Annotated in this window: 44 protein-coding genes (1 of these 44 cut by a window edge); 28 read left to right on the forward strand and 16 right to left on the reverse strand. The window is 61.0% G+C overall.

Features of this window, described 5'->3' with window-relative positions; genetic code table 11:
* The 11 genes from JBE38_RS24715 to JBE38_RS24765 all read right to left on the reverse strand — a co-directional run.
* Positions 1–387 carry the beginning of a PAS domain-containing protein gene (locus tag JBE38_RS24715; RefSeq protein WP_205345356.1) on the reverse strand. 2,151 nt of this gene lie to the left of the window's left edge, so 387 of the gene's 2,538 nt are visible here — the first part of the coding sequence; the start codon lies at positions 385–387; its stop codon lies beyond the left edge, outside the window.
* A gap of 143 nt (positions 388–530) precedes the next feature.
* On the reverse strand, positions 531–2,486 hold the full coding sequence (locus JBE38_RS24720; RefSeq protein ID WP_205345357.1) for an acetoacetate--CoA ligase: 1,956 nt from the start codon (positions 2,484–2,486) through the stop codon (positions 531–533).
* Between the two features lie 81 nt (positions 2,487–2,567).
* Complete coding sequence (locus JBE38_RS24725) at positions 2,568–3,341, reverse strand: 3-hydroxybutyrate dehydrogenase (protein ID WP_205345358.1); 774 nt, start codon at positions 3,339–3,341, stop codon at positions 2,568–2,570.
* A 7-nt stretch (positions 3,342–3,348) separates the two neighbouring features.
* Positions 3,349–4,740 (reverse strand): GntP family permease, encoded by a 1,392-nt coding sequence (locus JBE38_RS24730; protein WP_060752571.1) that lies wholly within the window; start codon positions 4,738–4,740, stop codon positions 3,349–3,351.
* A gap of 284 nt (positions 4,741–5,024) precedes the next feature.
* Positions 5,025–6,425 carry a sigma-54 interaction domain-containing protein gene (locus JBE38_RS24735; RefSeq protein ID WP_090370572.1) on the reverse strand — a complete coding sequence of 467 codons (1,401 nt, stop codon included), beginning with the start codon at positions 6,423–6,425 and terminating at the stop codon, positions 5,025–5,027.
* A 109-nt stretch (positions 6,426–6,534) separates the two neighbouring features.
* Positions 6,535–8,106: an ABC transporter ATP-binding protein gene (locus JBE38_RS24740; RefSeq protein WP_090370575.1), complete on the reverse strand. Its 1,572-nt coding sequence runs from the start codon at positions 8,104–8,106 to the stop codon at positions 6,535–6,537.
* A 10-nt stretch (positions 8,107–8,116) separates the two neighbouring features.
* Complete coding sequence (locus tag JBE38_RS24745) at positions 8,117–9,139, reverse strand: ABC transporter permease (RefSeq protein WP_060752574.1); 1,023 nt, start codon at positions 9,137–9,139, stop codon at positions 8,117–8,119.
* On the reverse strand, positions 9,139–10,200 hold the full coding sequence (locus JBE38_RS24750; RefSeq protein WP_060752575.1) for a microcin C ABC transporter permease YejB: 1,062 nt from the start codon (positions 10,198–10,200) through the stop codon (positions 9,139–9,141). Before JBE38_RS24750 ends, JBE38_RS24745 begins: the two co-directional genes overlap by 1 nt.
* The gene (locus tag JBE38_RS24755; RefSeq protein ID WP_205345359.1) at positions 10,200–12,059 is read right to left on the reverse strand and encodes an extracellular solute-binding protein; all 1,860 of its coding nucleotides are present in this window, start codon (positions 12,057–12,059) and stop codon (positions 10,200–10,202) included. Before JBE38_RS24755 ends, JBE38_RS24750 begins: the two co-directional genes overlap by 1 nt.
* Before the next feature lie 130 nt (positions 12,060–12,189).
* On the reverse strand, positions 12,190–12,471 hold the full coding sequence (locus tag JBE38_RS24760; protein ID WP_090370581.1) for a peptidylprolyl isomerase: 282 nt from the start codon (positions 12,469–12,471) through the stop codon (positions 12,190–12,192).
* A gap of 117 nt (positions 12,472–12,588) precedes the next feature.
* Positions 12,589–13,083, reverse strand: a complete 495-nt coding sequence (locus JBE38_RS24765) for a DUF1543 domain-containing protein (RefSeq protein ID WP_126870572.1) — start codon at positions 13,081–13,083, stop codon at positions 12,589–12,591.
* Positions 13,084–13,188: 105 nt separating this feature from the next.
* Here JBE38_RS24765 and JBE38_RS24770 point away from each other — a divergent pair, with 105 nt between their 5' ends.
* A complete protein-coding gene (locus tag JBE38_RS24770; protein WP_090370586.1) occupies positions 13,189–14,010 on the forward strand; it encodes an aldo/keto reductase in 822 nt (273 codons plus the stop codon).
* A 501-nt stretch (positions 14,011–14,511) separates the two neighbouring features.
* Here JBE38_RS24770 and JBE38_RS24775 read toward each other — a convergent pair.
* Positions 14,512–15,027, reverse strand: a complete 516-nt coding sequence (locus JBE38_RS24775; protein ID WP_205345360.1) for an Hcp family type VI secretion system effector — start codon at positions 15,025–15,027, stop codon at positions 14,512–14,514.
* 483 nt (positions 15,028–15,510) lie between these two features.
* Between JBE38_RS24775 and tssA the strand changes: the two genes are divergently transcribed.
* The 16 genes from tssA to JBE38_RS24855 all read left to right on the forward strand — a co-directional run bounded on the left by tssA (position 15,511) and on the right by JBE38_RS24855 (position 35,275).
* Complete coding sequence (gene tssA, locus JBE38_RS24780) at positions 15,511–17,064, forward strand: type VI secretion system protein TssA (RefSeq protein ID WP_205345361.1); 1,554 nt, start codon at positions 15,511–15,513, stop codon at positions 17,062–17,064.
* A gap of 25 nt (positions 17,065–17,089) precedes the next feature.
* Complete coding sequence (tssB, locus tag JBE38_RS24785) at positions 17,090–17,587, forward strand: type VI secretion system contractile sheath small subunit (RefSeq protein WP_090370594.1); 498 nt, start codon at positions 17,090–17,092, stop codon at positions 17,585–17,587.
* A 27-nt stretch (positions 17,588–17,614) separates the two neighbouring features.
* Positions 17,615–19,093 (forward strand): type VI secretion system contractile sheath large subunit, encoded by a 1,479-nt coding sequence (gene tssC / locus JBE38_RS24790; RefSeq protein ID WP_205345362.1) that lies wholly within the window; start codon positions 17,615–17,617, stop codon positions 19,091–19,093.
* Between the two features lie 14 nt (positions 19,094–19,107).
* On the forward strand, positions 19,108–19,509 hold the full coding sequence (tssE, locus tag JBE38_RS24795) for a type VI secretion system baseplate subunit TssE (protein ID WP_205345363.1): 402 nt from the start codon (positions 19,108–19,110) through the stop codon (positions 19,507–19,509).
* Positions 19,499–21,286 (forward strand): type VI secretion system baseplate subunit TssF, encoded by a 1,788-nt coding sequence (tssF, locus tag JBE38_RS24800; RefSeq protein ID WP_090370599.1) that lies wholly within the window; start codon positions 19,499–19,501, stop codon positions 21,284–21,286. The genes tssE and tssF overlap by 11 nt, the downstream gene beginning before the upstream one ends.
* Positions 21,250–22,257: a type VI secretion system baseplate subunit TssG gene (gene tssG / locus JBE38_RS24805; RefSeq protein ID WP_205345364.1), complete on the forward strand. Its 1,008-nt coding sequence runs from the start codon at positions 21,250–21,252 to the stop codon at positions 22,255–22,257. Before tssF ends, tssG begins: the two co-directional genes overlap by 37 nt.
* Before the next feature lie 12 nt (positions 22,258–22,269).
* A complete protein-coding gene (locus JBE38_RS24810; RefSeq protein WP_205345365.1) occupies positions 22,270–24,696 on the forward strand; it encodes an AAA family ATPase in 2,427 nt (808 codons plus the stop codon).
* Positions 24,693–26,225, forward strand: coding sequence for a sigma-54 interaction domain-containing protein (locus JBE38_RS24815; protein ID WP_205345366.1), 1,533 nt, complete (start codon positions 24,693–24,695; stop codon positions 26,223–26,225). Before JBE38_RS24810 ends, JBE38_RS24815 begins: the two co-directional genes overlap by 4 nt.
* A gap of 81 nt (positions 26,226–26,306) precedes the next feature.
* On the forward strand, positions 26,307–26,438 hold the full coding sequence (locus JBE38_RS24820) for a hypothetical protein (RefSeq protein WP_048729418.1): 132 nt from the start codon (positions 26,307–26,309) through the stop codon (positions 26,436–26,438).
* 16 nt (positions 26,439–26,454) lie between these two features.
* Complete coding sequence (gene tagH, locus JBE38_RS24825) at positions 26,455–27,645, forward strand: type VI secretion system-associated FHA domain protein TagH (protein ID WP_205345367.1); 1,191 nt, start codon at positions 26,455–26,457, stop codon at positions 27,643–27,645.
* 5 nt (positions 27,646–27,650) lie between these two features.
* Positions 27,651–28,136, forward strand: coding sequence for a type VI secretion system lipoprotein TssJ (gene tssJ, locus JBE38_RS24830; protein WP_104994002.1), 486 nt, complete (start codon positions 27,651–27,653; stop codon positions 28,134–28,136).
* A 1-nt stretch (position 28,137) separates the two neighbouring features.
* A complete protein-coding gene (gene tssK, locus JBE38_RS24835) occupies positions 28,138–29,466 on the forward strand; it encodes a type VI secretion system baseplate subunit TssK (protein WP_205345368.1) in 1,329 nt (442 codons plus the stop codon).
* A 5-nt stretch (positions 29,467–29,471) separates the two neighbouring features.
* Positions 29,472–30,332: a type IVB secretion system protein IcmH/DotU gene (gene icmH, locus JBE38_RS24840; protein ID WP_090370611.1), complete on the forward strand. Its 861-nt coding sequence runs from the start codon at positions 29,472–29,474 to the stop codon at positions 30,330–30,332.
* A gap of 16 nt (positions 30,333–30,348) precedes the next feature.
* Positions 30,349–33,708 (forward strand): type VI secretion system membrane subunit TssM, encoded by a 3,360-nt coding sequence (tssM, locus tag JBE38_RS24845; protein ID WP_205345369.1) that lies wholly within the window; start codon positions 30,349–30,351, stop codon positions 33,706–33,708.
* Positions 33,705–34,436 carry a PP2C family protein-serine/threonine phosphatase gene (locus tag JBE38_RS24850; RefSeq protein ID WP_090370615.1) on the forward strand — a complete coding sequence of 244 codons (732 nt, stop codon included), beginning with the start codon at positions 33,705–33,707 and terminating at the stop codon, positions 34,434–34,436. Before tssM ends, JBE38_RS24850 begins: the two co-directional genes overlap by 4 nt.
* The gene (locus JBE38_RS24855) at positions 34,433–35,275 is read left to right on the forward strand and encodes a serine/threonine-protein kinase (protein WP_205345370.1); all 843 of its coding nucleotides are present in this window, start codon (positions 34,433–34,435) and stop codon (positions 35,273–35,275) included. The genes JBE38_RS24850 and JBE38_RS24855 overlap by 4 nt, the downstream gene beginning before the upstream one ends.
* Positions 35,276–35,327: 52 nt before the next feature.
* Here the strand turns inward: JBE38_RS24855 and JBE38_RS24860 are convergent, their stop codons facing one another.
* Entirely contained in the window at positions 35,328–35,606 is a 279-nt protein-coding gene (locus tag JBE38_RS24860; protein ID WP_060752596.1) for a hypothetical protein, read from the reverse strand.
* 291 nt (positions 35,607–35,897) lie between these two features.
* Here JBE38_RS24860 and JBE38_RS24865 point away from each other — a divergent pair, with 291 nt between their 5' ends.
* Entirely contained in the window at positions 35,898–37,973 is a 2,076-nt protein-coding gene (locus tag JBE38_RS24865) for a PTS sugar transporter subunit IIC/EAL domain-containing protein (protein ID WP_104993995.1), read from the forward strand.
* Here JBE38_RS24865 and JBE38_RS24870 read toward each other — a convergent pair.
* From JBE38_RS24870 to JBE38_RS24880, 3 genes are read right to left on the reverse strand one after another with little or no spacing between them, the layout of a single operon-like run.
* Positions 37,970–38,812 (reverse strand): metal-dependent hydrolase, encoded by an 843-nt coding sequence (locus JBE38_RS24870; RefSeq protein ID WP_205345371.1) that lies wholly within the window; start codon positions 38,810–38,812, stop codon positions 37,970–37,972. The two genes, JBE38_RS24865 and JBE38_RS24870, sit on opposite strands and share 4 nt — an antisense overlap.
* A 15-nt stretch (positions 38,813–38,827) precedes the next feature.
* Positions 38,828–39,718 carry an SDR family NAD(P)-dependent oxidoreductase gene (locus tag JBE38_RS24875; protein WP_205345372.1) on the reverse strand — a complete coding sequence of 297 codons (891 nt, stop codon included), beginning with the start codon at positions 39,716–39,718 and terminating at the stop codon, positions 38,828–38,830.
* Positions 39,715–41,253, reverse strand: a complete 1,539-nt coding sequence (locus tag JBE38_RS24880; RefSeq protein ID WP_205345373.1) for a flavin-containing monooxygenase — start codon at positions 41,251–41,253, stop codon at positions 39,715–39,717. The genes JBE38_RS24875 and JBE38_RS24880 overlap by 4 nt, the downstream gene beginning before the upstream one ends.
* Before the next feature lie 277 nt (positions 41,254–41,530).
* On the opposite strand from JBE38_RS24880, the gene JBE38_RS24885 reads away from it, so the two are divergent.
* The 10 genes from JBE38_RS24885 to JBE38_RS24930 all read left to right on the forward strand — a co-directional run bounded on the left by JBE38_RS24885 (position 41,531) and on the right by JBE38_RS24930 (position 55,085).
* On the forward strand, positions 41,531–42,529 hold the full coding sequence (locus JBE38_RS24885; protein ID WP_240202601.1) for an alpha/beta fold hydrolase: 999 nt from the start codon (positions 41,531–41,533) through the stop codon (positions 42,527–42,529).
* A gap of 318 nt (positions 42,530–42,847) precedes the next feature.
* Positions 42,848–44,128 (forward strand): alkane 1-monooxygenase, encoded by a 1,281-nt coding sequence (locus tag JBE38_RS24890; protein ID WP_090370628.1) that lies wholly within the window; start codon positions 42,848–42,850, stop codon positions 44,126–44,128.
* 131 nt (positions 44,129–44,259) lie between these two features.
* Positions 44,260–44,754, forward strand: a complete 495-nt coding sequence (gene praA / locus JBE38_RS24895; RefSeq protein WP_090370630.1) for an alkane oxidation protein activator PraA — start codon at positions 44,260–44,262, stop codon at positions 44,752–44,754.
* A gap of 135 nt (positions 44,755–44,889) precedes the next feature.
* Positions 44,890–45,375: an alkane oxidation protein activator PraB gene (gene praB / locus JBE38_RS24900; RefSeq protein ID WP_090370631.1), complete on the forward strand. Its 486-nt coding sequence runs from the start codon at positions 44,890–44,892 to the stop codon at positions 45,373–45,375.
* 116 nt (positions 45,376–45,491) lie between these two features.
* A complete protein-coding gene (locus tag JBE38_RS24905; RefSeq protein ID WP_205345375.1) occupies positions 45,492–46,937 on the forward strand; it encodes an outer membrane protein transport protein in 1,446 nt (481 codons plus the stop codon).
* 300 nt (positions 46,938–47,237) lie between these two features.
* Entirely contained in the window at positions 47,238–49,763 is a 2,526-nt protein-coding gene (locus tag JBE38_RS24910; RefSeq protein WP_205345376.1) for an acyl-CoA dehydrogenase, read from the forward strand.
* 54 nt (positions 49,764–49,817) lie between these two features.
* A complete protein-coding gene (locus tag JBE38_RS24915; protein ID WP_205345377.1) occupies positions 49,818–51,161 on the forward strand; it encodes a 3-oxoacyl-ACP reductase in 1,344 nt (447 codons plus the stop codon).
* 3 nt (positions 51,162–51,164) lie between these two features.
* The gene (locus tag JBE38_RS24920; protein ID WP_205345378.1) at positions 51,165–52,055 is read left to right on the forward strand and encodes a MaoC/PaaZ C-terminal domain-containing protein; all 891 of its coding nucleotides are present in this window, start codon (positions 51,165–51,167) and stop codon (positions 52,053–52,055) included.
* Positions 52,052–53,350, forward strand: coding sequence for an acetyl-CoA C-acetyltransferase (locus JBE38_RS24925; protein WP_205345379.1), 1,299 nt, complete (start codon positions 52,052–52,054; stop codon positions 53,348–53,350). Before JBE38_RS24920 ends, JBE38_RS24925 begins: the two co-directional genes overlap by 4 nt.
* Positions 53,351–53,381: 31 nt before the next feature.
* A complete protein-coding gene (locus JBE38_RS24930) occupies positions 53,382–55,085 on the forward strand; it encodes an AMP-binding protein (RefSeq protein WP_205345380.1) in 1,704 nt (567 codons plus the stop codon).
* Positions 55,086–56,053: the final 968 nt, after the last annotated feature.

The raw sequence follows: 56,053 nt of genomic DNA on the forward strand, positions 1-56,053 counted from the left end.
GCTGTAGGTCAGGTCGAGCCAGATCTCGGTGTCGCGGTGGTTACGCTGCAAGACGAAGCGCTGTTCGTTGAAGGTGCGTACCTGCCCGCCGAGGACCGCGTCATAGATCGGTGCAGCGAAACTCTCAAGCTCCGGCCAGGTTTCATGTGCCGGTCGGCCCAGGGCCTCGGGGTGCTTGTTGCCGGCGAGTCGGGCGAACCCATCATTGTAGAGCTGGGTCAGTTGGCTGCCCCACAACAGCAGCATCGGCATCGGTGAGTGGACGACGATATCGACGGCGGTGCGCAGGCTTTGCGGCCAGTTAGCCGCATCACCGAGAGGGCTTTGCGCCCAGTCCAGCCGCGCGATCAAGACTGCTGCTTCGCTGTCGGTGGATGTTCCATTCATGAAAAAAACCCTACGCTTGACGCTTTGAAATACGACAAAAGCCGATTATCCCGTGATAGGGGAACGGCTGACTACCCCACGAAAAATAGCATGCATTGGGCGTTTGTCTTCAAATCAGTGCGTCAGGCTGAAACCTTTCCGCTTCATGTCGCCAGTTCAGGGCGGTCGCGAAACTGCGCCAGGGCCTGCGGGTTGGCCAGGGCGTCGGTGTTTTTCACCGGCTCGCCGTGAACCACATTGCGCACCGCCAATTCGACGATCTTGCCGCTGATGGTGCGCGGGATATCGGAGACGGCGAGAATCCTCGCCGGCACGTGGCGCGGTGTGGTGTTGGCGCGGATTACCTGGCGGATCTGCTGTTGCAGGGCGTCGTCCAGCTCGATACCGTCATTGAGGCGTACGAACAGCACTACACGCACATCGTCTTGCCAGCGTTGGCCGATGGCCAGGCTTTCCAGCACTTGCGGGATTTTTTCCACCTGGCGATAGATCTCTGCGGTGCCGATCCGTACGCCGCCGGGGTTGAGCACGGCGTCCGAGCGCCCGTGGATCAGCAGGCCGCCATGGGGGCGCTGCTCGGCGTAGTCGCCCTGAGCCCACACCCCGGGAAATTGACTGAAATACGAGGCGCGCAGTTTCTGCTGGTCCGGATCGTTCCATAAGCCGATCGGCATCGCCGGAAAATGCCGAGTGCACACCAGCTCGCCTTTTTCGCCGATCAACGGCCGGCCGTGTTCATCCCACACTTCGATGGCCATCGCCAGGCTCTTGCACTGCATTTCGCCGCGCCGCACCGGCAGCACCGGGTTGCCGATCACAAAACAGGAGACGATGTCGGTACCGCCCGACATCGACGCCAGGCACAGCTCGGGTTTGATCTCGCGGTACACATAGTCGTAGCTGTGGGGCGACAGCGGCGAACCGGTTGAAATCAGGCCCTTGAGGCTGTGCAGATCATGGCTCAGGCGCGGTTGCAGCCCGGCTTTTTCCAGGGTGGCGAGGAATTTCGGGCTGGTGCCGAACACGCTGATGTGTTCCGCATCGATCAGGTCGATCAACCGCTCGGGCCCAGGGTGGAATGGCGAGCCGTCATATAGCACTGCGGTTGCGCCAAGGGCCAGCACCGACACCAGCCAGTTCCACATCATCCAGCCACAGGTGGTGTAGTAGAACAGGCAATCATCCCTGGACAGGTCGGCATGCAGGCCGTGCTCCTTGAGATGGGTGAGCAGCACGCCGCCGGTGCCGTGGATGATGCATTTGGGCACGCCGGTGGTGCCGCTGGAATAGAGGATGTACAGCGGGTGATCGAACGGCACGGCCACAAACTCGGGCTCGCCGCCAGGTTGATAGAAGTCGTTCCACAGCGTGACCCTGGCTCGGCTGCGGTAGTCGTCGACCCGCGCCTGAGGTCGTGCGTACGGCACGATGATCAGCTGTTCGAGGGACGGCAGGCGTTCGAGGATTTCATTGAGCTTGGCGCTCTGGTCGATGTCTTTGCCGGCATAGCGGTAACCGGCGCAGGTGATCAACACTTTGGGCTCGATCTGGCCGAAGCGATCGATCACGCCCTGGGTGCCGAAGTCCGGCGACGAACACGACCAGATCGCGCCGAGGCTGCTGGTGGCCAGCATGCCCACCAGGGTTTGCCAGGTGTTGGGCATGCACGCGGCGACGCGGTCGCCCTGGGTCACGCCGGCGTCGCGCAGGCTGCGCTGCAAGCCGGCGACATGCTGGGCGAGTTCGGCGTAGGTCAAGGCTTCGCGATGGCCATCCTCACTGATGGCGACCACGGCCGGGTGCTCATCGCGGCGGCGCAGCAGGTGCTCGGCGAAGTTCAGCGTGGCGCCGGGAAACCATTGGGCGCTGGGCATCTCGGCCTCTTCGATCAGCGTCGCAATGGGCGGGCTGCGAAACGCTACGTCGAAATAGCTGACGATGGCTTGCCAGAAATCCGGGCGCTGGTCGATGCTCCACTGGTGCAGGGCGGGGTAGTCGTCGAGCTGCACGCTGTAGCGTTGGTTGATGTAGCGGCGGAACTGGTCCATGCGCGTGTTGGCGATGCGTTCCGGGGAGGGTTGCCAGAGGATGTCGGACATAGGCGAATCTCTTGTTCGTCAATGACGATCAAATAGGGGCGGCGGGCTTGCTCGCCCCTATTGGAATCTTCAGTACCTGGTTTACTGCGCCAGCCAGCCGCCGTCGATATTCCAGGCGGCGCCGCGTACCTGGGCACCGGCTTCGCTGCACAGGAACAGCACCAGCTCGCCCAACTGCGGTGGGGTGACAAATTCCAGCGACGGTTGTTTCTCGGCCAGCAGGTCGTGCTGCGCCTGCTGGGGATCGACACCCGCGGCGGCACGATCGTCAATCTGCTTCTGCACCAGCGGTGTCAGCACCCAGCCTGGGCAGATAGCGTTGCAGGTGACGTTGCTGGTGGCCGTCTCCAGGCCCACGACTTTGGTCAGGCCGATGACGCCGTGCTTGGCCGCCACATAGGCCGCCTTGCCCACCGAGCCGACCTGGCCGTGCACCGACGCGATGTTGACGATGCGCCCCCAGCCCTTGGCCTTCATCCCCGGCAAGCTCAGACGTGTGCTGTGGAACACCGAGGACAGGTTGATCGCGATGATCGAGTCCCAGCGCTCCACCGGGAAATCTTCTACCGCCGCCACATGCTGGATACCGGCGTTATTGACCAGGATATCGACGCCGCCGAACTCACGCTCGGCATAGGCGATCATGTCGGCGATCTGCGCCGGGTCGCTGACGTCGGCCGGGTGGTGGCCGACCTTGCCGCCGAACGCCTGTACCTGGGCGATCACCGCGCTGGCATCGCCGAAGCCGTTGAGGATCAGGTCGGCGCCGGCCTTGGCCAGGCTCAGTGCGATGCCCAGGCCGATGCCGCTGGTGGAGCCGGTAACCAGGGCGGTCTTGCCATTCAAAGTCGTCATGAAAACCTCACACAATGCCGGTGGCGTAGAAAGTACCAATCACCACGAAGACCGCGAGAGTCTTGATGAGGGTGATGCCGAAAATGTCCTTGTAGGCTTCGCGGTGGGTCAGGCCGGTGACCGCCAGCAGCGTGATCACCGCGCCGTTGTGGGGCAGGGTGTCCATGCCGCCGCTGGCCATGGCCGCGACCCGGTGCAGCACTTCAAGAGGAATATTGGCCGCGTGGGCCGCCGAAATAAAGCTCTCGGACATCGCCGCCAGGGCGATGCTCATGCCGCCGGAGGCGGAACCGGTGATACCGGCCAGCAGGGTCACGGTAATCGCCTCGTTGACCAGTGGGTTGGGGATACCCTTGAGCCAGTCCGCCAGCACCAGGAAGCCCGGCAGCGAGGCAATCACCGCGCCGAAGCCGTATTCCGATGCGGTGTTCATCGCCGCCAGCAAGGCGCCGCTGACCGCACTTTTGCTGCCGTCGGCAAGCTTGCTCTTGATCGCCGACCAGCCGAATGCCAGCACCATCAGGATGCCCACCAACAGTGCCGCCTGCACCGCCCAGATCGCGGTGAGCTTGGCGATCTCGGTGGTCACCGGCGCGCTCATGCCCGGCAGGCTGAGGCTGTGGGTCTTGCCGTACCACTGTGGAATCCAGTGGGTGAACAACAGGTTCATCACGCCCACCAGAATCAGTGGCGACAGGGCGATCCAAGGGTTGGGCAGCCTCAGGTTTTCGGCGGTTTCCGGTTCGTTGCGCAGCTCGGTGCCATAACCCTCGGCGGCGCGTTGTGCCTTGTTGCGCTGGCGTGTCAGGTAGAGCATGCCGGCGCAGAACACGAAAATCGTGCCGATCAGCCCCAGCCACGGCGCCGCCCACGCCGTGGTGTTGAAAAAGGTGCTGGGGATGATGTTCTGGATCTGCGGTGTGCCGGGCAGGGCGTCCATGGTGAACGAGAACGCGCCGAGGGCGATGGTCGCCGGAATCAGGCGCTTGGGGATATTGCTCTGGCGGAACATCTCGGCGGCGAACGGGTACACCGCGAACACCACCACGAATAGCGACACGCCGCCGTAGGTGAGCAGGGCGCAGACCAGCACGATCACCAGCATCGCCTGGCGGGTGCCGAGCAGGCGGATCGCTGCGGCAACAATCGAACGCGAAAAGCCCGACAGCTCGATCAGCTTGCCGAACACCGCACCGAGCAGGAATACCGGGAAATACAGTTTGATGAAGCCGACCATTTTCTCCATGAACACCCCGGTAAAGGCAGGGGCGACGGCGGAGGGGTCGGTGAGCAGTACCGCGCCGAGGGCGGCGATGGGCGCAAACAGGATAACGCTATAGCCACGGTAGGCAGCCAGCATCAGCAGCGCCAGGGCTGCCAGGGCAATGATCACACTCATGGTGTGTCTCCAGATTGTTATTTTTGTGGGGTGGTGCTTTGGAGAAGAGCTATAGCTAGATGTGTGCCAAAAAATTAACTGGTTGATATATAAAAGAATTTTCCTGCGATTGACTGATAATTTGAATTTTTGTCTCTAATCTGAGACAAGTGTAGATCCAATGTGGGAGGGGGCTTGCTCCCGATAGCGGTGTTTCAGTCGGTACTTGTGCCAGCAGGAATGCAGCTATCGGGAGCAAGCCCCCTCCCACAGAAGGATGTCTCTACTTTGAGATTTGTATCTCTTTATTGAGATTTGATGATGCCTAGCGCCACCATCTTCTTGTACAGCGTCGACCGCCCAAGCCCCAGGCGCCTGGCCGCCTCCACCACATTGCCGTCACAGGCTTGCAGTGCGCCCGTGATCACCTGCCGATCAAAGCGTTCCCGTGCGGCGCTGAACGACTCACCCTCGATCGCCCGCAGCGTACTGCGCTCCACCGGGCTGAACGTACCGATCGCCGCTCGAATGTCTGCGGCATTCAACACCAGGTCATCACTCAACAACGCCGCACGCTCCAGCACATTGCGCAGCTCGCGGATATTCCCCGGCCACGCATGTTGCGCCAGCAACCCCAAGGCCTCGGGGGCGAGTTCGTGGCGGCTGAGCAATTCTTCAAGAATCGCCTCGCTCAGCGCCGGGATGTCCTCCAGGCGCTCACGCAAGGGCGGCACCTGGATCGGCAGCACGTTGAGCCGGTAATACAAGTCCGCACGGAACTCACCGCGCTTGATCGCCGCTTCCAGGTCCATGGAGGTGGCGGCGATCACGCGCACATCGCTGTGCAGCATCTCGTTGGAGCCGACCGGTTCATATTCCTTTTCCTGCAGTACCCGCAGCAGTTTGCTTTGCAGCGGCAGCGGCATATCGCCGATTTCATCGAGAAACAGCGTGCCGCCCTGGGCGATCTGCAGTTTGCCGGGGCGCCCCTTGCGGTCGGCGCCGGTAAACGCGCCGGGGGCGGTGCCGAAGAATTCGGCCTCGAGCAGGTCTGCGGGGATGGCCGCGCTGTTGATACTGACGAAGGCTTTGCTCGCCCGATTCGAAGCGCCATGAATCGCCTGGGCGAGCAGCTCCTTGCCGGTGCCGGTTTCGCCCAGCAGCAATACCGGTGACTCGGCACTCGCACTGCGGCGTGCCCGGCGTTTGACTTCCAGGCTGGCAGTGCTGGTGCCGATAAAGTGGGCGAAGTTGTACTTGCTCTGACGCTTGCGCAGCAGCGAGCGGGTCGACGCCAGCTCCTGTTGCATGCTCAGGTAACGTTCGATCATCGGCGACAGGTTGCGCAGTTCATCAAACAGCGCAAAGCCAATCGCCCCGATCACTGCCCCGGCATCGTCATGGATCGGCAAGCGCATCACCACCAGCGGGCCTTTGGGCGTGTCCTGGATATCCAGCAGAATCGGCCGGTCGGTGCGCACCACTTGGCGCAGCAGGCTGTTGGAAATGACCTTCTCACAGGGCTGGCCGATGGCTTCGTCAGCGCTGTTGAGCCCGAAACGCTTGGCGTAGCGCTCGTTCATCCAGACGATATTTGCGTCGCGGTCGACAATCACCGTGCCTTCACTGGACTGCTCGATGATCTCGAACAGCGACTGGATCGCCTGGCCGCGAACCTGTTGGTAGTCCTTGAGGCTGGTACTCATGCGTGCAGAATCCTCTAGGCGCGAGCTTGCTCGCGAAAAACATCAACGATAACGCAGCGCTGCCCGATACCCCGTGTCGCCTGTCTGTGCTTCGCGAGCAAGCTCGCTCTTACAAGGGGATGTGCGCCGCTGCCAGCAGCTCTTTGGTGTAAGGGTGTTGCGGTGCATCGAACACGTCGTGGCTCGCGCCGCGCTCCACCACTTTGCCGTCCTTGATCACAATCATGTCATGGGCCATGGCGCGTACCACGGCCAGGTCATGGCTGATAAACAGGTAGGTCAGGCCGTATTTTTCCTGCAACTCGCGCAGCAGCGCTACCACCTGTTTCTGCACTGTCCGGTCGAGTGCCGAAGTGGGTTCGTCGAGCAGCATCAGTGCAGGCTTGAGCACCAATGCGCGGGCGATGGCGATGCGTTGACGCTGGCCGCCGGAAAACTCATGGGGGTAACGATGCCGGCTCTCTGGGTCGAGGCCCACATCCTTGAGCACCTGGATCACCTGGGCGTCGCGATCTTCCAGGCTGCACGGCGCATGCACTTCCAGGCCTTCGCTGATGATCTGTTGTACCGACATGCGCGGGCTGAGGCTGCCATAGGGGTCCTGGAACACCACCTGCATCTGCTTGCGCCACGGGCGCATCTGCTGAGGGTTCAGCGGGTCGAGGGCTGCGCCCTGGAAGCGGATGCTGCCGGTGGACTCCAGCAGACGCAGGATCGCCTGGCCCAGGGTGGATTTGCCCGAGCCGGATTCGCCGACAATCCCCAGGGTCTTGCCGCGCTGTACGCTGAGGCTGATGCCATCCACTGCGCGCAGGTAGGTCTTGCGTCGAAACAGACCGCCGCCGAGCGGGAATTGCACGCTCAGGTCGTCCACCTGCAACACCGTTTCGCGTTCGTCACGGCACAGCACATCACCGCTCGGCTCGGCGTCCAGCAGCAGGCGGCTGTAAGGGTGCTGCGGTGCGTTGAACAAGGTCTGGCAGTCCGCCTGCTCGACAATGTCCCCGGCGCGCATCACGCACACGCGTTGAGCAATGCTGCGGACCAGGTTGAGGTCGTGACTGATCAATAGCAGCGACATGCCCAGGCGTTCCTGCAGGGACTTTAGCAGCAGCAGGATCTTGCGTTGCACGGTGACGTCCAGCGCAGTGGTCGGTTCGTCGGCGATCAGCAGTTCCGGCTCGCACGCCAGGGCCATGGCGATCATCACCCGCTGGCGCTGGCCACCGGAGAGTTGGTGCGGGTAAGCCTTGAGCCGCTCCCGGGGCTTCTGGATGCCCACCAGGTCGAGCAATTGAAGGATGCGCGCCTGCGCCGCCTTGCCGCCCAGGCCCTTGTGCAGCAGCAAGGTTTCGCCGATCTGTTTTTCGATGCTGTGCAGCGGGTTGAGGGAGGTCATCGGCTCCTGGAAGATCATTGCAATCCGGTTGCCACGCAGCTTTTGCAGGGTGGCTGGCGACGCCCCGATCAACTCCTGGCCACGGTACTTCACCGAGCCGGTGGTACGCGTACCGGCTTCGGGCAGCAGTTGCAGGATCGAATGCGCCGTCACCGACTTGCCCGAGCCCGATTCACCCACCAGCGCCAGGCATTCGCCAGGACGGATATCCAGGCTCAGGTTGCGCACCACGGTCTGGCCGCTGAAAGCGACGCTGAGGTCGCGGATTTCGATCAGGTTCATACGGCGTCACTCATGAACGTGGGTCGAAGGCATCACGTAATGCCTCACCGATAAAGACCAGCAGCGACAAGATCAGCGCCAGGCTGAAAAACGCCGTCAGGCCCAGCCAGGGCGCTTGCAGGTTCTGCTTGCCCTGGGCGATCAGCTCGCCCAGGGAAGCGCTGCCCGCAGGCATGCCGAAGCCGAGGAAATCCAGGGCGCTCAAAGTGGAAATCGCCCCGGTCAGGATAAACGGCAGGTAGCTCAGGGTGGCGGTCATGGCGTTGGGCAGGATATGCCGGCGAATGATCTTGCCATTGCCCAAGCCCAATGCCCGTGCGGCCTTGACGTATTCCAGATTGCGTCCGCGCAGGAACTCGGCGCGCACCACGTCCACCAGGGCCAGCCAGGAAAACAACGCCATGATCCCCAACAGCCACCAGAAATTCGGCTCGACGAAACCCGACAGGATGATCAGCAGGTAGAGCACCGGCAACCCGGACCACACCTCGAGGATGCGCTGGCCGAGCAGGTCGACCCAGCCGCCGTAAAAGCCTTGCAATGCGCCGGCAGCGATGCCGATAGCGGCGCTGATGGCGGTGAGCGCCAGGGCAAACAGGATCGACACGCGGGCGCCGAAGATCACCCGCGCCAGTACATCCCGTGCCTGGTCATCGGTGCCCAGCCAGTTCACCGCAGACGGTGGGCTGGGGGCGGGGCGGGTCAGTTCGTAGTTGGGCGTGTCGTCGCTGAACGGAATCGGCGGGAACAGCATCCAGCCGCCGTCCTGCTTGATCAGCTTTTGCACGTAGTCGCTGCGGTAATCGGCCTGGAACGGCAACTGCCCGCCGAACTGCTGTTCGGTGTAGCGCTTGAAGACCGGGAAATACAGCTCGTTCTTGTAGCTGAGCACCAGGGGCTTGTCATTGGCGATCAGCTCGCCGCCCAATGTCAGGATAAACAGCCCGATAAACAGCCACAGTGACCACCAGCCGCGACGGTTCTTCTTGAAACGCTCGAAACGCCGACGGGCCACGGGGGAAAGATTGAGCATCAGGCGTTCCTCGCGGCGAAGTCGATACGCGGGTCCACCAGGGTGTAGCAGAGGTCACCGATCAGTTTTATCAAGAGCCCGAACAGGGTGAAGATAAACAGCGAGCCGAACACCACCGGGTAATCACGGGACACCGCCGCTTCGTAGCTCATGCGGCCCAGGCCATCGAGGGAAAAGATCACCTCGATCAGCAGCGAGCCGGCAAAGAACACCGCGATAAACGCTTGGGGAATGCCCGAGATCACCAACAACATCGCATTGCGGAACACATGCCCGTACAGCACGCGTCGCTCGCTCAAGCCCTTGGCGCGGGCGGTCACCACGTACTGGCGCGTGATTTCATTGAGGAACGAGTTTTTGGTCAGGATAGTCAGCGTGGCGAACCCGCCGATCACCAATGAGGTGACCGGCAAGACCAGATGCCAGAAATAGTCGGCGATTTTGCCCACGGTGCTCAGCTCTTCGAAGTTTTCCGACACCAGCCCGCGCACCGGGAACCAGTTCAACGAAGTGCCGCCGGCAAAGAGCACGATCAGGAACATGGCGAACAGGAACGCCGGCATGGCATAGCCGATGACAATCGCGGTGCTGCTCCACACGTCGAAACTGCTGCCATGGCGCACGGCCTTGCGAATCCCCAGGGGGATCGACACCAGGTAGGTGATCAGCGTGGCCCACAGGCCGAGAGAAATGGTCACCGGCATTTTTTCGAGGATCAGGTCGATCACAGTCTTGCCGCGAAAGAAGCTGTTGCCAAAGTCCAGTTGGGCATAGCTCTTGAGCATCAGCCACAGGCGTTCCGGCGCGGGCTTGTCGAAGCCGTACTGTTTCTCGATGTCGGCGATCAGCTTCGGGTCCAGGCCCCGGCTGGCGCGCGAGCCGCCGCTGACGCTTTCGCCGGACGAGCCGCCGACGCCACCGCCGCCGATCCCCTGCAAGTGGGCGATGGCCTGTTCCACCGGGCCACCGGGCGCGGCCTGTACGATCACGAAATTCACCAGCAGGATGATCACCAGCGTCGGGATGATCAGCAGCAGGCGCCGTACGATGTAGGCAAACATCAGTGGGTCGCTCCGCGTTTTTTCAATTCGGCGTTCATTTGCTCATTGGTCAACGGTGTCGGACTGATCTCCCACCAGGTTTCCAGGGCTTCGTCGTTTTTGGCCTCGATGGCGGGGCGGCCGAAGCGGTTCCACCAGGCCGCCGACGTGCCGGGCGGGTAGTAGTTGGGAATCCACAGGTAGTTCCACTGCAGCACCCGGTCCAGGGCGTGGGCGTAGGTGAGCATCTGGGCTTGGGTGTCAGCTTTGACCAGGCCCTTGATCAACGTGTCGACGGCCGGGTCCTTGAGCACCGCGTAGTTGTTGGCGCCTGGATCGTAGGCCGCAGCTGAACCGAAGTAGTTGTACAGCTCCATGCCGGGTGAGGTGGTGACCGGGAAGCCGATCACGATCATGTCGTAGTCTCGGGCCATGATTCGATTCACGTATTGGGAAGCGTCGATGCGCCGGATATTCAGGGTGATGCCGATCTGCGCCAGGTTGCGCTTGTACGGCAGCAGCAGGCGTTCCAGCCCGGCCTGGGCGCTGAGAAAGGTGAACTCCAGCGCTTCGCCGTCGGCGTTGACCAGTTTGTCACCGTCGGGTTTCCAGCCGGCTTTTTCCAGCAGGGCCAGCGCTTGCAGCTGTTTGTCGCGGATCATGCCGCTGCCGTCGGTGACCGGTGCCTTGAACACCTGGGTGAACACCTCGTCGGGCACTTGCCCACGCAAGGGTTCGAGAATCGCCAGTTCCTCCTGTGTGGGCGGTTGGCTGGCGGCCAGCGGGCTGTTGGAGAAGAAGCTCTGCTGGCGGATATACATATTGCGCATCATCTGCCGGTTGGCCCATTCGAAGTCCCACAGCATCGCCAGGGCCTGGCGCACGCGGCGGTCCTTGAACATCGGTTTTTGCACGTTGAACACATAGCCCTGGGCCGGTTGCGGCATTTCCTTGGCCAAATGGGCGCGTTGCAGGCGGCCATCGTCCAGGGCCGGCCCGTTGTAGCCGATGGAATAGCCGGTGGCGGAAAACTCGCGGTTGAAGTCATAGGCGCCACCGCGCAGCACCTGGCGGGCGACTTCGGTGTCGCCGAAATATTCCAGGCTCAGGTGGTCGAAGTTGTACAGGCCCCGGCTGACCGCAAGGTCCTTGCCCCACCAGTTAGGGTCGCGGGTAAAGGTGATGGTGCTGCCGGAGTCGATCTTGCTGATGGTGTACGGGCCACTGCCCAGTGGGGCTTCGTAGCCGCCGCCGTTGGCGAAGTCGCGGGTTTTCCACCAGTGCTCGGGAAACACCGGCAGGGTGGCGACATCCAGGGGCAGGGTGCGGTTTTCATTGCTGGAAAAGTCGAAACGTACCTGGCGCTCGCCTTCGACTTCGACGTGCTTGACGTCGGCGAACAGCGTCCGAAAGCGCAGGCTGCCCTGGGTCATCAGCAGGTCGAAGCTGTAGCGCACGTCTTCGGCAGTGATCGGTTTGCCATCGGCGAAGCGTGCCTTGGGGTTGAGGAAGAAGCGCAAGGACAAACCGTCATCAGCGCGCTCCATCTTCTCTGCCACCAGGCCATACACGGTGTAGGGCTCATCCAGGGAGCGCTGGGCGAGGGGCGCATAGAGCCAGCCGTCGACCTGGGATACGCCGATGCCTTTGTCGATATACGGCAGCACATGGTCGAAGCGCCCGATCTCGATGGCCGAGCGCCGCAGGCTGCCGCCCTTGGGGGCGTCGGGGTTGACATAGTCGAAGTGGCTGAAGCCGGCGGGATACTTGGCCGGTTCGCCGTACACCGTCAGGTAGGTCTGCGGGGCCGCGATCACGGCGGTACTGGCCAGCAGCAGGGCCAGGGAGGTACTGAGCAGTCTGGAAAAAGCCAATCGCATTATCAGCCTTGAACGCCGGGTGAAGAAGAATAGGGATTTGTACGCTAACGGCATCCGTGTCGCCAGTCATCACATGCACAACGGCCCACCAAGAGGCGGGCCGTTGTTTATCGCATCAGCGCGGACGGGATCAGTCCTGGCGGCTGGTGACTTCCAGCAGGTGGTAACCGAACTGGGTCTTCACCGGGCCTTGCACGGTATTGATCGGGGCGCTGAATACGACGGTGTCGAATTCCTTGACCATCTGGCCTGGACCGAACGAACCCAGGTCACCGCCTTGACGGCTGGAAGGGCAGCTGGAGTTGGCTTTGGCGATTTCTGCGAAATCAGCGCCGCCTTCGATTTGGGCCTTCAGTTCGTTGCACTTGTCTTCAGTGGAAACGAGGATATGACGGGCGGTGGCTTTGGCCATGGGAGTAACTCCTTGAATGAAAAGGGTGAGCCTACCGGATTCAGGCGGTTATTTCCTGGCAAAGTTCCGATCCGATGAACCAGCGGTCATTCTTGAACGCCCAGGAACTGCCTGTGCTCAGCCCAGGACGATATAGTCATTTTGCTGAATGATGGGGCGATGCGAGCCTTGTACGAGGTGAATATAGCGGCCGTCCACCAGGTCGATGGGCAGGCAGTCGTCGACATCCATCACACGGTCGGTGTGGGCCAGAGACCAGTGGCTCAGCATCTTCTGTTTGCCTTTGCCCTTGGCTTCCTGCGGGTTGCGGGCCACGACCAGCACGTAGTGATGAGCTTCGCCAAAGGCGCCGGCTTCATAGCCGCCGAGGTTGATGAAGTACAACCGCTGGGCATCGGCGCTTGGCGCCAGGTGGCTCACTTCGACTTTCCAGCCATCCACACCGTCGACTCCCATCCACGCATCGATATGCATACCGGACGGGCTGCCGAACCAGTTGTCGCGCAATTGCGGATAAGTGGCTTGCAGCGTATCCGCCACGGTAAAGACCACATCGTGCACTTCGATCCTGGCCCTGGGGTGCTTGCCCCCGAGCATCACTACAAACAGCATGGGAGAGCTTCCTGGCGAGTGGGCAAAACGTAACCATACTTCGATTGAACCCTTCTGTCCGCTCAGTGCCACACTCTAGACCTGCGAACTCATCAGGAGATTGTCATGCGTACCATTGATCTGGCTGGCATTCCTGTGCCGGTCATCGGCCAGGGGACCTGGCGCATGGGCGAAAACCCGGACCAGCACCGCGCCGAAGTGGCCGCGTTGCAGTTGGGTATCGACGAGGGCATGCGCCTGATCGATACCGCCGAAATGTACGGCGAGGGCGGCGCCGAACGGGTGGTCGGCGAAGCCATTCGCGGCAGGCGTGACCAGGTGTTCCTGGTCAGCAAGGTGTACCCTCACAATGCCAGTCACCAGGGCGTTCCACGAGCCTGCGAAGCCAGCCTGCAACGCTTGGGCACGGACTACATTGACTTGTATCTGTTGCATTGGCGTGGTCAGTATCCCCTTGAAGAAACCGTCGAAGCGTTCGAGCGCCTGCGTGAGGCCGGCAAGATCGGCCGTTGGGGTGTCTCCAATTTTGATGTCGCCGACCTGCAGGAGCTGGCATCGCCGGCCTGTGCGACCAACCAGGTGCTCTACAACATCGAAGAGCGCGGTATCGAGTTCGACTTGCTGCCGTGGTGGCAGCAACATCATTTGCCGTTGATGGCTTATTGCCCGATTGCGCAAGGCGGTGAGCTGTTGTCCAGTTCCACGCTCAAGCAGGTTGCTCATCGCCATGATGTGACGCCTGCCCAGGTTTGCCTTGCTTGGGTTTTGCGGCAGGAAGGGGTGATTGCGATCCCCAAGGCGGTCAAGCCTGAGCATGTGCGGCTTAATGCCGGGGCTGCGAAACTGGTGTTGGATGAGCATGATCTGGATGCGATTGATCGTGTATTTGGTGCGCCCAGGCGTAAGCATCCGTTGGCGATGGTGTAGCCCCTGTGGTGAGGGGGCTTGCTCCCGTGGCGGCCTATGGGCCGACCAGGATGTCGGAATGGGTTGTGTACATATCCATTGCTGCGGTAACGGCGGCTTAGGGTTCCGCTCTTACAGCGGCTCACTTTTGGAAAGGCCCAAAAGTAAGCAAAAGGCCTTTGCCCCACCACTCGGCACCTCGCTCAGGCTCGGTGTGCCCGAACGCAGGCTTGAATCCGTGGGCCGCCGCCACGCGCCATCCATGGCGCGGGGCGGCTAACCCGGCGTCCTGCCGGGTTACCCACGGATTCAAACCTGCGTTCGGCCAGCGTGGTTTAACGGGGCGCCTGAGATCAAGATCAAAAGCAGATCAAAAGCAGATCTAGAGCAGATCTAGAGCAGATCAAAAGCAAGATCAAAACACGGCAGACAGCGCGTCACGGCCGTTGTTGCTGTAGGTACCCACGCCTCCAGCAGCAGGAGCGGCGCCTTCCCTGGCTGCCGGTCCTGCGTGAGCCTTACTTAACTGGCCACTGGGCTGCGCCAGTCGTCAGAGCCGGACGTGCCGGCGACTTCGTGGGTCCAGACGATTTTGCGATAGGTGAAATACACATCCTCCAGATGGGTGAAATGCGCGTTGTCAGGGTCCTGGCAGTTGGGCATGCGCGATTGAATGTCCACGATAGTCGCGCCCTCGAGCTCCATGGTGAAGTAGTGTTCCTGGGTTCCGGCTGACGAAGTGCGGAACCATTCGAGCCGGCACGACACTTCTTCGCCTGAGGTCAGTGCGCTGAATAGCAGCGGTGAAGATTTGTCGAAAATCTTGCTGATCATGAGGGGCTTATGTACCCGTTGCCCCGTCGGCTGGCCTGATTGCGGGTCGCGGGGAATGATCACCTGGTGAGCAAATGCCTGCACCAGGATCTGATTTTCATGACCTTCCTGAAAAAGATTGCCTACTGAGTCCTGGGTGAATGTACCCGCCGTAATCAAACCTTGTTTGACGCCGGTGACGGAGAGGTACGCGGGTGTTGGCATGACTGGTTTCCTTGCCTGATTAAGTAGGGATTGCCGAACGGCTTCGTTGCCGGCCGGGCAAGTAGTTCCTATAACAAGAAGCGTGCCTGAAATTAGAAGGGTCAATGAAATAAGGGGGGCGGAAGAGTTAATAGGGGAATGTTGGTAAGTTGTGGTCAGCGTTTCGCCATTTTTTTCGGTAGTTGTTTGCGCATGTATGTGCAGTTAGTTGCTCGTGCAGTTTGGGTTTGTAACTGTTGAGTGCTGGGATATGACGCGATTTTTTGATCGTTTTGACTGTGCAATTTATTGCGCAGGCCCTGTTTTTATTGGGTTGTAGGAAATTCCTTAAGTGATTTTCTGTTGCTTGATGATTGGCTCGGGCATGGCTAGTGTTCGCACACTTCATTCACTCGCTGGATGAAAGTTAAATGGCATTCTGATACGCATCTAAAAAGCGGTTAGTTTGCTTTTCCTGTGATGGATAGTTGTGTGCGCCTCTAAATGGATTACTCAGAAAAGCTTTGCGACTATTACCTTGAATTGGCGCGGCGACCGTGTTCGCCAAACGCGTTTGCTGGAAGTGATATGCGCTTCTCAGGCGAGTTCGAGGCACTGGAAGCGGAGCTGGGCAAAGCGCATTCGATTCATGGCGCGAGCCTGCCCGATTGGCAGAAGGTCAGTGCGCTCAGCGAGCACTTTTTGCGTGAGCATTCCAAGGACCTGCGAGTCGCCGTCTGGTTGACCTGGGCCCTTCATCAGCGTGATTCATTCGCCGGGCTGTTGGCGGGGCTCGGCCTGCTGCGGCATCTCTGTGAGCATCACTGGGTTGTGGTCTACCCGGTCAAGCCGCGTACACGCGTTGCCGCGTTGGGCTGGTTGGTGCTGCGGCTGGAGCAGCTCTTTGCGCAGGACCTTTCGCTTCTGGATCAGCGGCCTTTGTTTCAGGCGTTGCATGACCAACTCATCCGACTCGATGAGCTATGGGACCAGCATCTTGGAGCGGACGCACCCCTGTTGTTACCGATCCGCAGGCAGCTGTCGGAGCGTTTGGCACGTACTTCGCGAAGCGAGGCTGAGCCTGGCGGTGTCTTGAGTGTGATTGCCCAGGTCAAGCAGGCGACCACGCAATTGCTCAAGCCGGAGCCGGCGGTGAACAACGAAAAAGACGCGCACAAATTACTACGCGCCTTGCAGGAGCAGGCCCGTCCTTTGTGCGCCTGGTGGTTGCGCCAGAGTGCCAGTGACGTTCGTGCATTGCGCCTGAGCCGCACCTTGGCGTGGCTGACGCTCATCAATTATCCCGACGCCAATGGTGAGCGCGTCACGGCTCTGCGCCCGCTCTCTGCCGACAAACTCAAGCGTTGTCAGGAGCGCCTCAGCCAAGGTCATTACGCTGATCTGTTGCTGGAGCTTGAAGTCAGCCTGGCCGGTGCATTGTTCTGGTTTGACGGACTGCGCATGGCCTGGGAGTGCCTTGAGGCGTTGCAGGCAGAACCCGCCAGGACCGAGCTGGAAATGCATTTCGCTTTGCTCCTGCAACGCCTGCCGGGCTTGCCTGACTACAGGTTCGACGACGGCACACCGTTCGCGGATCCGGCCACCTGTGAATGGATCAGCCTGCACGTCATGCGTCACCTGCAAAGGACCGAGCCCTCCAGCGTTGTGCCCGATGTGGCAGGCGAGTCCTGGGACGCGGCCTTGCAGGCGGTGATGCCGGTGCTGCGCAAGGAAGGACTCAAGGCCGCGGTTGCTGTGCTCAAGCAAGGGCAGCAGGCGGCACGCGGCGAACGGGCCCGTTTCCACTGGCAACTCGCACTCGCCCGGTTGTGCATGCGGGCCGGCAAGCACGACCTGGGCAGGGTTCAGCTGGAACAACTGGACCTCGAATTGCAACGCGCCGGGCTCGAACGCTGGGAGCCGCAACTGGCTCTGCAAGTCGCTCGGCTGCTGTATCGCTGCTATGACCGCTTGCCACAAAGTCACGCCGTGCGCGAAAGCAAGGATCTCACCCATCGCCGGTTGTGCCACTTCGACCTTGAAGCAGTACTTGAATGAAGCCCGATCAAAAAGGAGAAACAACATGGCCAAAGACGGTTCGGTAGCCCCCAAGGAACGTATCAACATCACCTTCAAACCTGCGGTCGGCGGGGTTCAGGAGGAGATCGAGCTACCGCTGAAGTTGCTGGTGCTGGGGGATTTCTCCCAGCGTGAAGACCCGCGCAAGCTCGAGGATAGAAAGCCCATCGGCATCGACAAGAACACCCTTGATGAGGTGTTGGCGAAACAGGCGCTCAGCTTGACGTTGAGTGTGCCCAATCGCCTGCAGGAGGCGGCTGAGGTCGAGGAGCTGGCCGTCGAGGTGCGGATCAATTCGATGAAGGATTTCAACCCGGCGAATCTCGTCGAGCAAATCCCCGCATTGCAGAAGCTGATGGTACTGCGTGAAGCGTTGATGGCACTCAAGGGGCCGCTGGGTAACACCCCCAGTTTTCGCAAAGCCATCGAACAGGCGTTGGCCGACGACGGTTCCCGCGCTCGGGTTCTGGCCGAACTCGGGTTGAACAATCCAGATGCCTGACATTTTCAGTAAAAGGACACTGACAGCATGACGACCACCCCAAGCAACTCGCAGCCGCTGCAAGGCTCCGTCGAGGGCAGCATCCTCGATAACATTATTGCCCAGACATTATTGAGCGCCGACGACGAGGCTTACGGCATCGCCAAGCGCGGCGTGTCGGCGTTTATCGAAGAGCTGGTCAAGCCGCACAACCGTGCAGAACCGGTCAAGAAACACCTGGTCGACCGGATGATTGCCGAGATCGATATCAAGCTCAGTCAACAAATGGATGAGATTCTGCATCATCCGGATTTCCAGGCGCTGGAGGCTTCCTGGAGAGGGTTGCAGTTACTGGTCGAACGCACCGATTTTCGCGAGAACATCAAGATCGAACTGCTGAATGTCTCGCGCACGGACCTGCTGGACGATTTTGAAGACGCCTCGGAAATTACCCAGTCGGGGCTGTACAAGCATATCTACAGCGCCGAGTACGGCCAGTTCGGCGGTCAGCCGGTAGGCGCGATCATCTCCAACTATTACCTATCCCCCAGCGCACCCGATGTGAAGCTCATGCAATACGTCGCCAGTGTCGCGTGCATGGCCCATGCACCTTTCATCGCCGCTGCCAGCCCGAGCTTCTTCGGGCTGGAAAGCTTCACCGGATTGCCCGACCTGAAGGACCTCAGGGACCATTTCGAAGGCCCGCAGTTTGCCAAGTGGCAAAGTTTTCGGCAGAGCGAAGACGCCCGTTACATTGCCTTGACCGTACCGCGCTTTCTGCTGCGAACCCCGTACGATCCCCTGGAATGCCCGGTGAGAACCTTTGCCTACCAGGAAAATGTGGTCAACAGCCACGAGCATTATCTATGGGGTAATACCGCCTACGCGTTTGCCACAAGATTGACCGACAGCTTCGCGCGTTTTCGCTGGTGCCCGAACATCATCGGCCCACAGAGTGGCGGGGCGGTCGAAGATCTTCCCTTGCATCATTTCCAGAGCATGGGTGAGATCGAAACCAAAATTCCTACCGAGGTCCTGGTTTCAGATCGGCGTGAATATGAACTCGCGCAAGAGGGCTTCATTGCCCTGACCATGCGCAAGGGCAGTGACAACGCAGCGTTCTTTTCCGCCAGCTCAGTGCAAAAGGCCAAGACCTTCGGCATCAGTGAAGAGGGCAAGGCCGCCGAGCTGAATTACCGGCTTGGCACCCAGCTGCCTTACATGATGGTCGTAAACCGCCTGGCCCATTACCTCAAGGTGCTGCAACGCGAGCAATTGGGCTCGTGGAAGGAGCGCACGGACCTGGAGCTGGAGCTCAACAAGTGGATTCGCCAATACGTGGCCGACCAGGAAAACCCCAGTGCCGAGGTGCGTGGGCGTAGGCCATTGCGTGCAGCGCGCATTGTCGTCAGCGATGTCGAGGGCGAGCCGGGCTGGTATCGGGTCAATTTGAGTGTGCGCCCGCACTTCAAGTACATGGGGGCAGACTTCACATTGTCCCTGGTCGGAAAGCTCGATAAAGAATGAGCGGAGGCCAGGGAATGCCCCATCGCAATAGCCTGTTCGAGCGCCTGGAATGTGAGGGCTCGAGCCGAACGTGCGGCGTGATGTCCGTCGCCGCACATCTGGGAAAAATGCTCAGTACGCGTGCAGGCAGTGTTCAGACATTGCCGGACTATGGTCTGCCCGACCTCAATGACATGCGGCTCAGCCTGCACGAGTCGCTGTCCCGGTCGCGCTTGCTGATCGAGCGTTTTATCCGGGCTTATGAACCGAGGTTGGCGAATGTACATGTCAGAGTGTCTCCCAATGCTCGGGAACCCCTGGCCTTGGCATTTGCCATTGAGGCCGAAATGGCCATCGACGGTGTCAACCAGGCGGTCGTGTTCCATGCGCGCCTGGATGATGCAGGACGGGTTGAGGTCGGCACCGATGGCTTTTAACCGTTATTTTCAGAGCGAACTCAGTGCACTTCGCCAGCTGGGTCGGCGTTTTTCCGAGCGTAATCCGGCCTTGGCACCGTTTCTCGCGGAGCCGGGTCAGGACCCGGACGTCGAGCGATTGCTTGAGGGGTTTGCGTTCCTGACCGGTCGTCTGCGCCAGAAGCTGGAGGACGAACTGCCGGAGCTGGCGCATTCCTTGATGCATCTGCTGTGGCCCAACTACATGAGGCCCTTGCCGTCGTTCAGCATCCTGCAATTTGACCCTTTGAAACGCGCGGGCCCCAGTGTTCGTGTGGCGCGGGATACGGCAGTCGAGAGTCTGGCTATCCAGGGCGAGCGCTGCCGCTTTCGAACGTGCTACGCCACGGATGTCATGCCATTGCAACTGTGTGGCCTGGAGTACCTGTGCCGAGGCGAGGGCGCCTGGTTGGACCTGCGCCTGGTGATGAGTGCCGAAGGGCATTTCGGTGACTTGGTGTTCGACTCGTTACGCCTGCATCTGGCTGGCGACCGCTACGCGAGCCAGGCGCTTTATCTTGACCTGTTGCGCCATCTGGATGGCATCCATCTGTTGCTGTTGGACGAGGCTGGTTCGCAGGTGACGGGAGCCGATGGCCAACCCATGACAGTGAGGCTCGGTGCCGGCCAGGTTCAACCGGTGGGGTTTTCCCAGGAGCAGGCGCTGATTCCCTATCCGCAGAACACATTCCGTGGTTACCGCCACTTGCAGGAGTACTTCGCATTTCCCGAGAAGTACCTGTTTGTCGATATTGCGGGGCTGGATGTACTGCACACACTCCCACGAGCATCGCTGGAACAGGTGCACGGCATGGTCATGCGTTTTGAATTGCGCACCCAGACATCCAGCCCCCTGCGGCCCACCCTGGACAACGTCAAGCTGTACTGCACCCCCATCATCAATCTGTTCAAGCTGGATGCGGTGCCCATTCGGCTGGATTGCAAACAGGATGAGTACCTGTTGATGCCCGGGGATTACACGCCGGGCAACGCGGCGGTGTTCGCGGTGGACCGGGTCATCGGCTGGCGTCCTGGCGGGTTGGGCTACCAGACGTATGTGCCGTTCGAATCGTTCGAGCATGACGGCGATGCCGAGTCTCTGGAGGCGCGTCCCAGCTACAGCATTCGTCAGCGCCTGTCGGTGCAGCATGACGGGCTCGACACCTGGATGGGATTCGACGGTCGTCGCGAACAAGGTCATGAAACCGTATCGGTCGAACTGACCTGCACCAACTGCAACTTGCCACGGCGGCTGCGAGCAGGCGAGATCAATCAGCCCAGTGAGCAGACCCCAGAGTCGTTGACGTTCCGAAACATCACGGCGCCCACCGCAAGTTTCGCGCCGCCACTGGATCAGGACTTCCTGTGGAAAGTCATCAGCAACATGTCGCTCAACTATTTGTCACTGGCCGATATCAACGCCTTGAAAGTGATTCTCGAAACCTACGATCTGCCGCGTTATCACGATCGGCAAGCGTTGAAAGTCAGCCGCAAGCGCTTGGGTGCACTGCGTTCCATCAGCCACGAGGCTGTTGATCGATTGCATCGAGGGTTGCCCGTCCGGGGGGTGCGGGTGGACCTGAGCATCGACCCCCAAGGCTTTCTGGGGCAGGGCGACATGTTTGTGTTTGCGTCGGTCCTCAACGAGTTCTTTGCGCTTTACGCCAGCCTCAACTCGTATCACGAGTTGCGAGTCATCAGCACACAAGGAGATGTGTACCTATGGCCATCCCGGATGGGACAGCAACCCCTGCTTTGACCCTGATCTGCCAGGTTATCCGCGAGTACACGCTATTTCAGGCCGTGCTGCAGGTGATGGAACGATTGCGCGAGGCTCATCCGTTGCTGGATGACGACACGCTGTACGACCAACTGGAGTTCCAGGCCAATCCAGGGCTGGGATTTGCAGGGCATGACATTGACCGGGTGGAGTTCTTCAGGGAGCACGGGCAATTGCGTGCTCGCCTGCGCCTCAACGTATTGGGGCTGTTCGGTGCCGGATCTCCTTTACCGGCCTTTTATGCCGAGCAGGCCTTTGCCGAGCAGCCGAATGGGAATCCTACCCGCGATTTTCTCGACCTGTTTCACCATCGCCTGCAACGGCTGATGCTGCCGATCTGGCGTAAATACCGCTACCGGGTCTGTTTCCAAACGGGAGCCCGTGATGCTTTTTCCGAGCAGATGTTTGCACTGATTGGCTTGGGGGGCACTGCGATACGAGAGGCCTCGCAACTCGACTGCAAGCGTTTACTGCCTTACCTGGGGCTTTTGAGCTTGCGCGCCCACTCGGCCGCCTTGATTGAGTCGGTGCTGCGTTACTACTTCAAGCACGACCTCATAGGGATCGAGCAATGGGTCGAACGCACGGTGGAGATTACCCACCCACAGCGCAATGAACTGGGCCGCGGCAACAGCTCGCTCGGTCTCGACCTGGTGCTGGGGCACCGGATTGCCGACCGCAGTGGCAAATTCAGGGTGCACATTCTGGCGCTGTGTTGGCGGCGCTTTCACGAGTTCCTGCCCATGGGGCCTGCGTATCAGCCCCTGTGTTCGCTGGTGCGCCTGGCCACGCGTGACCCACTGGAATACGACCTGCGGCTGGTATTGGCGCAAGGGGAAGTGCGGGCGTTGCACATCGGTGAGAGCAATGTCTGTCGCCTGGGTTGGACCAGCTGGCTGGGAACCGAGCGCGCCGATGGTGTGGTCACCCTCTCCGGTAATTTTCATTAGGGACTGATGGTTATGATGAATGTGGACCTGCAACAACTGATCCGCACCTTGACAACCCAGGCACGCCAGGACCTGGAGCGCGCGGCCGAGCGGTGCGTGATGCGCGGCGGTCGTGAAGTGTTAGTGGAAGATTTGCTCCTGGCCTTGCTTGAGCATCCCGAGGGAGTAATGGCCAAGGCATTGGCAGACGCCAATGTCAACGCCGGTGAGCTGCATGCAGCCTTGCAGCCCCGCAGTGAGCAGAGTGCAACCCGCAACCCGGTCTTCGCGCAGGCACTGGTGTGTTGGCTGCAGCAGGCATTGATGGTTGCTCATGTTGAGTTGGGGCAGTCTTTCGTGGACCACGGCGCATTGATGCTGGCACTCCTGCGTCACCCACTGGAGTATGCGGGCAGTGGTTATCACGAGGTACTGAGCCGCGTGGATGCAGATCGGGTACGTGATTTTCTGACGAGCCAGCCTGCCGAAACCGAACCGGTAGCCAGCGCTTCTCTACTGCAGCGTTTTACCCATGACCTGACCCGACAGGCGCGTGAAGGGTTGATCGACCCGGTGCTGTGCCGTGATGGGGAAATCCGCCAGTTGATCGAGATCCTGGTACGACGACGCAAGAACAACCCGATGCTGGTTGGAGAGGCCGGAGTGGGCAAAACGGCGATCGTCGAAGGGCTTGCTCGGCAGATCGTTGCTTCGCAGGTGCCTGCGGCTCTGAAAGGGGTTCGCTTACTGACCCTGGATATGGGCTTATTACTGGCAGGCGCCAGCCTCAAGGGCGAATTCGAACGGCGTCTCAAAGGCCTCATCGATGAAGTGAATGCATCGCCGGAGCCGGTGATCCTGTTTATCGACGAGGCCCATACCCTGACCGGTGCCGGGGCACAGGCGGGCGGTGCCGATGCGGCAAACCTGCTCAAGCCGGCGCTGGCGCGGGGAGCCTTGCGGACCATCGCCGCCACCACCTGGTCGGAGTACAAGCAGTACATTGAGAAGGACCCGGCGTTGGCGCGGCGCTTCCAGCCAGTGTCGGTCGATGAACCCAGTGTCGAGGCGGCGGTGTCCATCCTGCGTGGCCTGGTTCCTGTTTATGAGGAAAGCCACGGCGTTTATGTTCGCGATGATGCTGTCGTCGCGGCGGCGCATATGAGCGCTCGCTATCTGGTGGGGCGGCAGTTGCCGGACAAGGCTGTGGATGTGCTGGACACCGCCTGTGCCGCGGTTCGCACGCGCCAGGCAATGCCACCTGAGGCGTTGCAGAAACTGTGTGTGGAGCTGGGCGAAGGTCGACGCCAACAGCGGGCGTTAAGTCGAGACACCGACCTCGGATTGCCCGTGGATACCCAGGCGCTGCAAACCTTGAACCTGCGTCTTGAAGCGCTTGAGCGACAGCATCAGGCGTTGGAGCAGTCGTGCGGGCAACCCACTCAGAACCTTGAGGTGTGCCCGCATCAGGTGGCTCGCGTTATCAGCGCCTGGACCGGCATCCCGGTCGAGCAGTTGGCCCTTGAACCGGATGAAAAAATCCTCGGCCTGGCCGGCGCCCTGCGTAAGCGCATCCTGGGACAGGAGCACGCGGTGCAAGCCCTTGACCGCGCTTTACGTGCTGTTGCCGCCGGCCTGAACAACGCGGATGCACCCGCAGGCGTATTTTTGTTGGTGGGGCCGAGCGGTGTCGGCAAGACTGAAACGGCACTGGCCCTGGCGGATCTTTTGTATGGCGGCGAGCGTTTTGTTACCACCATCAATATGTCGGAATACCAGGAGAAGCACACGCTCTCGCGCTTGATCGGGGCGCCTGCGGGTTATGTCGGTTACGGCGAAGGTGGGGTGCTGACGGAGGCCGTACGCCAGCGCCCTTACTCGGTGGTGTTGCTCGACGAGGTAGAGAAAGCCGACCCGGAGGTGTTGAGCCTGTTTTACCAGGTTTTCGACAAAGGGCGCGCCAACGATGGCGAGGGGAGGGAGATCGATTTTCGCAATACGTTGCTCCTGCTGACCTCCAACCTCGGCAGTGACCGCATCAGTGAACTGTGTGGCGATGGACGCCGGCCTGAGCCCCAGGTGCTGCAAGACGCTATCTACCCCGTCTTGCGCAACCACTTCAAGCCGGCCTTGTTGGCACGGATGCGCGTCGTGCCGTATTACCCGCTCTCAGGCGACGTGTTGGGTGATGTAGCGAAACTCAAGCTGGCGAATGTGGGCACACGCTTACATCAACGCAAGCTTGCATTCACCTACACACCTGAGTTGGTTGCGCATATGACCGAGCGTTGCGCCGATGGGGACAGCGGTGCGCGATACATCGATCAATGGATTGAGCGCCACTTGCTGCCACAGATGGTGGACGGCCTTCTCGACGCTACGGCTAGGGATGAGGCGATGTCCCGGGTGCATGCGAGCCTCGATGGGAGTGGCTGGCCCACCTGCGAGTTCAGCCAATGACCGACAATCGCTTTGCACAACAGCCCGGTCCGCAGGCTGATACCGATATCTTTCTGGATTGCTTCACACGCTTGGGGCTCGACTGCGATGAAACCTCACTGCCCGATGTGTGTGTCGCAGGCGCGGCGCGACTGAGCGGGTGTGAACTCAGCCAGTTATACCTGCTCGATGAAGTGAGCGATCGGCTCGATCTGATTGCCCAGCATATGCCCGGGAGTACGTGGCGAGCTGGCGCAGGCGAGTGTCCTGACCTGAGAAACCAGCAACTGCTGCATTACACCTTGAGCCAGGGGCGTGCGCTTGGCTTGGATACGGTGCAAAGCAGTCTGTATGACATCGGTTTCTTGCCGGCCTTGGGTGCACCTTGGTGTGCCCTGTTGAGTGTGCCGCTGTTCAACCGGAGCGGTGGCGCCACGGGTGTATTGCTATGCGCCAGCCGGCGCTGCATTCAACTGCAAGGCCATGCAGCGGCGTTGGGGCAACTGGGTAGTTTTGCCTTGAACCAACTGCGGATGCTGCGGCAGGTGCAACCGGTGTCCGGCATTCCAGACCCGAGGCGCAGTATGCCCCTGGCCGGAGCGTACGGCTTGATCGGCACCAGCCCGGCGATGGAGCAGACCTGCAAGTTGCTCGGCAAGGTCCTGCATTCTCCTTACACCGTGTTGCTCTGTGGTGAAACCGGTACCGGCAAGGAGGTGGTCGCCCGTGCCATCCATGCAGCCGGGCCGCGTGGCGGCAAAGCCTTCGTGGTGCAGAACTGCGCAGCATTCCCCGAAGGGCTGTTGGAGAGTGAGCTATTCGGTTACCGCAAAGGTGCGTTCACCGGCGCCGAACGCAATTATTCCGGGCTGTTTGACGCGGCCGACGGCGGTACGTTGCTGCTCGATGAAATCGGCGATATGCCGCTTGCGTTACAGGCCAAGCTGCTGCGGGTATTGCAGGAAGGCGAGGTACGCCCGTTAGGCGCCAATGCGGCCCATAAGGTTGATGTACGCATCATTGCGGCCACCCATCGCGACCTGGCTGCGATGGTTGCCGAGGGTAGTTTTCGTGAAGATCTGTATTACCGGCTCGCTCAGTTCCCGATCCAACTGCCTGCCTTGCGTGAGCGCGACGGCGACGTGCCGTTGCTGGCGCGGCATTTCGCGCAAAACGCGTGCACGACGCTGGGGAGGGCGCCGGTGGGATGGTCGAATGCTGCCCTGGATCAACTGTTGAATCATCGCTTCCCCGGCAACGTGCGCGAACTCAAGTGCCTGGTCGAGCGCGCCGTACTGCTGTGTGACGACGACGTGATCCTGCCGACGCACCTGTCGCTGCCACCGACACCGGCCGCATCGGCTGGCGATGATGTAACGCTGCGCCAGCGCATGGAGCGGGTGGAACGGGTGTTCCTGCTCGATTGCCTGCACAAGAACCGTGGCAACCGGACCCGCACCGCACGGGAATTGGGCGTCGCCCGACGCACGCTGCTCTACCGACTCGCTCGTTTGAACATTCCCCAGTGGGACGCGAGGGAAGAGTGCTGAGTGCGAACTTGAATCTTGCTGGAACACATGCCGCCTTCATCGAAATGAGCCGGCCTGCCTTTTCATTCTGGGAGAAACCAAATGCCTGACCGTCCATGGCAAGCCGTGGTGCTTGTGTTGTGTTTGCTGGGTGGCTGTAACGCCAACTACGTTTTCGATGACGCCGATTATCGACCGCTGGGTGACCCGCAGGCGATTACTCGTGGCCAGTGAATAGGGATGCTTGACGATGCAGCTCGTACTTGAAGTGTGTGGGAGCGAGGGCGGCGCACCCGTGCCCTTGGCCCGTAAAGTCTTTGACCGTGTCGGCGGCGTGATTGGCCGCGGTTCCGGTTGTGACTGGGTGATTCACGATCCCAGTCGATTGCTTTCCAGCCACCATGGGTTGATCGGTTACCGCGAGGGCCGCTATTTCTTGACCGACATCAGTCGCAACGGGATTGGCGTGGCGGGCAGCCCCGAGCGCTTGCGCAAAGGACAGGCGCGCCCCATCAGCCATGGCGACGTTTTTCAGTTGGGGGCGCTGGTGATGCGTGCCGGGTTGATGGAAGCACAGCGCGGTCCGGAAGTAGCGCTGGTCGGCGCGGGAGGACCGATCCCCGATGACGCCTTCCTGGGGCTTGACCCCTTGCAGGCGCTGGCCCTTGAACAGCAGCGGCAGGTTGCCTCGAATGAGCTGCAAGCCTTGAGCGAGAGCAGCGAGGAGCCGGGTGCATGGCAGGAACGGCACGCGGCCGACAGGGCGTTTCTGGTCATGCCTCGCCGGGCGGAGCCGCCAGTGGAGGCCGCCACGGACGCAATTCTCGCGCCTGGAGCCGCCGTTGAGGAGTCGTTTTGGACGCCGTTTGCTGCTGCCCTGGGCATGGATCTGGACCACCTTGACGGACCGGGCCGTGCGGCGTTGGCTATCAAGGTGGCGCACCTTTTTCGCGTGGCGATCGAAGGGTTGCAACAAAATCTGCGCACCCGTGAAGCGCTGAAGAACGAACTGATGCCGGCATCTGCCGACAGGTCGGCGCAGAGGCAAAATCCCTTGGCGGTCTGTGTGGATACCCCGGCTGTATTAACCGCGATGTTAGGTGCGCAGGCGCTGGATCAATGCTCTGCCGAGCGCGCCATTACCCAGGCCCATAAAGACGGGCAAATCCATCAGGTGGCTCTGCTGGCGGCGTGTCGCAGTGCATTGCGTCACGCACATGCCGTCTTCGCCCCTGGGCATTTGCTGTTGAGCCTGGAGTCCCAGCGCAAGCCTTCCAGGTTTTTCAGCGACGCTGGGTACTGGCGGGCTTACCAGCGCCATTACCAACGTCTTGCCGAGGACGATCAGTTCAACGATCCCCTGCTGGGCCGCGAGTTCGCCAGGGCTTATGAGGAACAGGTACATCTGGCCTCAGCCCTGCACATCGATTATCCAGGATGATATTCATGCATCGAACACCCCTCAGATTCATGCTGTGCTTGTGCAGCCTGTTGGCCGGCTGCACGGCGCTGTCACCTTTGTCGACATTGACCAAACTGGATGTGGTGCTGACAGCCACCGAACAGGTAAACCCCGACCTTCACGATCGACCCTCGCCGGTGGTGGTGCACCTGATTGAACTGCGTCATGCAGTAGCCTTCGAGAATGCCGACTTCTTCAGCCTGTATAACCATGCCGAACAGGTGCTGCCAAAGGATTGGGTGAGCAGTGAAGAGATAGAATTGCGTCCGGGTGACCGCCTGGCCCTCAAGCTTAGTGTTCGACCGGAAAGCCGTTTCGTGGGGGTACTGGCGGCCTATCGGGATTTGCCGCATGTGCAGTGGCGGCTGCTACTGCCAGTGACGCCGCGACACCTGAACCGTGCCGACCTGGTACTGGACAAAGCCGGGGTTCGTATTGCCGGCCCGCTCTCCGGCACGGAGATGCAATGACATGCAGGTTCACAAAGTCATCTGGCAGGAAGGCATGCTGTTACGGCCGCAGCACTTGCAGCACAACGACCGCTATTACCAGCAGCAACTCAACCGCACGCGCTTGTTGGGCAATGATGCCTGGGGCTTCCTGACGCTGGAACTCAATGAGCAGTACCTCAACCTGGGCAAGCTGGTGATCAACCAAGCCAGTGGCGTTTTGCCGGATGGCAGCTTCTTCGACCTGAGCGCAGTCATGGAGCCTCTGGTGCTGGACGTGCCTGCAGATTCGGGCAAACACGCGGTTTACCTGGCGCTCCCCCTGGTCACCGGCAATCAGGTTGAAACCCGTCAACCGTCCCAGAGCGAGGTGCTGGCCCGCTATATCGCCTGTGAAGTCGAAGTGGGGGATTCGAACGCCGGCATGGGTTCCCCTTGCCGGATCAACTGCGCACGCCCCGATTTGCGCCTTCTGCTGGACGAAGGGGAGAGCGATACGGGCTTCGTGAAACTCAAGGTCGCCCAGGTACTGGTGTCGTCGGGTGAAAGTGGTTTGAGCCTGGACAGGGAGTTCATACCGGCCTTTATTTTTGTGCAGGACTGCGGGTATGTGTCGTCGTGCCTGCAGGAGGTCATCAGCCTGCTGGCCAGTCGAGGGGATGCCATTGCTGCGCGGATGTGCGGCGAGGGTACGGCAGCCGGAAGCCATGTGGGCGATTTCCTGATGCTGCAAGTGATCAATCGCACCGAGCTGGAGTTGCGTCATTACTTGAGCCAGCCTTTGGTGCGCCCTGAGACGCTGTTCCGGGCACTGGTGTCGTTGCTTGGTGAGTTATCAACGTTCACCTACGACAGCAAGCGTGCCCACCTGGACGTGCATTACCAGCATGCTGACCAGGCAGGCAGCTTCCGCGGCCTGACGGCGCAAGTGCGTGCCGCGTTGTCGGTCGTGCTCGAACAGCACGCCGTCGAGCTGACGTTGCAGCAACGTCAATACGGGGTGTTGGTCTGCCCGGTGAGCGACTTGAAATTGCTCGGCACTGCGACATTCATCCTGGCGGCGACTGCGCAATGTGACTCTGAGGAACTGCGCAATCGGCTGCCGGCCCATCTGAAAGTCGGCCCCGTCGAACGCATCCGTGAGCTGGTCAACCTGCATCTGGCAGGCATCAAGGTCAAGCCATTGCCTGTGGCACCGCGACAGATTCCATTTCATGCCGGCAAGACCTATTTCATGCTCGATATGAATGCCCACGACATCGCGCAGCTGGAGCAGTCAGGTGGCTTCGCTTTCCATGTAGGCGGGGATTTTGCCGGGATTGAACTCAACTTCTGGGCCATTAGGAATTGAACGCTATGGACAGTGACTACCCGCAGGACGAAAAGACCGTGCTGCTTGACCATGAAGGTCGCGGACCGGCACAGGGGCCGATGACCGACTTTCCAGCGCCGCCGCGTTATGAGCAGTTGGAAGACCGGATGATTTATGCGGGCCATCTGTTGGGGGCGCAGCGTTTCAAGGTGGGCCTCAACCCCCTGGTGACGGCGGCCTGGGAGCTGTTGTCGGAGTTGGTCCAACTCAAGGGCTGCTCCGCACGTGAGCAACTGGATACGATCAACGACCGGTTATTGTCGGCGGTCACTCAATTCGAAGCCCGCAGCTTGCAGAGCGGCATCGAGAGCAGCCAGGTCATGTCGGCGCGCTACGTATTGTGCAGTGTCATTGATGAAGCCGTCGTCACCACCCCGTGGGGGGCCAGAAGCGACTGGTCGAAGATGAGCCTGTTAAGCCGTTTTCACCATGAAACCTTCGGCGGCGAAAAGGTCTTTCAACTCCTGGAACGATTGTCTCGCGACCCGGTGAAACACCTGGCCGTCCTGGAGTTGATCTACCTGTGCCTGAGTTTGGGGTTTGAAGGCAAATATCGGGTCATGGAGCGAGGCGGGCTGCAACTCGAAGCCATTCGCGATGGATTGTATCGACAGATCCGGCAAGTGCGCGGCGATCTGCCGGTGGAACCTGTGCTTCCTGCCAGGGACTTGTCGCGTCGCCGCAGGCCGTTACGCCTGATCCCAGTCCCGTGGTTTGTGGCCTTTGTCTTGGCCTGTTTGTTGGTGATGTACACCGGGTTTTCCTGGGTGCTCGGCAAAGAGCGGGCGAATGCGCTGCAACCCCTTCAACTGTCGGCGTCGGATTTGAACCAGACGCCTTTGTAAACGCTGGGAGCAATGAATGAACGCATTCTTCAAGGGCGCGGGCGCTGTGCTGGGCACGGTTTGGGTCTGGAGCCTTTTACTGGTGCTGTGCAGCGCTGCTGTGGTGTGGTGGATCGGGCCGTTATTGGCCGTGGACGATCATCGGTTTTGGCAAGGTTCGGCGGCCCGGCTGGTCAGCATCAGTGTGTTGTTTCTGCTGTGGGGCATTGCGATGGCGCTGGCGGGCGGGGGCCGAGTTGCCGGCCTCGCGAAACCAGGGCGGCGGGCACGCCGGCAGCCATTGAAATGGGTCGAGGAGGAGCACCGGCATGTACGCGGTCGGTTCAAGCAGGCCGTTCAGTTGTTGAAGACGTCCCGGCGCTATGGCGAGCATAACCAGCGTTGGCGCCGTGACTTGCCCTGGTATCTGTTGATCGGTGAGCGCGGCAGTGGCAAGACGCAGCTGTTGGCCGCCGCCGGCTTGCCGTCGCCGTTCGACCAGGCGGGGGGGACGCCGACGAGCGGCGGCGTTCACTGTGACTGGTACTTCGCCGACGAAGGCGTGCTCATCGATACGCCGGGGCGTTACCTGTTACAGCCTGACGTTTCAGTCGATGCGACCGGTTGGACAGCGCTGCTGCGCCTGCTCAAGTGGCGGCGCCGCGCGCGGCCGCTCAACGGCGTGGTGGTGACGCTTTCGGTAGAGCGGCTGACGAGCGACAGTGAGCATGATCTGGAGCAGCATGCACGGGCCGTGCATTCACGTTTGCAGGAAATCCTGCAGGTGCTGCATGTGGATGTGCCGATTTATCTGGTATTGACCCAGGCTGATCGGCTGCCGGGGTTTGCTGAGTTCTTCGACTCGCCCCTGGGAGAAGCTGCCGATAGCTTGCTTGGCCAGCCACTTGAGCCTGGCAAAACGGGTATTGAAGTCGCTCAGGTTCACCTGGCGTTCGAGCAGTTGCTGCAACGTTTGAATGATCAACTGATCGCTCGATTGCATCAGGAGCGTAATGCCGACCGTCGTGGCCAAATGCTGGGTTTCCCGCAGCAGGTTGCGCGCCTGGGCGAGCGCCTTTGCCTGTTCATCGAGCTGGCTTTTTCCGCTCATCGCTATCAGCGCGTCAATGGTCTGCGAGGGTTCTACTTGACCTGCGCCAATGGCAGGCGCAACCACTTTGTCCAAGGCCTGTTCAGCCGGGTGATATTCGCCGAAGCCGACCTCGCCGGTTTGCAGGCCCACGAGCAACAGCGCATACGGCGGCGTCAGGGGCTGCAGGCATTGGCAGCAGCGCTGGTGATCTGTGGGGTCGGAGGGCTGTGGATGTACAGCTATTCGCTGAACCAGCAACGCCTGGCTCAGATAGCGGCATTGGCAACTTCAGTTTCGAGCGTCCCGCAGGGTGGCGATGCCGCCTTGAATCTTGTGGCTGTGTTGGATGCGCACCTGTCGGCAACCCAGGTTTTCCCGGATGTGGCAGGCACCCGGCTGGTGGAGCGAGCAGGTTTGTATCAGGGCGAGTTGAGTCGCCCGCTCCTGGTTCGAGCCTATGAGCAGGCGTTGCACCAGCGGCTCCTGGCCCACGTCACGGCGCTGCTTGAAGACCAGGTACGCGCCAGCCTTGGGGATCGGGAGCGCCTGGTGGAAAACCTGCGCGCTTACCTGATGCTCAACCTGCGCGAGCGGCGCGATACCCGCTGGCTGGCGCAACAGGTGGCGGGCCATTGGGCCGCCGGTTTTGCCGGCAACGCTTCGGTGCAGGCGCGCTTGAATCAGCACTGGGTGCGCTTGCTTGAACAGCCGTTCACGGCGCATCTCAACGAGGAGTTGGTGGCGCAGGCACGTGCAGAGCTGCGAGGCGAGTCGTTGGCGGAGGGGATTTATCGCGTGCTGCGCGAGCAGTCGCGCCACCTTGAACCGCTACGCCTGGCCGAGGGCAAGGTATTCGCCGCCATCGACCCACCGATTCCGGGTTTCTATACAAAAAAGTATGTGCAGTATTTCGAGGCCCAGGGGCCGCGACTGGTGAATGCTATCGCACAGGACAACTGGGTATTGGGGGAGGGCACTGATCTGGGTGCCATGGATTTGCGTCGGTTGATGGTCCAATTGCAGCAACGCTACTTCAGTGAGTATGCCGATGTCTGGGCTGCCGCTCTGGGCCGACTCAGGCTGCTGCCGACCGACAATCTGCGCCAGGACGCCGAGCAGCTGGCGGACCTGACCTCCGCTCAATCCCCGCTGATCCAGCTGTTGCTGCAACTGCGTGAAAACACCCGTTTGCTGGCGGGGCATGAGCTTCTGGGCAAAGTGGCCCAGCAAACCGGTGAGCTGGGCCCCTTGACCTCGGCGGCGGCAGCGCAGGCGATGTTTCCCGACGCCGGGCGGCGGGCGTTGCAACGGCGTTTTGAACCCTTGCATCAATTGCTCGATGAGCAGGAAAACCCAGGCGCGCAATTGACCCAGGCATCGCGCTTGCTGGACGAATTGCATCTGCAATTGGCGGCCCTCAACCGAGACAGCTCACCGGAGCAGGCGGCTTTCCTCAGGGTCAAGCGGCGCATGGAGGGGCAACCGGATGTACTGGGTACGCTGCGTGATGCAGCCGCCCGTTTGCCGCTGCCGTTGGCGGGCTGGGTCGAGGGCATCGCTGATGACAGTTGGCGTCACTTGCTGGAACAGGCCTATACGCATGTCAACCAGCGCTACCAGAGCGACGTGCACCCACTCTATGCCAGGGCGATTCGCCAGCGTTACCCGTTCAACGCCCATGCAACCAGCGATGTGGCCCTCAACGACTTTCATGAGTTTTTCAAGCCTCAGGGCGTTCTGGTACGTTTTTATGAAGGTTACCTGCGACCCTTCGTCAGTGCCGACGGCAACCGCTACCGGTTACGGGGCATGGATGGGCAAAACTTACCGGTCTCACGCTTTCTGTTGGACCAACTGACGAAAGCCCAGGTGATCCGTCGCGGTTTTTTCACTGAGGAGCAGGGAGAGCTGTCAGTCCGGTTTACCCTGGCGCCCTATAGCCTGGACCAGTCGGTCAGCCGGGCGATCCTGCGGGTTGGCGACAAGCAGTTGGAGTACCGCCACGGGCCGATCCTGCCCATGATGTTCCATTGGCCGAGCGACGCGGATAATGGTCGCAGCAGCCTGGTTCTGGAACGAGGCGCGGGGCAACGGCCATTGGGCCTTGAAAAAAGTGCCGGGGCCTGGTCGTTGTTCAGGTTGTTTGACTTGTTGCAGAAAGAGCCTGCCAGTGGGCGCAACGCCCAGTTGTTCAAGGCGAACCTGGCCGGCTTGCGCGCCAACTTCTTGCTGACCAGTCAACGTACGCCCGGGCCGTTTGAAATCGATACCTGGCGCACTTTCCGATTACCGGAGCAGCTATGAGCTGCGGCCAGCATCAATGGCGCAGTGCCGGGCGTTCGCAGCAAGGGCGAGCGCGAGCCCGCAATGAGGACGCCTTCCTGGACTGCCCGCAGCGAGGCTGCTGGGCTGTGGCGGATGGCATGGGCGGCTATCGCCATGGCGAGGTCGCCAGCCAGTGGGTGGTCAGCAGCCTGGCGGCAATGTCGGCCGAGGGTGACCTTGACCGACGGGTTGGCGCGCTTCGCCAACGTTTGCAAGACGTCAATCAACGGTTGGGCGATGTGCGAATGGCGCCCGCCACGGGCGGCGACGTCATGATGGGCAGCACCGTGGTTGCACTGTTGCTTGAGCACGGGCGTGCGGCCTGTATCTGGGCGGGTGACAGTCGCTGTTATCTGTGGCGCGATAAGAGTCTTTACCAGTTGTCGAGGGACCATTCCCTGGCGCAGCGCCTGATGGATGAGCGCCTGTTGAGCGTGGCGCAAGCCCAGGCTCACCCCGATGCCAGGGCCTTGACCCGCGCCGTCGGGGCGCGCTCGCGGTTGCAGCTTGAAGTGCTGGAACTCAGCACCCGCCCAGGCGATGTATTTTTATTGTGCAGTGACGGTCTGTACCAGGCACTCAGCCATGGTGACCTGGGATGTGCGTTGAGCCTGGGGGCACCCCGGCAGGCGGTGGACCACTTGTTTGCCAGGGCGTCGTGCCGGCCAACGGCGGATGACCTGACCGCTGTCGTGGTGCAATCTTGAACGCCGCGTCGACCCCTCCCGGCCTGCTCGTGGGGCGCTATCACCTTGAGCGCGTGTTGGGGCGGGGCGGGATGGGCGTGGTGTATGGCGCACGAGACCTGTTGCACGAGCAGTTTGGTGAGCCCTGCTCCAGGGTTGCGCTCAAGCGGCTGGATGAGACCTTTTCGGCGTGCCCCGATGCACATGTGCTGTTGTTCAGCGAGTTTGCGTTGACACGCAGCCTGCGCCACGACCGTGTGGTGCGCATGTTTTCGTTCGAGGTCGACACCCACAGCCAGGTCGCGTTCTTTACCATGGAGTGGCTGCACGGCATGACCCTGGATCGGTTGTTGCTGGAATGCCCGGAGGGTTTGCCCTGGCGGGAACTGCAACCCTTGGCCATCCAGTTGCTGGATGCGCTGGTTTATATCCATCAGCAAAACATACTGCATGGGGATGTGAAACCGGCCAATGTCATGGTCGGTGAAGACGGGGTGCGTTTATTCGATTTTGGCCTGGGTTATACGCCGGCATGGGCGAAGGCGGGTTTGCCGAGTCTCAGCCGCGACCGTTTCAACGCTTGGACGCCCGCGTATGCGGCCCCGGAGCTGCTGGCCGGTGGCGCGTTGACGGCTGCTGCCGATGTGTACGGTGTCGCGTGCGTGTTGTATGAACTGGCCCATGGCCAACGTCTGGGTGAGCGCAGCTGCATCGCCAAGCTGACCCGGCCCAGGCAACTGCCTGGGCATTGCTGGCCTGCACTGCGCTGTGCGTTGGCTACGAGCCCCGAGCGGCGCAGTGTGACGGCAGCCGAGTTGCGCGAGGCCTTCGGCCGCAGGCGGTCTTGCTGGTGCCTCTAGGGTAGGGGGCAAACGGTCACGTCATACAACTGGGCTGACAAGAGGGGGCCCCTTAGTGTGAACGACGCGGCTCGATATCAGGGGAGGGCCGGCTGAGATGACGTCGAGCGCGTTTCTGGGCCTTGCGGCGTATCCAGTTTTGCAAGGGCGCCAGCAGGAAAAACATCAGGTAGGCCGTGAGCACCAGGGTCAGGTCTATCCAGGTTTCAGCGACTGGGCCGGTAAAGATTTCAATGACGTTTTTGATGATGAACAGCAACGCTACGCTGCACAGCCACAGCACCATGGTGACAAAGATCGGGCGCATAGGGTTTGGGCGTTTGTCTTGCATGGTAAAACTTCTCCTGAGTGCCTGCTTCCGTTCCAGACAACATCCTTGAGTGGGTAGCCCGGTTTTCATCCGGTCTGCAACATCCATTAATGCGCAGAACGGCGCGGATGATACCGACTCAGATCAGTTTAGGGAGCAGGTTATGTCGGAAAGTTCCTATTATTCATCTGGAAATTGGCGTAACTGATGGGCTTCCACCGCCAAAATGCCCCTGGATAAGTGGCAAAAGGCTTTCGCTTCCGCCATCAGGACGTGTAGCGTTGCAGCGAGTCACAGGCAGAGGGACGGGTCATGGCGCAAACGCTGTTCAAGCTTTTCCTTACTCAGCGCCTGGCGGCCCTGGCCAGTACGGATTCATTGCGCGCGATTCGTGAGGGGTTGCTGTGGATCCTGCCGTGCCTGCTGGTGTCCGCCGGCTTCCTGATCCTGTCCGAGTGCGCCAGTGTGCTGGGGTTCAGCTCACAAGTAGTGGGCTTTCTATCGGGGGTGCACAACCAGATCAGCTCGGTTATCCCCTTGTTGGTGGCCGCATCCATCGGGTACATGCTGGCCATTCAGTATCGCCTGCCACAGCTGCCGGTCGCTTTCCTGTGCCTTGCCCATGTGGTAGTGGCCACGTTCGTGCTGCGTGATTATCCCCGGGCTTCGGCGACCTTCGTGCTGTTTATCGCGATTGCGTCACCGTTGATCAATGTGCCGGCCATCGCCTGGTTGCACCGCTTTCGTTGGACGCGCCTGGTCAACGAGGACCTGGTGGGGCACAACCTCAAGGGCACTATCAACATGGTGCTACCGGGTGCAATCACGGCGCTGTCATTGGTGCTGGTGTTGTCGTCTTTGCTGCAGATTCCCTATGTCGGGCAACTCCAGGGGCCCCAGGTGCTCGATGCGCTGCAAACGCCCTACGGCAGCGGGTTGTTCGTCACGATGATGAATTCGTTGTTGTGGTTTTTCGGCATTCACGGAGTGTATGCCATGCAGCCGCTGTTCGATGTCCTGGACCAGGCCGTAGTGCTCAACGGTGCGTCGCTGGCGGCGGGGGAGCCCAGCCGATACCTGCTCAACAGCGGGCTGTTGGGGTGTTTCGCATTTATCGGCGGCTCGGGCGCGGCGTTGTGCCTGCTGTTTGCGATCCTGCTGTTTTCCAAGAGCCACACCGTGCGCCTGCTGGCAATTGCCAGTTTGCCGCTGTCGTTGTTCAACGTCAGCGAGGTGCTGCTGTTTGGATTGCCGATCATCCTCAACCCGCGTCTGTTCATCCCCTTCCTGCTGGCGCCTGCGCTCAACGCCATGGTGGCCCTGGTGGTGGTGCAGATGGGCTGGGTATCGCCGGCGGTGGCCAGCGTGCCGTTGACCGCACCGGTATTGCTCAATGCCTACCTGAGTACCCATGGCGACATCGGCGCGGTGGTGTTGCAACTGGCACTGCTGGGGCTCGGCACTCTGGTGTATGCGCCGTATGTGCGGGCGATGCATCGCCAGGCCAATGAAAGCGGTACGGTGTACCTCAAGTCGCTGGACATGACTTTTCGCGGCCTCGAGGAAAAAGGCCGCTTGCTGGAGCTGGACCCCGTGCTGGCGTCCCATCGCAGCGCAGCGCGCCAGGCGGTGGAGTTCAGCCGGATTCAGCAGATCAGCGATTACGAGTTCTACCTGGAGTTCCAGCCCCAGGTCTCCATCCGTACCGGCCTGTGCACCGGTTGCGAAGCCTTGATGCGTGCCCGCGACAACCAGGGCGTGGTGCATTCCCCCTGGGAGTTCCTGCAATGGCTGGCGCAGGCACGGCTGATGCCCGATGTGGACGTCTGGGTGGCGTCCCAGGCCGTGCGCCAGTATCAGCAATGGAAGAAGGTTGGCTTCGAGTTGCCGATGACCATTAATATTTCCAGCTCGACCCTGACGCACGCCGCCTATGGTGATCGCCTGGTGCAGATCCTTGCCCAGGCTCATGGGCGAGTGTCAGTGGAAATTACTGAAGACGCATTGGTCGGTGATATCCAGGCCACGCGCCAGACCATCCAGAAACTGCAATCGATAGGCGCCAAGGTGTATATCGATGACTTTGGTACCGGGTTTTCGGCGTTGAGTTACCTGCACCAGTTTCCCGTGGACTTCATCAAGATCGATCGCAGTTTTGTCGTCGCCCAACGCGACCCCAAGGGAGCCCAGGTGCTGACCGGCATGTTGCGTTTCTGCGAGGCGCTGAACCTGGGCGTCGTGGTCGAGGGCGTGGAGACCGCCGAGCAGCTGGCCTTCTTGAACACCGGCACTGAATTGTTTGTCCAGGGCTGGTATTTCAGCAAAGCGCTGCCCAGCGATCAGATGCCGGATTTCGTGCGCGAACGCGAAACTTTGGCGCAGGTCTAGGCCGATTCGTAACCGCGTCGCGTGCGTTCTATCTCGTCGAGCAGGTTATCGATGCCCGCCAGGCGTGCGCGGTTGTCGTGATCCCAGGGGTGAAAGCCCGGTTTGAAATAATGCAGCCATGGCCGCAGCATGCGCGGGAACACCCCTTTGGGACCGTACAAAAACTTGAGCATGCGCCAGAAACCCTTCAAGTGCCCGCCTGAGGTGCGATCGGCCAGCAGCAGGCGCAGGTGAAAATCAAACACCACCAACCAGAACAGCACCGTCGTGGTAAGCATGGTGCCGGTGCGCAACAGGTAGCGCAGTGGGCCGGGCTTGATCACTGTGTTCCACACATCGAACGCCACCGCCTTGTGTTCGGTTTCTTCGAAGGCGTGCCAATACCACATTTGCTGGTAGCCCTTGAGCGAGTCGCCAAAGCGCGACGGGTCGCTCAGCAGGATCTCTGCAAGCATCGCGGTGTAGTGCTCAAGGGCGATGGTCACCGCCAGGTTGAACGAAGGCGGCAGGTGTTTTTTTTGCAGGTCGAGGATGAATTTGAGACGACGGTCGAGGGTGTGTGCCGGCAACCCGGCCGCTTGCAGCAGATCGTTGTAGGCCACGTGTTCGCGGCTGTGCATCGCCTCCTGGCCGATAAATCCCTGGATCTCGGCCTTCAAGGCGGGATCTTCAATCTGTGAGCGGTAGTGGCGCACACTGTCCATGAAAAACAGCTCGCCCTGGGGAAACAGCAATGACAAGGCATTGAAGAAGTGAGTGATGAACGGGCCTTGTTCATGCCAGTTCTTGATGCGCTCGGCAGGCAAGGCAAAACGGATATCGCGGCGGATCGGCAGCATGGTGCGTTCTCCTGTTCAGTGACGGGGCTCGTCGTTGGTTTCAAACACCGGCCTGCGTGGCTTGGGGGCCATGCGTTTGCTGGCGACGACCACCAGCGCTTGATAGGCCGCCGGCAGGCAACGGGCGAGCAGGTCGAGGAAGTAGGCGTCGCGGCCGATCAGCACGCGGCGCTTGTTTTTGCGGATGCCGTGCAAAATCACCTTGGCAGCCTGGTCGGGGTCGGTGATGAACAACTTTTCAAAATCGGCGCGGGCCTGTTGTTCGCTGTGGATGAGAAAACCGGTCATGTTGGCGTCGATGCGGCTGCTGCGGCAGATATCGGTGCGGATGCCGCCGGGGTGCACGCAGGTGGCCGAGACGCCGCAACGCTGCAGGTCGAGTTCCTGGCGCAAGGCTTCGGTAAAGCCGCGCACGGCGAACTTGGTGGCGTTGTAGCCGCTCATGCCGGGCTGGGCGAACAAGCCGAATACGCTGGACGTGTTGATCACATGCCCGTCGCCGCTGGCTTTGAGGTGCGGCAGGAACGCCTTGGTGCCGTGCACCACGCCCCAGAAGTTGATGTTGACGATCCACTCCAGGTCAGCGTAATCCACGCCTTCGACGGTGCTCGACAGCGCCACCCCGGCATTGTTGAAGATCAGGTTGACCTGGCCATGGTCAGCGACGCAACGGGCGGCCCAGGCCTCCATCGCCTGACGATCGGACACGTCCAGCACCTGCGTGGTGACCGTCACCGGCGACAAGCTCGAGGTCCGGACCAGCGCCAGTGTCTGCTCCAGGCCCTGGCTGTTCTTGTCGGCGAGTGCCAGGTGGCAGCCTTCCCGCGCCAGGGCCAAGGCCAATGCGCGGCCCATGCCGGATGCCGCACCGGTGATTGCCGCCACGCGGCCGTTGAATGACTTCATGACAGGCTGCCTTCAGCGCTGGAGTGGGGCGCTGGAACCGGGTGGAGGGAAGGGCTGGTCGCGATCGGATGGGTGAGGTAATCCTTGAGCGCGAATTGGCGGGTCACCTGTTTAAAGCGCCAGGTCGAACCGGGCCACAAGGTGGTGTTCTTGCCGGTACGCGGGTCGAGGTACCAGCTGCGGCAGCCACCGGTGTTCCAGATGGTGCGCTTGAGCTTGTCCTGCAACCGACGGTTATAGGCATCTTCGACGGCGGGCTTGATGTCCACTGTGGCGATGTGATGACGCCGCATCTGCTTGAAGGCATCGAGGATGTAGCTGACCTGGGCCTCGATCATCAGAATCATCGAGTTGTGGCCCAGCCCGGTGTTGGGGCCGACGATCAGGAACAGGTTCGGGTAGCCCGGCACGGTGGTGCCTTTGTAGGCATGGGCGCCCTCGTGCCAGGTGTCCATCAGGTCGATCCCGTCGCGGCCGATGATGCAGTTCCGAGGCAATGGATCGGTGGCCTGGAAACCGGTGCCGAAGATCAGGCAATCGGCCGGGTGCTTGATACCGTCACGGGTGATCACGCCGTCGGCTTCGATACGCAGCACACTGTCGGTGATGACCTCGACATTGCTGCGCGAGAGCGCCGGGTAATAGTCGTTGGAGATCAGCACGCGCTTGCAGCCGATGGTGTAATCCGGTGTCAGGGTTTTGCGCAGGGAAGGGCGGGTGACTTGTTTGTGCAGGTGGCGCAGGGCGATTTTCTGCACCATTTTCATCAGGCGCGGGTGCCGGGCGAAGCCGAGCACACGCCCTTCCAGCGCCCAATAATACGCGCCGCGCACCAGCCGCTGCGTGAACGGCAGGTGCTTGAACGCCCAGCGCTCGAAGCGCGAAATGTTTCGGTCCGGTTTGGGCATGATCCACGGCGGTGTGCGTTGAAACAGCTGCAGATGAGCCACCAGCGGCGCGATCTGCGGTACGAACTGAATGGCGCTGGCCCCGGTGCCGATCACCGCCACGCGCTTGCCCCGCAATGAATAGGCGTGGTCCCACTGCTGGGAGTGGAAGCGCTTGCCTTTGAAGCTGTCCAGCCCGGGAATATCCGGCAGCGCCGGGCGCGACAGGCCGCCCATGCCCGAAATCAGCACGCGCGCACTGATGTGTCGTCCATTGCTGAAGCTGAGCTGCCAGCGTTGCTGCTGTTCATCGAACACGGCGCGTTGCAGGCCCATGCCAAAACGCAGGAAGGACGCCAGCTCATAACGCCGGGCGCAATGCTCCAGATACGCGCGGATCTCCGGCTGCGGGGCAAATTGCCGGGTCCAGTCCGGGTTGGGGGCAAAGGAAAACGAGTACACATGGGACTGCACGTCGCAGGCGCAGCCAGGGTAATGGTTGTCACGCCAGGTGCCGCCGAGGGTCTCGGCTTGCTCGGCGATCAGGAAGTCGGTGACTCCGGCCTCCTTGAGTTTGATCGCCATGCACAGCCCGGCGAACCCTGAGCCGATGATGGCGATATCGATGGCGTCGCTGTAGGCATTCATAGCTTGTCCTTCGTGGGCATCGGTTGTGCTCCTGTTTTTGTTGTGTCTTTTGGATAGAACACCATTGCAAAGGAAAATTGAATTAATTATTTTAAAAAAGATTTTAAATAATCTACCTGAAAATATCGCTTACGCTAGGACCTTGTTGCGCAGGTCCGACTTTGTCCGACGGACGAGTAGGGTCTGCATGAGGTTCAAGTCCAGGGTGTGGACGATGGCTGAGGCCTTGATCAATACCGGTCGGGTCGCCAGCAGCAGGGAAGTAGAGGACCGAGCTATGGCTGTCGAATGGGTTGTCGCTGCGGCTGTGTGTGGGGGGGCAAGCGTTGTGTTATGGGGTTTCAGCGCCTGGATGACCCGGCGTATTGAAGCGGCTGTTCCGATCAACGGGCGTTTCGTGGAGGTCGATGGCGAGCGCTTTCATTATGTAGAAGAAGGCAAAGGCCCACCGCTGGTGATGATTCACGGGCTGATGGGCAGCAGCCGCAACCTGACCTACGCCTTGTCCGGCCAGTTGCGTGAGCGTTTTCGGGTGATCACGCTCGATCGCCCGGGCTCGGGTTATTCCACCCGGCATAGCGGTACCGCGCCGGACCTGCCGGCCCAGGCTCGACAAATAGCCGCTTTCATCAAGACCCTGGACCTGGATAAACCACTGGTGCTTGGGCATTCCCTGGGCGGCGCGATCGCCCTGGCGCTGGCGCTCGATCATCCCCATGCGGTCAGCGGCCTGGTCCTCGTGGCACCGCTGACCCATCCGCAACGTATGTTGCCGCCGGTGTTCCTGTCATTGGCGGTGCGCCCGGCCTGGTTGCGTCGTTGGCTGTCGCACACCCTGACGATGCCCATCGGCCTGCTGACCCAGAGGGCGGTGGTCAACGGGGTGTTTGCTCCGGATGCTCCGCCTACGGATTTCGCCACACGCGGTGGCGGGTTGCTGGGCATGCGTCCCGACAACTTCTACGCCGCTTCTACCGAGATCAATCGGGTCAACGATGACCTGCCGGATATGGTCAAGCGCTACCCGCAACTGAGCCTGCCCATCGGGTTGATCTATGGTGCGCGGGACAAGGTGCTCGACTTCCAGAAGCACGGCCAGGCCCTGGCCAGCAAGGTGCCAGGGCTGAAACTGCAGGTGGTGGAAGGGCGTGGCCATATGTTGCCGATCACCGCTACCGAGCGGGTCGCTGCGGTGGTGGAGCAGATCGCCAAACGCGTGCGGCCACTGGAAAGCGCCACGGTGCTGCATCCGCCGTTTGCCCTGGCGAGTCAATAATTTTGCAATCGAACCTGCGGTTCGGCGGCGTCAATGCTTGCCCTAGACACCTGACCCTGGAGCCGGAAAAGAGACTGCTCGGTCACGTCCGAAAGGCCCTTAGAAATTAGTTGACGACCTAACGATTCCGCGCTATTTATTTAAAAAAATTATTTCAATATCTAATTTGAAACAATTTTTGAAATGCCTAAGAGCGAATAAAATAATGAAAAAAACGCCTTTTATCGCATGGTTGGTTTTCCGGGGCAGTCAGCGCTCCGTGAACCTGTTGTCCGCTCGATTTGTCACCCCCGCCACCGGTCTCGTACGGAGGTTGCCATGAATCAGTCCCTGGCCACTTCCAACGTCTGGACCGACGGCAAGCGCCACTTGTGGTGGCTTGGCATCATGCCTCTGGCTACCCCATTGCTCTCTGGTGCGCTGGCCATCACCACCGGTGTGCAACAACTGTGGTGGGTCGGTGTCCTGGTCATCTTCGGCCTGATCCCGTTGATCGATGGCCTGCTGGGTGAAGATGTCAGCAACCCGCCTGAATCCGCCGTCAACCACCTTGAATCGCAAAGCTATTACCGCTGGATCGTTTACACCGGCGTCGTGTTCGTCATTGCTTCGGTGGTGATCACCGGTTGGCTGGCGGCGGGCGGTATCGACTGGATCATTCAGGGCGGCCTGTTGCAGGCCACCGCGCACCTCGACCCGTCGAGCTGGCCGGCCCAGGCCGCCAGCTACCTCACTGCACGCACGCAGCTGCATGGATCGGTAAGTTGGTTCACTTATCTGGGCATGGCACTGTCCACCGGCGCCGCCACCGGCATTGCGATCAATACCGCCCACGAGTTGGGGCACAAACCCAAACCCCTGGAAGTGTTTCTCGCCAAGGTGACCCTGGCGCCGACGTTCTACGGGCACTTCTACACCGAACACAACCGCGGCCACCACGTGCGGGTCGCGACCCCCGAAGACCCGGCCAGCTCGCGCCTGGGTGAGAGCTTCTGGGCGTTCCTGCCACGCTCGGTTTGGTTCAGCGCCCGCTCGGCCTGGAACCTGGAGCGCGAGCGCTTGCGCAAACTCGGCTTGCCGGCCTTGCATTGGAAGAACGCTGTCCTCAGCGCGTGGCTGTACAGCGTGGTGTTGTGGGGCGCGATGATTGTGTGGCTTGGCGTCGCCGTGATTCCTTTCCTGATCATCCAGGGTGTCTACGGGTTCTCGTTGCTGGAAGTGGTGAACTACGTCGAACACTACGGCCTTAAACGCCAGAAGTTGCCCAACGGCCGTTATGAGCGCTGTTCGCCTCGGCACTCGTGGAACAGTAATCGGATTGTCACCAATATCTTTCTGTTCCAACTGCAACGGCACTCCGATCACCATGCCAACCCCACACGCAGTTATCAGTCGTTACGTCACTTCGATGAGTCACCGCAACTGCCTTACGGATACGCGAGCATGATTGTCTGGGCTTATGTGCCGTACTTGTGGCGCCGTCGCATGGATCATCGAGTGCTGAATCATTACGGCGGCGATATCCACCTGACCAATCTTCAGCCGTCAAAACGCCTGAAGTATCTGGAGAAATACGCGAACGGTACGGCACCGTTCTGATAGCAACCTTGTCGTCGGGCTGACTCGGGATCCAGGTATTGCGCAGGTTCCGATCGCCCAAAGTTTAAAGATTGAATGCAAGTGAGTTGTTTGACCCGAACAAAAATAATTTCAAGGGAAGGACCTGCACCATGCAAACAGCTGCCAAGTTCACCACTCATATCGTGCTGGCCGCCCTCGGCCTGATTGTTTACCAGCAGGCCCAGGCTGCCCGTATCGAGCCTGCGGGCAGCGCCTTCACAGCCCAAGGCCCGATCAGCTTTTCCAAGGGCGCCCTGATCAGCGCCGACTGCACCATCAAGGTGGCCGGCAAAGTGGCGGCCGATGGTGCGTCGGTGAACGTCGACAAAGTTGAGTTCGATGGCGGCCTTAAATGCAGCCGTGTTGAAGCCATCAACTTGCCCTGGATCCTGGTCGCCAAAGATACCCAAAGCGGTTCCATGTCGAAGATCAGCGTGGATGTGCACGCCTTCGGCCTGGGCGGCAAGTGCGGTCCTTCGACCGCCAACGGCACCTGGGATAACGCCACCGGCAAGTTGGAAGCCGCCAACGTGCCGATCGGCGAGGACTGCAAGATCAAGACGGTGTCGATCAAGATGCCGCCCAACTTCAAAGTGGTTGAATAAACACAGTCGAAAGATGCGGTGGTAATCGAATTGAGATTTGGCTGGAAAGGGAAGTTCTGCAGTTTCACCGTGACCTCTCGTTCATGGCCATTACCCCTGGCGAAATGACTTCGCCATAACATGTGAGGAAAAACAATGAAAAGCTTGAAAACCCTCGTTTGTGCAACTTCTTTTGCAATGTGCTTTGGCGCGGCTTCGATGGCCAGTGCGGCTTCGGTTTCCCCAGACGGTCCGTTCTCTACCAGCGCCGGCACCATCGTTGTGAAATCGCCATCTTCCTTCGGGGCTGCGGTGACCTGCGGGATTACCTTCACCGGCAACGTCAGCGGTGGCGTGGCTTCCATCAACGGCGCAACCCTGACCGGTGGCGGCCTGTGCGCGTTGCCGACGCTGACCAACCTGCCATGGGTGCTGACTGCGGCGACGGGCACCACCGGTACCGTGACCAACGTCGGCTACAAAATCTCCTCGATCCCTGCCACCAACTGCGGCCCTACCACCATTGCGGTGGCCTGGAACCCGAGCAGCAAAACCCTGTCTGCGGCCAACCAGGCGCTTTCCGGCAACTGCACCGTAGTTTCCCTGAGCGTGGCAGCGCCAACGCTGACGGTGAACCCGTAAACCGTAACTCCTGAGGGCTGATCACCCCCGGTACACACAGGCGCCTCGCCAGAGGCGCCTGTTCGGGTACCGAACACCGGCAGGGGCCGGGCGTAGATAATAATAAGGAGTACCGCATGAATAATAAGAAACCACACGCTCACACGTTACTGGGGCTGGCCTTGCTGGGCGGCCTGATGACCACGGGGCCGGTCGAGGCGGGCGGGTTTTCTACGCCTACCTACGGCGCACCGGGTTGGGGGCGTGCATTCGGGGGCGGTTCACTGTTCAAGAACGATCCGAGTGCGGCCTACAACAACCCGGCGGCAATGGCGTTCATCGACTCCCCCATTGCGCAGCAGACGGTCGATTATGCTCGGGTCAAGATCAAATACTCCGGCCAGGCTTTTGACCACAACGGCAACCCGGTGACCAATACGCCGGTTCTGGATGATCAAGGGACCTTGGGCGATCCGGCTCTCAATACCAACAATGGCGGGCAAGGTGGCTTTACCGCCTGGCTGCCGACCGGCTTTCTGGTGGTGCCCATCGGCGACCGGTTCGCCTTTGGCCTGAGCCAGGTGGTACCCCAGGGCATGAAAACCACTTGGGATCAGAACTCGAAGCTGCGCGATTTCGCGGTCGACACCAAAATCGAAACGGTCGGCCTCACAGGCTCCCTCTCGTTCAAAGTCAATGATGAGTTCTCGGTGGGTGCCGGCCTGATCTATCAGCGCAGCCAAGGCTTTGTCAGCCAGAACATTGACTTGCTGGCGGCTGCGGACGTTTCTCCCGGGCTGGGAGGCACTGGTTTTCCAACCGGTGTCGGGCATTCACTGATGCGTGTGAAAGTCGATAACAGTTCAGTGGGCTGGTTTGGCGGCATTGTCTGGAAGCCGACGCTGCAAGACACACTGGGCCTGAACTATCACGCCAAGATCAAAAACAAGATGACCGGTAAATACAACATTTACACGGATGCGATTGGCCGCAACGCCATGACCAACCCGATCGGTCCAAACGGCGAAACCCTGGTTGAAATGGCTTATCCCGGCCTCAAGCTGTTCCCGGATGGCGCGCATGCCAGTACTCAACTGGACATTCCGGCGACCGCCGCCGTTGACTGGGTGCACCAGTTCAATGACCGCTGGGCGTTGGGTGTGAGCGTGATGTGGACCGAATGGTCTTCGTTCCAGGACCTGACGCTCAAGTCGCAAGGTTCGACGATTGTCGCTATTCCCTACAACTACAAGAACGCCTGGATGACGTCGATTGGCGGCGATTACAAAGCCACCGACGAACTGACCCTGCGTGCCGGTGTGGCGTACGACCAGACCCCCACCCGCAATTCAACCCGAGACCCACGGATTCCTGATGGTGACCGCTACTTCCTGGCGTTCGGTGCCGGTTATGACATCAAGGCCGTGCCTGGCCTGTCGGTGGATGCCGCGTATTCGCACCAGTTCGTCGAGAAGGTCAACCTGAGGACCAAGAACGTGGATCGCCTCGGAGCCGCGCAGTTGGATGGCAAGGCCGAGTCGTCTGGTGATGTGGTCAGCCTGTCGGCCACCTACAAGTTCTAAAGCGTCTGGCACGGCAGTCGTGGGGCAGGGCGTCCAGCGCATCTAGAGGCTCGGCTCCACACTGTCGTCGGATTGGGCGGTTGGCCCTTGTGATGGTCCTGATATTTTCCTTCATAACCTGAAAGGCTGACGTGTTCAGCCTGGTATTTTTTCGCCAAACGATTAAATAAAAATTTCAAAACAAAATTTGAATTTGTCTTTTCAAGTTTGTAGTGTGGCTTTATGCAGCAGCTCATTTCGATCTGCCGTGCAACAGCCTGCCCTGAATCGAGTTGTTCTGGATCAAGTGAGGTATCCCCCATGGTTATCTGGTTATTGATAGGTGTCGCAGCAGCGATTGCCCTGGCATATCGACAAGCCGCCGCTGCGGTTTGGCTTGGCGCTGGCCTGGTCTGGCTGGCGATGGGTTACCTGTTCAACGCGGTGGCAGGTTTTGGCGCCACCGTCGCGGCGGTGCTGGTGGTGTTACCCGCCTTGTTGATGAGCCTCAAGCCGCTGCGCCGCAGCTTGTTGTCGAGCAAGGCGCTGGAGCTGTTTCGTACGATCATGCCGGCGATGTCCGACACAGAGCGCGCCGCCATCGAGTCCGGCACCGTGTGGTGGGACGCCGAGTTGTTCAGTGGCAAACCCAATTGGGCGCGCCTGCTCAACGCGGCACCGGCGCGCCTGAGCGCCGAAGAGCAAGCCTTCCTCGACAACGAGGTCGAAACCCTGTGTGACATCGCCAACGACTGGGAAACCACCCAGGTCTGGCAGGACATGTCCCCTGAAGCCTGGCAGTACACCAAGGACGCCGGGTTCCTCGGCATGATCATTCCCAAGCAGTACGGCGGCAAAGGCTTCTCCCACTACGCCCATTCCCAGGTGGTGATGAAGTTGTCGACGCGCTGCTCGGCGGCGGCGATTTCGGTGATGGTGCCCAACTCCCTCGGCCCGGCGGAATTGCTGCTGCATTACGGCACCGATGCCCAGCGCAACTATTACCTGCCACGTCTGGCGCGGGGCGAAGACATTCCCTGCTTTGCACTGACCAGCCCTTACGCCGGCTCCGACGCCGGGGCGATTCCGGACCTGGGGGTCGTCTGCAAAGGCGTGCACGAGGGCGAGGAAGTGCTGGGTTTCAAGGTGACCTGGGACAAGCGCTACATCACCCTGGGCCCGATCGCCACGGTGCTGGGCCTGGCATTTCGCGCCGAAGACCCGGACGGGCTGCTTGGCCAGCCGGGTTCGTTGGGGATCACCTGTGCATTGATTCCGACGGCTCATCCGGGGGTGAACAGTGGTCGGCGTCACTGGCCACTCAACGCGGTCTTCCAGAACGGTCCGACCACCGGCAAGGATGTGTTCATCCCGCTGGAGTGGGTGATCGGCGGGCGCGAACAAGTCGGCAATGGCTGGCGCATGTTGATGGAATGCCTGGCTGCCGGCCGCGCGATTTCCTTGCCTTCGGCTAACGTCGGCCTGGGCAAGGTCGCGGTGCGCGGCACCACAGCCTATGCGGCGATGCGCAAGCAGTTCGGTTTGCCGATCGGCAAGTTCGAAGGCGTACAGGCACCCTTGGCGCGCATGGCCGGGCACTTGTATGCCTGCGACGCCGTGCGCAAGGTCTCGGTGGCGTCACTGGATGCCGGCGAGAAACCTTCGGTGATTTCGGCCATCGCCAAATACCACGTCACCGAACGGGCGCGGATGATCGTCAACGACGGCATGGACATCGTCGCCGGCAAGGGCATCTGCATGGGGCCGAACAACTTCCTGGCCCGCGCCTACCAGCAGAGCCCGATTGCGATCACGGTGGAGGGGGCGAACATCATGACTCGCTGCCTGATCATCTTCGGCCAGGGCCTGATCCGTTGCCATCCCTACGTGTTCCGCGAGATGGAAGCGGCGCACCACCCGGACCGGCGCAAGGCGCTGGAAGCGTTCGACAGCGCGATGTTCGGCCATCTGAGCTTTGTGCTGGCCAACACCGTGCGCGCCGCCGTGCATTCGCTGACGGGCGGGCGACTGATTGCTGCACCGGCCAAGACCGACCCGGCGCTGGCGTCCTACTTCCGTCAGGCCAATCGGCTGTCGGTGGTGCTGGCGCTGATCTCGGACATTTCCATGGGCGTGCTGGGCGGTGCCCTCAAGCGCAAGGAAAGTATCACCGGGCGCCTGGGGGACATTTTGTCGCAGCTGTACATCTTGTCCTGCGTGCTCAAGCGTTTTGAAGATGATGACCGGCCCCAGGCCGACCTGCCGCTGGTGCATTGGGCGGCCCAGGATGCGTTGCTGCGCGCCCACGAAGCGTTGGCCGAAGTGCTCGATAATTACCCTTCGAAAGCGGCCGCACGGGTGGTGCGAGGCTTGAGTTTCCCCTTCGGTATTCCCCTGCACAAACCCTCGGACCGGTTGCTGGCACAGGTGGCTGAGGTGGTGCAGATCCCCGGCGAAACCCGTGACCGTCTGTTGGCCAATTCCTACATCCCTCGGCCGGAAATCGACAAGCTGGCCTATGGCGAACTGGGCTTCCGTCTGCTGCCGCAGGTAGAGCTGATCGACGCGCGCCTCAAGTCTGCCGTCAAGCAGGGTCTGATCGAGCCGATGCCGATTTCCACCACCGCCTTTACCGCCTGGCGCGTCAAGGCGCGGGCGCTGGACCTGATCAGCGACGACGAAGACGCCTTGCTCGGGCGTTATGTGGAATACGCCGACCACGGCATCCAGGTCGACGACTTCCCGCAGGACTTCGGCTTGCTGGAAGCCTTGCAGCAGCGCCAGCAGGCGTTGGAACCCAAGGCCAGGCGCCGCACCGCCCAAAACGAAAACGCCCCGGTCAACTAGGCGAATGCGGCCAGTGTGGGGCCGCGTATACAGAGCAAGTGAGTGAGTACCGATATGAGTGACAGCTACCTTTCATTCGTCAATTCGTCCTGGGGGCGTCGTCTGGCCCAGGCCATTGGCCTGCCGCAACCGTTGCCGCTGCAACGCCATCGCAGCGGCCAGCCTGGCCTGGCCAACCCGGTGATCGTCGCCGGGGCCGGGCGCCTGGCGCCACAGGTGCAACAGATCTTCAGCGCCACCGACACAGTCGTCGCCACCCCGGCGACCCTCCAGGCGCCGTCCACGCTCAAGGTGCAGGGCGCGGTGTTCGACGCCAGTGGTGTGGTGGATGTCGAGCAACTCGATGAGCTTTACCTGTTCTTCCACGCCAATGCCAAGCGCCTCGGCCATCACGGTCGCGTGGTGGTGCTCGGCACGGCGCCGGAACATTGCAGCGATTTGCCCCAGGCCATCGCCCAACGAGCCCTGGAAGGGCTGGTGCGTTCCCTGGCCAAGGAACTGCGGCGGGCAATCACCGTGCAATTGATTTACGTCGCGCCGGGCGCTGAAGAGGCGCTCGACAGCAGCCTGCGTTTCTTCCTGTCACGCCGTTCGGCCTATGTGTCGGGGCAGGTGGTACGCCTGGAGAAGCCGGTGGAAGGGCACGTCACCGTCAATTGGGAAAAGCCCTTTGTCGGTCGTCGCGCCCTGGTTACCGGCGCCTCACGCGGGATCGGCCTGGCCATTGCCCAAGTGCTGGCCCGCGACGGTGCCCATGTCGTGTGCGTCGACGTCCCCCAGGCCCAGGAAGCACTGCAGCAGGCGGCCGGCAGCGTGGGCGGCTCGGCGTTGCCGCTGGACATCACCGCCGCCGATGCGGCCGCCTTGTTGCAGGCGCATGCCAGTCAATACGGTGCCTTTGACGTGGTGGTGCACAACGCCGGGATCACTCGCGACAAGACCATCGCCAAGATGACCGAAACCGCCTGGCGTGAGGTGCTGGCGGTCAACCTGCAAGCGCCCCTGCAACTCAGTGAGGCGTTGCTGCAAAGCCAGGGTTTGAAGGCGGGCGGGCGCATTGTTTGCGTCTCGTCGATATCCGGGATAGCCGGCAACCTGGGGCAAAGCAATTACGCCACCTCCAAGGCTGGCGTGATTGGCCTGGTGCAGGGCTTGGCCTCGCGCGCGGCCGCGCAGCAGGTGACGGTCAACGCCGTCGCGCCCGGGTTTATCGAAACCCAGATGACGGCGAAGATCCCGCTGATGATCCGCGAAGCGGGGCGGCGCATGAACTCGCTGTCCCAGGGCGGCCAGCCAATTGACGTGGCCGAGACCATCGCCTGGCTGGCCCACCCGGCCTCGGGCGGGGTCAACGGCCAAGTCGTACGTGTGTGCGGGCAAAGCCTGCTGGGGGCTTGAGCCATGGACTACGTGACACAGATCATCGACCCGCCGCCGACCCGCACCCAGCTGTTGCTGGGCGGCCTGCGCGCCTTGCGCAAACCCACGCTCGATGGCGCCCCGTTGTTGCCCCAGGAGCGGCTGGTGCGCTCAGCCGTGGAATTGTCCGCCAGCGGCATTGCCGCCTACGGCCGCGCCTGCGGTTTTCGCCGCGAGCAGGGCGTGCCGCTGTCGTATCCCCACGTGCTGGCGTTTCCCTTGCATTTGCTGCTGCTGACTCGGCCGAGTTTTCCCTACCCGGCCAGCGGCATGGTGCATCTGGCCAACCGCATTCGGCAGCATCAGCGGCTGGCGGAGGGCCAGGCCCTGCGCCTGGAGGTGTACTGCGAGCGCTGGGTCGCCCACCCCAAGGGGCAGGCGCTGAGCATCGCCACCCGTGCCTACAGTGCCGGCACGCTGGTGTGGGAAAGCGACAGCCTGTACCTGCGCCGCGACGTGCACAACCCCGTCGGCGAGCCCTGGACTGACGGGTTGCCGTTGCAGGAAGAGGGCCTGTTGCGCACCCAGCGTTGGGTGTTGCCCGCCGACCTGGGCCGACGCTTTGCTCAGGTATCGGGGGACTTCAACCCGATTCACACCTCGGTGATCGGTGCCAGGCTCTTCGGTTTCCGCCGCGCCATCGCCCACGGCATGTGGACCCTGGGCCGAGCCCTGGCCGCGCAGCAACCGCCCGGTGGCGTGGACCAGGCGCAAGCCGATTGCGACTTCAAGTTACCGATCTTCCTGCCCGGCCAGGTCGCTCTGTGGAGCCACCCCGTGAGCGGCCCGCGCCGCGAGTTTGAAGTGCGCAATTTCGCCGGCGATAAACCGCATATGCGCGGCTTGTTTATCTGGAATGAGACCTGTCGATGAGTGACTACAGCTTCAATCCGGCCCCGACCCGCCGCGTGGCGATTATCGGCGGCAACCGTATTCCGTTCGCCCGCTCCAACACGGTGTACGCCCACGACAGCAACCAGGACCTGCTGGTGGCTGCGTTACAAGGACTGGTCGATCGCTACAACCTGCATGGCCAGCGTCTGGGCGAGTTTGCCGCCGGCGCGGTGATCAAGCATTCGCGGGATTTCAACCTGGCGCGCGAGTCCTTGCTGTCGACCACGCTGTCGCCGCAAACCCCTGCGTACGACGTGCAGCAAGCCTGTGGCACCGGCCTTGAAGCCGCCTTGCTGGTGGCCAATAAAATTGCCCTGGGCCAGATCGAAGTGGGCATTGCCGGTGGTTCCGACACCACCTCCGACGCGCCCATCGGCATCAATGAGTCCTTGCGGCATACCTTGCTCGCGGCCAACCGGGGCAAAAGCCTGGGCGACAAGGCCAAGGCGCTGTTGAAGGTCCGCCCCTCGATGTTCTTCAAGCCATTGCTGCCGCGCAACGGCGAGCCGCGCACCGGTTTGTCCATGGGCGAGCACTGCGAAGAAATGGCCAGACGCTGGCAGATCAAGCGCCTGGCCCAGGATGAATTGGCCCTCACCAGCCATCAGCGGTTGGACGCGGCCTACAAACGCGGCTTTTTCGACGATTTGATCAGCCCCTATCGGGGGCTCACGCGGGACAACAACCTGCGCGCCGACACCCGCCTGGAAAAACTCGCCGGGCTCGCCCCGGCCTATGACCGCCAGAACGGCACCCTCACGGCGGGCAACTCCACGCCATTGACGGACGGCGCCTCGGTGGTGCTGCTGGCCAGTGAAGCCTGGGCCGCCGAACGGGGCCTGCCGGTGTTGGCCTATCTGCGCACCGGCGAAACGGCGGCGGTGAATTTTGTCGACGGCACCGAGGGCCTGCTGATGGCCCCGGCTTATGCCGTGCCGCGCATGCTCCAGCGCGAGGGCCTGAGTTTTGCCGATTTTGACTTCTTCGAGATCCACGAAGCCTTCGCTGCCCAGGTGTTGTGCACCCTAAAAGCCTGGGAAGATGCCGATTACTGCCGCGAGCGCCTGGGCCTGGAGGCGCCTTTGGGCAGCGTTGACCGCGCCAAGATGAACGTCAACGGTGGCTCGCTGGGCTGTGGCCACCCATTTGCCGCCACGGGCGGCAGGCAATTGTCGGCGTTGGCTAAAATGATCGATCAGAACGGCGGCGGGCGCGGTTTGATCTCGATTTGTGCGGCAGGCGGGCTGGGCATTACTGCGATCGTCGAAAAATAGCGCTGTCAAAAACAACAACAAGGAGACTGCCATGAACGTTGTAAGCCTGGAACAAACCGAACGGGTCTGGTTGAACGCTTACCTGCCCGGCGTGCCGGCAGACATCGACGCGGGGATCGAGGACTACCCGTCGCTGCGCGAGGTGTTCCTGGAGCACCTGGAAAAATTCAGCGAGCGGGTCGCCTACGTCAGCATCGGCACCGAGATGACCTACGCCGACTGGCACGCGCAAGGTGTCGCGTTTGCGGCCTGGCTACAGGGGCAGGGCGTGAAGAAGGGCGACCGTGTGGCGTTGATGATGCCCAACTGCCTGCAATATCCGATCTGCCTGCTGGGCACCATCCTGGCCGGTGCGGTGGTGGTCAACGTCAACCCGTTGTACACCTCCCATGAGCTCAAGCACCTGCTCAAGGACAGCGAGGCCGAAACCGTGGTGATCTTCGAGAATTTCGCCTACACCCTGGAAAAGGTCATCGCCGGCAGCTGTGTCAAACGCGTGGTGGTGGCGGCCATCGGCGATTTGCTCGGCACCTTCAAGGGCGCAGCCATGAACTTCATCCTGCGCAGCGTGCAGAAGCAGGTGCCGGCATTCAAGCTGCCGGGGGCGTTGCGCTTCAACCAGGTGCTCAAGCAAGGGCGGGCGCAGCATCATTTTCCGGTGGCGATGGCCCTCGACGACCTGGCCTTCCTGCAATACACCGGTGGTACGACGGGCGACGCCAAGGGCGTGATGCTCAGCCACCGCAATATTATCGCCAACCTGCTGCAAGCCAAGGCCTGGGTCGGTGACCAACTGGACCAGAACCAGCAGGAAACCAACGTCACCTTGCTGCCGCTGTACCACATCTTTTCCCTGACGGTGAACTGCTTGATGTTCATGTGCCTGGGCGGGCGCAACATCCTGATCGCCAACCCGCGTGATGTGAAACGCGTGCAGATGATCCTGCGTAAAGAGCGCTTCAACGGGATTGCCGGGGTCAACACGTTGTTCAATGGTTTGCTGGAGAACAAAGAGTTCTGTGCCCGGGATTTCTCTGCGCTGCGCATGGTGATCGCCGGTGGCATGGCCACCCACACGGCCGTGGCCAAGCGCTGGAAGGAAGTCACCGGGTTACCGATCATCGAAGGCTACGGCCTCACCGAGTGCTCACCGGTGGTCAGCATCAGCCCCATCGACATTGCGCGCATGCGCGAGATGGAGTTCACCGGTAGCATCGGCGTGCCATTGCCCTCGACCTGGGTGCGCTTCATGCGAGAGGACGGCGAACTGGCCGACATCGGCGAGCAAGGCGAACTGCAAGTACGTGGCCCGCAGGTGATGCAGGGTTACTGGAAGCGGCCCAAGGAAACCGCCGAAGTGCTGGATGACGAAGGCTGGCTGTCGACCGGGGATATCGGTGTGATGGACGAGCGTGGCTATATCCGGCTGGTCGACCGCAAGAAAGACATGATCCTGGTATCGGGCTTCAACGTGTACCCCAATGAAATCGAAGATGTGGTGGCGATGCATCCGGGAGTGGGTGAAGTGGCGGCCATCGGTGTGGAAGACCCGGTGACGGGGGAGCGGGTGAAGATCATTGTGGTGCGCAAGGACCCGAACCTGACTCAGGAACAGATCCTCGCCCACTGCCGGGAATACCTGACGGGGTACAAGGTGCCAAGGTATGTGGAGTTCCGCAGCATCGAACTGCCCAAGACCACGGTGGGTAAAGTACTGCGCCGGGCCTTGCGTTAGAGAGGATCTGATTTTGTAGTGAGCGGGCTTGCCCTAATGCCCGTCTGTTAAGCGACAGAGTGGGCGATGGATAACCTGTGGGAGGGGGCTTGCTCCCGATAGGCCGCGCAGCGGCCTCAAAAATGGGCCTGCTACGCAGTCCATCGGGAGCAAGCCCCCTCCCACAGTGACAGTGTTAAGCCTTAACTGACTGGTATTAGGGCTTGCCCCGCGCTGGGCGGCGCAGCCGCCCCACCAAAGCCGCCGCGTTATACCAGTGAAACCGAAATCCCCGGATTCTGGGTCACCTTCCAACCCATACCTCCGAAACCGGGGACATCGTTTACACATTCGAAACGCGGACGCCTCTGTAGTGAGCGGGCTTGCCCCGCGCTGGGCGGCGCAGCCGCCCCACCAAAGCCGCCACGTTATACCAGTGAAACCCAAATCCCCGGATTCTGGGCCGCCTCCCAACCCATACCTCCGAAACCGGGGACATCGTTTACACATTTGAAACGCGGACGCCCCTGTAGTGAGCGGGCTTGCCCCGCGCTGGGCGGCGCAGCCGCCCCACCAAAGCTGCCACGTTATACCAGTGAAACCCAAATCCCCGGATTCTGGGCCGCCTCCCAACCCATACCTCCGAAACCGGGGACATCGTTTACACATTTGAAACGCGGACGCCCCTGTAGTGAGCGGGCTTGCCCCGCGCTGGGCGGCGCAGCCGCCCCACCAAAGCTGCCACGTTATACCAGTGAAACCCAAATCCCCGGATTCTGGGCCGCCTCCCAACCATACCCCCGAAACCGGGGACATCGTTTACACATTTGAAGCTCGGACGCCCCTGTAGTGAGCGGGCTTGCCCGGTACAAACCGGGGACATCGTTTACATTTCTAACCGGGGACATGGTTTACAGGCTAATACGCATGATCAGGAGGTAACTGATCATGCCCTGGAACCAAGAGTCCCCTATGAACCAACGAATCAA

This window comes from Pseudomonas sp. ICBG1301, from assembly GCF_016918385.1.
Classification (GTDB): domain Bacteria; phylum Pseudomonadota; class Gammaproteobacteria; order Pseudomonadales; family Pseudomonadaceae; genus Aquipseudomonas; species Aquipseudomonas palleroniana.

Coding starts and splice junctions, on each gene's coding strand:
- JBE38_RS24720 (WP_205345357.1), bottom strand. CDS start 2,486: ATGTCCGACATCCTCTGGCAACCCTCCCCGGAACGCATCGCCAACACG.
- JBE38_RS24725 (WP_205345358.1), bottom strand. CDS start 3,341: ATGACGACTTTGAATGGCAAGACCGCCCTGGTTACCGGCTCCACCAGC.
- JBE38_RS24730 (WP_060752571.1), bottom strand. CDS start 4,740: ATGAGTGTGATCATTGCCCTGGCAGCCCTGGCGCTGCTGATGCTGGCT.
- JBE38_RS24735 (WP_090370572.1), bottom strand. CDS start 6,425: ATGAGTACCAGCCTCAAGGACTACCAACAGGTTCGCGGCCAGGCGATC.
- JBE38_RS24740 (WP_090370575.1), bottom strand. CDS start 8,106: ATGAACCTGATCGAAATCCGCGACCTCAGCGTCGCTTTCAGCGGCCAG.
- JBE38_RS24745 (WP_060752574.1), bottom strand. CDS start 9,139: ATGCTCAATCTTTCCCCCGTGGCCCGTCGGCGTTTCGAGCGTTTCAAG.
- JBE38_RS24750 (WP_060752575.1), bottom strand. CDS start 10,200: ATGTTTGCCTACATCGTACGGCGCCTGCTGCTGATCATCCCGACGCTG.
- JBE38_RS24755 (WP_205345359.1), bottom strand. CDS start 12,059: ATGCGATTGGCTTTTTCCAGACTGCTCAGTACCTCCCTGGCCCTGCTG.
- JBE38_RS24760 (WP_090370581.1), bottom strand. CDS start 12,471: ATGGCCAAAGCCACCGCCCGTCATATCCTCGTTTCCACTGAAGACAAG.
- JBE38_RS24765 (WP_126870572.1), bottom strand. CDS start 13,083: ATGCTGTTTGTAGTGATGCTCGGGGGCAAGCACCCCAGGGCCAGGATC.
- JBE38_RS24770 (WP_090370586.1), top strand. CDS start 13,189: ATGCGTACCATTGATCTGGCTGGCATTCCTGTGCCGGTCATCGGCCAG.
- JBE38_RS24775 (WP_205345360.1), bottom strand. CDS start 15,027: ATGCCAACACCCGCGTACCTCTCCGTCACCGGCGTCAAACAAGGTTTG.
- tssA (WP_205345361.1), top strand. CDS start 15,511: ATGGATTACTCAGAAAAGCTTTGCGACTATTACCTTGAATTGGCGCGG.
- tssB (WP_090370594.1), top strand. CDS start 17,090: ATGGCCAAAGACGGTTCGGTAGCCCCCAAGGAACGTATCAACATCACC.
- tssC (WP_205345362.1), top strand. CDS start 17,615: ATGACGACCACCCCAAGCAACTCGCAGCCGCTGCAAGGCTCCGTCGAG.
- tssE (WP_205345363.1), top strand. CDS start 19,108: ATGCCCCATCGCAATAGCCTGTTCGAGCGCCTGGAATGTGAGGGCTCG.
- tssF (WP_090370599.1), top strand. CDS start 19,499: ATGGCTTTTAACCGTTATTTTCAGAGCGAACTCAGTGCACTTCGCCAG.
- tssG (WP_205345364.1), top strand. CDS start 21,250: ATGGCCATCCCGGATGGGACAGCAACCCCTGCTTTGACCCTGATCTGC.
- JBE38_RS24810 (WP_205345365.1), top strand. CDS start 22,270: ATGATGAATGTGGACCTGCAACAACTGATCCGCACCTTGACAACCCAG.
- JBE38_RS24815 (WP_205345366.1), top strand. CDS start 24,693: ATGACCGACAATCGCTTTGCACAACAGCCCGGTCCGCAGGCTGATACC.
- JBE38_RS24820 (WP_048729418.1), top strand. CDS start 26,307: ATGCCTGACCGTCCATGGCAAGCCGTGGTGCTTGTGTTGTGTTTGCTG.
- tagH (WP_205345367.1), top strand. CDS start 26,455: ATGCAGCTCGTACTTGAAGTGTGTGGGAGCGAGGGCGGCGCACCCGTG.
- tssJ (WP_104994002.1), top strand. CDS start 27,651: ATGCATCGAACACCCCTCAGATTCATGCTGTGCTTGTGCAGCCTGTTG.
- tssK (WP_205345368.1), top strand. CDS start 28,138: ATGCAGGTTCACAAAGTCATCTGGCAGGAAGGCATGCTGTTACGGCCG.
- icmH (WP_090370611.1), top strand. CDS start 29,472: ATGGACAGTGACTACCCGCAGGACGAAAAGACCGTGCTGCTTGACCAT.
- tssM (WP_205345369.1), top strand. CDS start 30,349: ATGAACGCATTCTTCAAGGGCGCGGGCGCTGTGCTGGGCACGGTTTGG.
- JBE38_RS24850 (WP_090370615.1), top strand. CDS start 33,705: ATGAGCTGCGGCCAGCATCAATGGCGCAGTGCCGGGCGTTCGCAGCAA.
- JBE38_RS24860 (WP_060752596.1), bottom strand. CDS start 35,606: ATGCAAGACAAACGCCCAAACCCTATGCGCCCGATCTTTGTCACCATG.
- JBE38_RS24865 (WP_104993995.1), top strand. CDS start 35,898: ATGGCGCAAACGCTGTTCAAGCTTTTCCTTACTCAGCGCCTGGCGGCC.
- JBE38_RS24870 (WP_205345371.1), bottom strand. CDS start 38,812: ATGCTGCCGATCCGCCGCGATATCCGTTTTGCCTTGCCTGCCGAGCGC.
- JBE38_RS24875 (WP_205345372.1), bottom strand. CDS start 39,718: ATGAAGTCATTCAACGGCCGCGTGGCGGCAATCACCGGTGCGGCATCC.
- JBE38_RS24880 (WP_205345373.1), bottom strand. CDS start 41,253: ATGAATGCCTACAGCGACGCCATCGATATCGCCATCATCGGCTCAGGG.
- JBE38_RS24885 (WP_240202601.1), top strand. CDS start 41,531: ATGGCTGTCGAATGGGTTGTCGCTGCGGCTGTGTGTGGGGGGGCAAGC.
- JBE38_RS24890 (WP_090370628.1), top strand. CDS start 42,848: ATGAATCAGTCCCTGGCCACTTCCAACGTCTGGACCGACGGCAAGCGC.
- praA (WP_090370630.1), top strand. CDS start 44,260: ATGCAAACAGCTGCCAAGTTCACCACTCATATCGTGCTGGCCGCCCTC.
- praB (WP_090370631.1), top strand. CDS start 44,890: ATGAAAAGCTTGAAAACCCTCGTTTGTGCAACTTCTTTTGCAATGTGC.
- JBE38_RS24905 (WP_205345375.1), top strand. CDS start 45,492: ATGAATAATAAGAAACCACACGCTCACACGTTACTGGGGCTGGCCTTG.
- JBE38_RS24910 (WP_205345376.1), top strand. CDS start 47,238: ATGGTTATCTGGTTATTGATAGGTGTCGCAGCAGCGATTGCCCTGGCA.
- JBE38_RS24915 (WP_205345377.1), top strand. CDS start 49,818: ATGAGTGACAGCTACCTTTCATTCGTCAATTCGTCCTGGGGGCGTCGT.
- JBE38_RS24920 (WP_205345378.1), top strand. CDS start 51,165: ATGGACTACGTGACACAGATCATCGACCCGCCGCCGACCCGCACCCAG.
- JBE38_RS24925 (WP_205345379.1), top strand. CDS start 52,052: ATGAGTGACTACAGCTTCAATCCGGCCCCGACCCGCCGCGTGGCGATT.
- JBE38_RS24930 (WP_205345380.1), top strand. CDS start 53,382: ATGAACGTTGTAAGCCTGGAACAAACCGAACGGGTCTGGTTGAACGCT.